Below are 54,343 nucleotides of genomic sequence, written 5' to 3'. Positions count from 1 at the left end.
TTCGAAAATCAACACTTCAAAAAGTTGCCATTTCTTGACAGCTTAGATTAGTGCGCCACTTTTTGGCTGTCCTCTACTTTTTTTCACACTACACCTTCCCATTTTGCCTGCAATGCAAGCTCACGATAAAGGCATTATGGCATCCGCAGTTTAAACGGTCCGGGATACTTCCATGTTTTTATCCGGTTCAGAAGATTCCTGGCAGTTTCTGTTATTTCACAACTCCTTAGCTTATTGTCCGGTATCTGACTTATCCTGTAAAATATAAGGAAACTGGCTGATAAAATCAACGAGTTTTGTTTCCTGCACATTGACAGCCGCTTCAATCTGCTGTGCGGTGATGCCCGCAATACTGATATCCTGCCCCCGGCAAAAATAATAAATACCAAATAACAGCACTGCAATAACAAGCCGCAGGCCAAAGGAGGACATATGTACGCTTTCATCCGGACGGGAATACTCCGCCGCAGTCAACGGATAGCCATATTCGTCAAAGCCGCCGTAGCTGTCGCTTTTTCCATAAAGAATTTCTTCCCGTGTGCGGATACGCATCTGGTTATTGTGGTTTTCTTCTCTTATCAGGCGCATCAGCTCCAGTCTGCGCTGGGTGTTATTATCCTGGTTCATAAACGACCTCCGGCTCCGGAAGCTTTTTTAATTCCCGGAGCCAGTTTTATTCTTATTAAAAAATATGACCGGATATGTCAGGACATACCAGTTTTTTTGTGGGACAGCCTGCGATATTCCCGCAGGAACAGAATGCTGGTTACAGTAACCGCAATCGTATCAGCCACCGGTTCGGCCAGGAATACGCCGAATACCTTATCAGGAAGTATGGCGGGCAACAGGAAAATAAGCGGTATCAGCAAAATAACCTTTCTTAAAAGCGCCAGAAAAACAGAGGTCAGCGCGTTGCCCAGGGCAATAAAGGTTTGCTGACAGGCAATTTGGATGCCAAACAGCAGGGATGCCGCCATATAAATACGGATAGCCCATTCCGTATAAACAGCCAGTTCTGCATTGCCTGTAAAAATAGCAATAAAAATCTGTGGCAGGAACATGGCAATCGCCCACAGCAGCGTGCTGTATGCAAGGCATGCAACCAGCAGCAGGCGGAAAGCCTTCTTCACACGGTCAATGCTTCCGGCGCCGTAATTAAAGCTGATAATGGGCTGCGCGCCCTGGGTCATTCCCTGAAGCGGGAGCATGGAGAACTGCATGACACTGGTCATAATTGTCATGGCCCCTACTGCGATATCTCCGCCGTATTTTAACAGAGAGGTATTAAAGCATACGGAAATGATACTTTCCGTAAACTGCATAATAAAGGGAGACACACCAAGACCGATGCTGGGAAGGATAATGGCAGCCGACAACTTCAGATTTTTCCTGCGGATGCGCAGAGAACTTTTATCGGAGGAAAGGAAACGAAGCACCCAGACAAAGGATACTGCCTGGGAAAGAATAGTGGCGAGCGCCGCACCTCTGACGCCCATATTCAGGCCGAAAATAAAAATCGGATCAAGGATAATATTGCAGACAGCGCCGATTGCTACGGTAAGCATACCGGTTTTGGCATAGCCCTGGGCATTGATAAAGGCATTCAGGCCGAGAGATATCTGTACAAATAAAGTTCCTATGCCATAGATCTGCATGTAGGCCCAGGCGTAGCCGATGGTATTTTCACTGGCTCCAAACAACAGCAGAATCGGCTGGCCAAACAGCAGAATTACCGCCGTGAGCACAATTGCCATCAAAACAAGCATAGTTGTACAGTTGCCCAGTATTTTTTCTGCGGTTTCGTTATCCCCTTTTCCCATCATAATTGAGGCCCGCGGCGCACCGCCCATGCTTACCAGCGCCGCAAATGCGGAAATGGCCATGATAACGGGCATTGTTACGCCTACACCCGTCAAGGCGCTGGGACCCACCTCCGGTATGTGGCCGATATACATGCGGTCAACCATATTATACATGACATTGATGATTTGTGCCAGTATGGCAGGCAGCGCCAGCCTGAAAAGAAGCTTCCCAATACTGCCGTTTCCAAGATCGGCTTCTTTTTCCTTTGTTGCTTTCATAGATAAAATCCCCTTTCAATAGTTGTATTGTGGCTGCCTGGAGGGATGCCGCCAAATACAGCATTCTTCTGTCCTGGCTGGGTAGCGATATCTGGTATACCTGTGAAACCTTAGGCTTTTTCCTAACGCTGGCAGTAATTGAGTTATTGTAACGGCCTTGAATATAATAGAATTTCAAGGTTGGAGCCTCAGATACTGTCCTCTCTTTAAATAAAATAACTTTCGATGACTTTCATAACAAATCATGAGCCTTCCCAGGCATATCAGAATTTTTCCATTAGCCAGGAAAAACAGTGCTTCGGATAGCGGCATATACCAGTAGTTTTTTATATGTTGATTTGTTCCAAAAAGAACTAATCTGATAAATAATATACAGTGAAAGCGGACGGTTGTCAATTAAATTTCTCACTTCCTAAATATACTTGATTTCAATACTCTTCTTCTATGCAGATAATGGGCTCCTTGGATACCTGGGAGCTCGGTGAGCCATAATTTAAATACATTTTCTATATACGGAGGAAGACCTACTGTACATTTGCATAAGGTTCGGTTTAACAAAATTTCAATCCACTTCTTCTAAACAGAGGAAGACCGGAGACCGGCACAGAGCTACGTAATAAGCGTAACGTATTTCAATCCACTTCCTCTATACAGAGGAAGACAGGAATAGCATCAGTGTTTCAGGAGGCGTTGAAATTTCAATCCACTTCCTCTATACAGAGGAAGACCGCAGAGCAGGCCGAGAAGCTTCCCGAAGGCTTTATTTCAATCCACTTCCTCTATACAGAGGAAGACCCAGGGCATTTTGGGCTTATATCCGCGTTCCTTATATTTCAATCCACTTCCTCTATACAGAGGAAGACAAGCCAGTTAGATAAGACAGAAAACAATGGACTAATTTCAATCCACTTCCTCTATACAGAGGAAGACCGTCCTGCTCACCGTGTAAGCCGTTATACAGATTATTTCAATCCACTTCCTCTATACAGAGGAAGACTTTTTTCCCGGCTATTTGCAAGCCAAGAATCCATATTTCAATCCACTTCCTCTATACAGAGGAAGACCAAAATCACCTGCGGACCAGTTCTTCTTCGGCAAATTTCAATCCACTTCCTCTATACAGAGGAAGACCGCAAATATCAACAAATGAATATCCTTCATCAAGACATTTTATATCTAATTTTGACATATAAGCGATAATATTATCAACTAGATTTTCAAAATTATCATATGTCTAAAATAAATTATTCTTTTTTCCGAAAATACATGGTGCGAATCTCCCGGGGACTTTATGTTCACTTCACATTCGCACCAGCATCTCATACTCAAACAAACCTTTAGTATTCTTTGTTCTGATTACATTATCCACAAAATGAATCATCCACATAAAATTAGACTAAATATGTATCAGGAACGCCAAAATTCATCACCGAAGGCAGTTTACTGTGAAAAATGACCTTCCGGATACCAAAAAAGCGCAAACAATCCATCACAAATTTAAAAAGCGTTTTTTGAACTTTTCTTTAAGATTCAGGTAGCAACTACTGATAATTCCCAGAAAAGTACTTTTAATTTTATCAGATATGCATTGTTCTTACGTTCCTTGTTGAATTGGTTGTAGTAATCAAAACTCCAGGAACCTAAGAACCACTCCGACTTTGAGGATTTATTAAATGGCTGCGAGCATGAAATGGACAACTGCGGCATAGGCAAGCTTACCCCCTCTGATCACTGCTCTTTATGACCTACGTATGGAAACAGTAATTTTTATTCTTGACAGCTGAATGTGCACAAACAATCAGCGTTGTTCGCAAAAGAGCGCTTTCCTTCCCGTTTTACCGGACTATCGTTTTTTGACACTCCCGTTATCACCTTGACATAACCCTATCCAGGAAGAAATATACCTGTCTGTAGGAAAACAGCCCGTATCTGTTTCGATATCTGAAATGACAGCCTATGAGCTGGCATTCCCTATACCAGTGACTTTCTGAATTGCCTGGGACGCCTGTTTTTCTTCCGTTTTCGTAAAATTGTAAATCTCTTTATCCAAATTTTTGATGTTAAGTTCTTCAGAAAGTAACAGCAATTCGTTTCTGACACTTTGCCAGACAGTTTGGTGTTGGTGCCTTCCAGCATATTCTGGAGACACTTTTACTCCCAAGCACATTCGCTGATAAGACTTTATGCAATAACGACCAGTTGAGTTCCCGCTGAGCCTTATTGGAAAGCTAGCGGAGTGGAGCAACCCATTCTGAAGTTGGGCAGTGATCCATTCTGCTCCTCAGGATGGATTTTGGCATATACTGAGACGGTACTGAACAGTACAATTTAAATAAATAAAGTTTCTGTTACATCAAATCCCGGCTTTGCGCCTATATGCTCCACTTTATTTTTATAATTATCTCCAAGATAGTAAAAGCGCAGGCTATCTTTATCCTTATCTATAATTTCTTCCAGAATCGCCTTTACCTGCCGACATTTAGCTGCATCCATATTGCATTCAAAAACAGAATTCTGTACTCTTTGACCGTAATTTGTACATTGCTTTGCAACTTTTCGCAAACGGCTTCGACCTGCTGCAGTTTCTGTATTCACATCATATGTTATCAATACCAGCATTTTTGCTCCTTTAATGCAATGTTATTGCCACATTACGCCTGTTATGTCTTTGATATAAAAGGGCAATACAGAAGCACATTATTTTGAAATAACGTTTCAAGATAGCATAACACTTTTCAAAACACCTTACCCAGATGATACAACCTTTTATACCGAAAATTTTTATTTCCAGAAAAAAGGCGGATATTCATCCAAATCCCCTCGCAGATATCTTGCTAAAAGCATTGCCTGAACATAAGGCAGCATTCCCCACTCTACTTTTTCTCCTAAAAATGGGTGTGTGATTATCTCCTGCTTTTTAGACTGCCAGGAGGAAAGGAAAATTTTCCGCAGCTCTTCATCCATAATCACAGCACCGCTTTCTTTTCGCTGGAATCCCTTTTCATTTACAATTTTCTTATTGATTAAAGTCAATACAAACCGATCCGCCATCACACTGCGGAATTCTTCAACCATATCCAGCGCCAGCGATTTTCTGCCCGGACGATCTGTATGAAAAAAACCTACATAAGGATCAAGCCCTACTGTCTCCAGTGCGCTGGCACACATAGACGTTAACAGGGTATAGGCAAAAGACAGCATTGCATTTACTTCATCCCGCGGAGGTCTTTTATTCCGGCCATGAAATGAAAAGGTATCCTTCTGCTGCAAAATCATATCATCAAAAACAGAAAAATACACAGAGGCTGCTTCTCCTTCCAATCCCCTGAGCACAGCCGCATCAGGACAGGTACGGACCTTTTTAAGGGATTGTGCAAGGAAAGCTGATTTACTCTTCAGCTTCTCGACATCCAGCCGTAGAGGATAATCTCTCGCTGCCCTCTCCACAATCCAGCGGGAATTATAGACCTTTCCGGCAATACAATTCCTTGCAATTTTCAGACTTTCTTCTTCTGACTCACTTCTGCGATACTGTTCTTTGCGAAGCGTCACATTTCCATATACTTCTCCTGTTACCCGCGCAATAAACCTGCCATTCCCGGAAAGGAAAGTCAGACCGATATTTCGTTCTGCACATGCACCCATGAGTGCCGGACTTGCACCAGTATAGCCAAAAGTAACAATGGCCTCCAGATTATGGAGCGGCACTCTTCCAACTTCCTTTTCTTTCTCCAAAACAACAATATTTTCCCCGTCCAGAGACAAGTAACGGTTATGAGATGTCACATAAAGTGTATTCAATAATCTCTTCACAGCTTTTCCCCCGGTCCCTTTCACCATTCAATATCGTGCAGATTCCATAAACTTCATACAGCCAATTATTCTTCAATATGTTCCTCTACATAACTTCCGGCTGACTTTCCTTTTCCAAGCACAGGCAGACAAATATCACGTAAGGAACAGGCATTGCAACTCTTGCTCCATTTGACCTTCGGTGTATATCTCCTTGCAAAATATTGGTGCATCTCCTGGAACATCGACTTTACTTCATTTCTCACTGATTCAGTCAGCTCGACTTTTTCCCTGTGCCGGATCTCTCCATAATAAAGGTATCCATATGGAATACTGCAGCATAGCATTTCTTCCAGACACATTGCCTGTGCAGCCAGCTGAAGAATATCAACCTGATTCGGTTTCGGTGAACCCCTTTTATATTCAACAGGTATTACAGACCATTCCCCCTCCTGACCCTGAAGAAAAATTCCCTCGCCAGCTTCCGCCCGATGAAATTCTACGATATCACATTCTCCGCTGATACCAAGCTCTCTGGAGCTGATCGGCATGGCCCGGGAGATGAGCAGGTCTCCGCGCTTTTCCCTGCTCATCACATCATGTGCCTTTTCATGAAGAAGTTTTCCTTCCACAGTCCGCACATTTTCCGACCACTGAAGCTCTATATAAGCAAGCGCCCATTGTCTCCTGCAGAATGCAAAATGCTGTATGCCGGACAGCTGCAGAAATTCATCTTCCTCATACAAAATCATACACCTCCGGTTCTACACAACCAGGATTTTCATAATAAATATCATAATCGTTAAAGGATCTTGGATGGTCCGTTTTCTTCTCAATTTTTACACTTCGATGTACCTTTGCGGTAGAAACCGCAGGCATCTTTTCTTCATGCTGCCACCAGTAAAGCCGGCAGACTTCCATGCTTCCTTCCGGCCTTGCTGAGGACGCATCGTTTTCAAACAAAGTCTTCAGCGCTTCTTTCAGCAGTTGGGCATCTTCCTCAGAAAACCCTGTTTTTTCCGCCAGTTGTACGTTAACGCTGCCTTTTAATACATAAAGTCCAAACTCAATCCTATGCTTTGTTCCCATGGTATCGGAAGCCTTTCCCTCTTTACCGGCCTCACTGTTTACACTTTTGGTAATCTGCATGCTGACAATATCTACCGGAGAAACACTGACAGCCTGATGAATGGATACCGGTCCTCTTATGCCAAGAGATACTTCTACGCCTTTAAAAGCGAATACCTGTCCGAAGCTGCGGACATCCAACCATTCCTGACAGGCCAGTTGTGCACATTTATCCCGATCAGCCTTTTTCCCTTTCTTGATTTCCTCCTGCAAAGGGGTATATCCATCCGCACGTTCCTTCAGACTGCTATATGTATCATCCGAACGATCATCCGATTGTACAAAAATTTTCTGTCCCATATCCTGCCAGCGGTTTCTTATTTTTCTCTTGATACAAACATCAGAGATTTCCCCAAACCCATCAAAATTTTCTCTCGGACGGTTCCCATTCAGCGGATCTCCATTCGGATTAGCCTCCGTTGCAGATATTAATGCCACAAAATCAATTTTCCCTTTCAGTTCACTCATTATTTATTCCTCCTCTTCTTTCTTTTTCTCTTTCAGGGCATAGGATTGATTATGAAATCCCAGTAAATATAAGCCATTCAGTGCCGTATCATTTTCAAAGTCTTCTATTTCAAACAGGTTACAGATATCATCCAGCAGTCTCTGGTACACAAGACGCTCCGGAGCCTTTAAGCGCATAAAATATGGTTCCAGCTTTTCCTCCAGAACCTTCCACGTTCTGTAAGGGTGCTGGGAGAATGCGCTCATATAACGTTTTGCATTCGTTTCCCGTCCGTCCTCCTTATCAAAAGTACGATACTCAATTCTGTCCGCCACGGCCAGCAGTCGGCCAAACAAATATTCCCTCTTTCGACATTTTTTATCCAATGCCATCGTATATACCTCCCCATACCTTTTTTCAATCTGTTGTTTTACAAGTGAGCATGCCAGTGCCAGAATTCTTTCCCATAGAAAACGGCTTTCAAATGAAACCGGCGAAGATGCCCGTTGTACAGCAAGTCTCACCATGTCTGCCGGAACCTCTTTTTTATCGAGAATACAGGGCATCCATCGCTTCACCACATCTTTATAACGTTCTTCTTTCCCCGAAAGGGAGAAATAACCGTTTTGTTCCGTTCCGTATAAAAGCTCTGCGGCATCCTTAATCCCTACCATACCATAATAAATATACCGCCCTCTTTCTTTACTGCTCTTTGGCTGCCTCCATTCGCAACGTTCATACCAGCTCTGAAGGCTGTCCAGATATCGGGAGGAATCATAGCTTCTGCATTCCACCATAGCCAAACGACCTGTTGTTGCAGCATCAAAGGCCATAATCATGGTATTGGAAGTCTGAGTCAGATTTTTGCGGTATCCTTTTATTGCCTGTCGGAAACGCATTGCCCCGGCTTCTCCGGTTCCCTTATATTGTTCTTCTTCCTCATCCCATACTTCATCGGAAAATTCTTCTTCCTCTTCGGAGACTTCGTCCGGTAATGCTTCTGCCTGTATGCATAACTCATCCGAACTGCTTTGCCAGTCCGCCACAGTTTTTAAATCGGATTCCCAGGTCACAAGGTATAGGCTTCCATAATTCGTTCCCTGCTTCCGCAGAAGCCATTTAAGTGCATTGTGAGCCTTTTGGGAATCCTCATAGCCGATGGAAAAAGCCTCTTCTTTATTGGCAAAACGCCCGCGGTAAGTATAGTTAGATTCATCATTTGCAGAAATCAGCTTCGCTCCATCTCCTTCATTCCGAATCTTCTTGGGCTGCAGCCAGGAAATTTGCGTTAAGTCGCCTGTCAGGTAGGAAAGTCCTGTCTCTTTTTGCTGAGATCTGCAATATTCTATGTAATTTTGTTGTAAAGAACAGTCTTTCCAGCATTTCACTGACAAACTGCCGCTGTCATCCATCAGCGCATCTTCCGGTAATACTTCCCCTGTATCTATTTGAAACCGTATAAATGCGTCCGTTTGAGCAACAATCTGTATTTTTGCCTTTTCGGAAATCTTTCCCGATTCATCCTGTATAAAGATACCTTGATTATTAAGATCCTTCATCAACGTACCTTTTTCCAGATACTGATAAACAGCCTTAACTTTTGAATGGCAGTAAGAGGAATCCGCCCATTCCTTCAGCTGTTCCATGTACAGCAAATGGTTTTTAGAGCAGTCTTTTCCTTTGACAAACTGATTATAATCCGCCGCGAGATATTTCAGATTGTCACAAAGCGGGTGAGGCTCAATTCCTGCCGTTCTGCTGGCCGATTTTTCAGTTACGGGAATAATAGTCAGCTTGTCCTCGTCCGGTACCGTTTCCGCTCGCAGAAAATTGCCGTCTCCGTCAATCGTCACCGTAATTTGTGCCGCTACCGTAGTATGGTAGGGCGGAAGCAAAACAATATGATCTTCCCCCATCCTGCCAGCCAGATGCTGATTTTTATCATACAAATCGCATAATTCTGCTATCCAGTTCATTCCTCATCACCTTCTTCCGAAAATTCCTGAAGACCGCTGAATTTTTTATCCGGAAAGGCCTTTATTCCCATTTCATGAATCATCCGTTTATCCGAACATTCCTCCGGAGCCAAAAAAGTCACATACCCATTCTTCATGACCGGCCTCCAAAACCGAACAGTCATTTTTCCTCTATCCTCCTCCAGCACGGCTTCATCGGCATATGTAATTCCATGATACATAAAACCGAAAGCCACCTCTCTGGAGGGAGTATCATAATAACCTTCTCCTTCCCCAAACACACAGGGTTCCACATATCCCTGGCATTCTCTGGTCCCCAGGAAGATATCTCTCCGTCCGCCTCTTTGAATCATCCGTTTGGCAATATTATGATGCTTATTTTCATCTCTGTCCCCTTCCAGTTCAGGGCGGTTCTCATTCCAGACAAAATGCGCCCTTACCTGATAACGCACATCTTTCAGGTAAGTATAATAGGAAAGGTCATTTCCCCCATTATACGCGATTGGACGAATCGCTTTTGTCTCCGTCTGGATAGGATTCATCACTCTCAACTCATCAATACGCCAAATTATCGTCGGTTTCCAATATATACTTTGCAGAATCCCTTTGATAGCTTCATAGGTAGGAATCTGATAAGAAAATTTTTCACCGCCGACTCTGGTAACCGGATCCGAAAATAATGCATAATCACCGCTGACCTGAAATTCCACCGTATTTCTGTATTTAGCCTGCACCTTTTATCTCCCTCCTTCTTAAAAATTCAAAAAATCCAATGCCGATGGTTCCTCCTTAAGACCAACGTTTTCATCATAATAACCTTCTGCCAAAACCAGCACCCGATTTTCTTCAATCCTATAAACTGCGTTCCCCAGATTTTTCAGTGTTTTTTCTGATACTCCCACCGAATAACGCTGCAGCTTTCGCAAAATAATTCTTTTCTGTTCAGGATCTGCCTCGCTCTGAAGAGCCTGAATCAGTCCTTTACCTTCCCTATAAGGGACTAGAATATTTTTCAAACCCTTATCATCAATTACAGTGAAAATCTGTCCTGCGCTCAGGAACGCCTGCTTCAGCCTGATTTCTTTTTTCTCGGCAGCAAAAATTTTATTATCGGACAGTAGCTCTACCAGGCTGCTCCTTCCCCATTCCTTCAGTACCGGATAAGAGGTTTCATCTTTGCGTTCCATCAAATAATATTTGAAATACAATGTAACCGCTTCCTCTGAATCCAACCTTTCTCTAAAACTTTCCGGACTTTTACGGTATGCCTGAAGCGTACACAACATAGCTTCTTGTGCCGTTCTGATATCCTTAAGAGAGGAGATTCTTTCCGCTTCCTCAGACATTTTGATAAGACAGACCAGCCCTTTTTCCGGCCCTCCGTTCCGGTTACATCTTCCCGCTGCCTGTATTAGGTTATCAAGACCTGCCAGAGACCGAATCACACATTGAAAAGAAAAGTCCACACCAGCTTCCACCAATTGCGTACTGATGCAGATTACCTTTTCATTCCTGTCAAGACGTTCTCTGATTTCTTTCAAAACATTACTTCTGTGCTCAGCACACATCAGTGTGCTCAAATGGTATAAACCTCCCTCTGTTTTCCCCTTCAGCTGCTCGTAAATATCAAGTGCGCAGGATTTTGTATTGCATATCATGAGTACCTGATCCATCTGCCGTGATTTTTCCAAAATAAAATCAACCGCCTGTGAAATATTGAAACCCTTTCCGCAATCTTGCGTACAATCATGAAATTCCACACGCCTGAAAACCTCTTTATATGCTGAAATACTGTTGACCATATCAACCGGCGGCAGCATTCTGTTTTCAGGAAGCCTGTCCAAAAGCGGCTGTGTTGCCGTACATAGAACAATCGTTGTATTGCAGAACTGTGTCAGAAAATTAACCGCCAGATTAAATAGCTGCAGCAGCTTAACAGGCATAGCCTGTACCTCATCAAAAATGATTACACTGTCACACAGACTGTGAAACCGACGGATACTGCTCCTCTTTTCCTTGAACAGCGTCTGAAAAAACTGTACTGCAGTGGTCACTATCACCGGCACTTCATCCCAGTTTTCTATGAGCCGCTCATAACGTTGCTGTCCTTTCACCTCTTCCTGAACCACATCACTGTGATGTTCCAATATCATATCCGGCATATCCAGACTTGTTCTGATAACACTCGCATTTTGTTCCAGTATACTTTTAAAGGGCGCAACATAGAAAATATGTCTTTTTTTATTCGCCTTTGCACAATGCAATGCAAAACGCAAAGTACTTAGCGTCTTCCCTGCTCCGGTGGGGACGGAAAGACGGAATAAATTGCCGGAAGCGTATGCTGCGTTTCGGCAGCGTGCAGATATATCCTGCCGACAGGATGCTATCTCAGAAGTCTTATCCAATTCGTTTAATTTATTTTCCAAAGTAATAATACCGTACTCCCAAACCTTCTGAATTTCATCCTGGCTCATTCCTGTATCAGTTTTACGGTTCTCCATAAAATCCGCCGTATCCCTCCAGTCAGCATCCATCAGGGATGAAAACAGCAGTCTCTCCAACATACCCAGATAAAAATTACGATTACCATATAAGCCATTGTTATTTTTTGCAAACAGTTGCACTTCTTTGGCTAAAACATTTAAATCAGCTCTGGCCTTCTTCCTTATTTCAGCCATTTCCGCCGCGTTCAGCTTCAGTTCAGACGCCTCAAGCAGAACTTCCGCTTCTCTGCACACAGCCTTTACCTTTTCCGCAGTATACTTCTGTTTCCTTTTTTCCAATAAAATGCTTCCATCAGAAATTGATACACAATCCTGCAGACCATGATGCATATAAATGGCATCCTGTACCATTTCCCCAAGCAAGGTTCCTGGCAAATATTGATTTACCACCAAACCGCCAAGTGTGGAATGGTCCAGTTTACCTTCATTGCATCCTTCTTCTTTTAAGGACTTTTCAAAATATTCCTGCCATTCCTCTGGATATTTTCCATCATCATGATGAATTCCTGTCAGCCAAGCCGTCTTTTTCAATTCGGGCAAAGGACAATAGTTTTCTGCAAGCCGGGCTACATTTATCTGATGATTTACATTGAGCTGATATTGCTGATCTTTTTCCCGATAATGAGAATGATATGTTTTTTCCATGTATCCCCCGCGTCAATGCTTTCTGCATATAGCAAACATTCTCTTCACTGCACATATAAAACGCTTTAGCGCAATATAAGCAGAAAAAATACAAAATTATATCACATATATTCTTATTATATTCTCCAAAATAACTATTATCAACATAAAAACTTATTTTTTACTATATTGTTCTAAATAGAAAAGTGAACTTTCTGTACCTTATTTCCACTTAAAAAAGAGGCAGGCCTTCAACTTACCGGCCTGTCTCCTGAATACTGCATTTATTTCTATTCTTTTTTGTATAATCAGGAACTAACCATCAATTCCGGACAAAACTACTTTTCCAAAGCAAAAATCAAAGAAAAAGGATCTACCGATTTGCCAGCTCCGCAGTAATTTCTTCCCAGGTAACATCTTTTTCAGCCATAAGAACCATCATATGGTAAAGGAAGTCGCAGATTTCATACTTAATTTCATTGGGGTTGGGATTTTTGGCGGCGATAACGATTTCGGTGGCCTCTTCTCCCAGTTTTTTCAGGATTTTATCAATGCCTTTGTCAAACAGATAATTGGTGTAAGAACCCTCCTTGGGATTCTCCTTACGATCCTTGATAACGGCAAAGACATCTTCGAAAACCTTCAACGGGTTATGCTGAGTGTCCGCGGTGTCGTCCAGGGTGAGTATTTCGTTGAAAAAGCAGCTGTAGGAGCCTGTATGGCAGGCAGCCCCAATCTGTACCACGCGGGCGAGGATGGTATCCATGTCGCAGTCTGCGTGAAGGGATTTGACATACTGATAGTGGCCGCTTGTTTCGCCCTTGATCCAAAGCTCCTGGCGGCTTCTGCTGTAGTAGGTCATTTTACCTGTATGTATGGTCGCCAGATAGGCTTCTTCGTTCATATATGCCTGCATGAGAACCGCGTCAGTTTTGTAGTCCTGTACAATTACGGGAATCATGCCATCGGAATTCAGTTTGAAATCAGACCACTGATAGGCGGCGGTAATTTCGGAAACCTCTATGCCGTTATCTCGGCAGAGCTTTTTCAGCGCTTCGATTTCTTTATAGTTATCATTCACAAGCTTCCCTGCGATGCCGTCCACATTTTCCATTTTCAGGATTTCAATGATTTTTTCCAGGGAGATCTCAGGAAGCGTTGTAATGACAGGAACAGGGCTGATTTCGGCCGTTTCCTTCAGGATGGCCGGCTCCCGGACGAGAACGCTGCTGATATATTGGTTGATCAGAGCGCACTGCTCCCTGATCACCTTACTGCTGTCTGTCATCGCAAGCAGCTTATCCGCGCCGAATTTCAGGGAGACCTCACGGGTGACTGCGATATTATCTTCTTCCGTATAATCAAGCACCGCCTGGCGGCATCCGGCATAGAGTAGTTTTTTCACGTCTTCCATGCGGTGGATCGCACCGGCGCCGATTACGGGAACGGCCACGGTGGCGCATATTTCTTTGATGATGTCTATGGCTTCCTCATGCTCCCTGTCAGTGGTGGAAAGGTCGAATACGATGATGCCGTCGCATTTGTTGTCACTGTAGCTCTCTGCCAAAGCCACCGGATCAATGCTGACCTCATGCAAATCATCAAGACCGCTTACCGCTCTCTTCTGATACAAATAAATACATGGCAAAAATTTTTTTGAGTTCATTGGCTCTCCTGCTCTTTCGTTTGCTTTTTCCGTAATACTATCCGCGCAGTTCTTCCGGCACAGCGGAAGGGAGCCCGGAATTATGCCGGAAATTCCTTCCGCTTCCGCTTACAGGCTTCCCTTGGTGCTCAGGACGCCGTCAATGCGTTCATCGTATCCTGTAGCCATATCAAGCGCCTTGGCAAATGCCTTGAACATGGCTTCCGCCATATGATGGCTGTTCTGCCCGGACAGCATTTTCAGGTGGAGGTTCATGGCGGCGCTATAGGATACTGCATAGAAAAACTCCCGGAGCAGCTGGCTGTCCAGCGTGCCTATCACAGGCGTGGGAAAGCTGCAGTCGAATTCCAGCCAGGGTCTTCCACAAAGATCCACAGCGCTTAAAGCAAGCGCATCATCCATGGGAAGCATGAAAAAACCATAACGGCAGATACCGGCCTTGTCTCCTGCCGCCTGGGCAATGGCCTGGCCCAGGACGATCCCGGTATCTTCCACAGTATGATGGCCGTCCACATGCAGATCACCGTTGACCTGAACGGTCAAGTCAAAAAAACCATGCTTCGCAAAGCCCTCCAGCATATGATCGAAAAAACCGATGCCCGTATGAATATCGCTTTTTCCGCTTCCGTCCAGATTCAACGTCAGAGTGATATCTGTTTCTCTGGTGGTTCTTTTCATGCATGCGCACCGCTGTACCCGGCGTACTCCTTCCGCGTCCTGTCCCATGACCAATCCTCCTGAAAAAATAATTATTCAAATCTAACTTTAATCGAATTTGCATGTGCAGTCAAGCCTTCCCGTTCGGCAAAAAGCTCGATATCCTTATGGGCTTTTTCCAGAGCGTCCCGCGAATAGGAAATGATGCTTGTTTTTTTCATAAAATCATCCACATTTAAGGGTGAGAAAAATTTGGCGGTTCCGTTGGTGGGAAGCACATGGTTGGGGCCGGCGAAGTAATCACCCAGCGGCTCGCTGGAGTATTCCCCAAGGAAAATAGCGCCGGCATTCCTGATCTTTGTCATAACGGAAAAAGGATCCTTTGTCAGGATTTCCAGATGCTCGGAGGCAATTTCGTTGGCGGTTTCCACCGCCTCGTCCAAATCCTGAGCAATCAGGATATACCCGTAATTGTCCAGTGATTTTTGAATGGTTTCCCTGCGGCTTAACGTAGTAAGGAAGCTGTCAATTTCTTCCGATACCTTTTCCGCCAGTTCTTCACTTGTGGTGATGAGGATGGCGCTTGCCAGCTCATCATGTTCCGCCTGGGAAAGAAGATCCGCCGCCACATAACGGGGATTGGCCGTTTCGTCGGCAATGACCAGAATTTCACTGGGACCTGCAATGGAGTCAATGCTCACATAGCCGAAGCAGGCTTTTTTGGCAAGAGCGACGAAAATATTGCCGGGGCCGGTAATTTTATCCACCTTGGGAATGCTTTCGGTTCCGAAGGCCATGGCGGCAATGGCCTGCGCGCCTCCCACCTTGTAGATTTCATTGACGCCTGCCACAGCTGCCGCCGCCAGTGTACCGGGATTTACCTTCCCATCGGCGCCGGGGGGCGTTGTCATGATAATGCGTTCCACGCCCGCCACCCTGGCAGGTATTACATTCATCAGGACGCTGGAGGGATACGCAGCCTTTCCGCCCGGCACATATACGCCTGCAGTTGCGATGGGAAGGTGCTTCATGCCCAGAATGGTGCCGTCCGGCCTGGGATCAAACCAGCTGGAACGCAGCTGCTTTTCGTGGAACCGGCGGATATTTTCCGCGGAACGTTTCATCACCTCCAGGAATTCGCTTCCTACCGATTCAAAGGCCTCTTCGATTTCCTCTCTGGTGACAAGAAGATTTTCAGCCGAAATTTCACAGTGGTCAAATTGGCGGGTATAGGAAAAGACAGCCTCATCCCCTTTTGTACGTACCTGGGAAATGATATCGGCCACAATGTCCTCATACTGACCATAATTGTTGGGGCTTCTTTTCAGCAGATCATTCAGCAGGTTCTGCTTTGTATTTTCAGATAGCTTTAATGTTCTCATGCTTCCTCCTGTATGTGCCGGCGCCGTATGTGCCGGATGGAAAATATGATACCAGGCAGCTGTACATGTCAGAACAGCCGCTGACATTTTCTCATGTACACTCTGCCGGCCGGTAATATTTTACAGCTGCTATTGCTGCATCTGCTCCCGCAGCTTCTTTATCAGACTTTTTATCCGTTCAGGCTGCATCTGCATGCTCACCTGATTGACTATCATTCTGGCGGACAGAGGACAGACCTCTTCCAGCACCTCCAGGCCGTTTTCCCGGAGAGTGCTTCCCGTTTCCACGATATCCACGATAACATCGGAAAGCCCCACGATAGGCCCCAGCTCCACAGAGCCGTTCAGCTTGATGATATCCACGGTCTGATGCTTCTTATTATAAAAATAATCCTTGGCAATGTTGGGGTATTTGCTGGCTACCCGGATCATTTCGTGATGTTTGAGAAGCTCCCTGGCTTCTGACGGCCCGCAGACGCACATACGGCATTTCCCGAAACCCAAATCCAGCACTTCATATACCCGTCTGCCCTCCTCCAGCAGGGTATCCTTGCCCACAACGCCGATATCGGCGGCGCCGTATTCCACATAGGTGGGAACGTCAGGCCCTTTTGAGAGGAAAAATTTCAGTTTCAGTTCTTCATTTACAAAAATCAGCTTTCTGGAGGACTTATCCTTCATTTCTTCACAGGTGATGCCCACCTCTTCCAGAAGCTCCAGCGTTTTATTGGCAAGCCTGCCCTTAGCAAGGGCAAAAGTAAGATATCTGTTCTCGTCCATTTTCATCCGCATCCTTTCATTTGCTGCCCGGTACCGTATCAGTCCAGGATTTCTTCCGCACATCCGCCTTCCGATGGCAGATAATAAAATGCCTTCTGCATATGCGCCCGGGCTTTTTCCCGGTAAATCCTGATTCTGTCCGCAAAGGCGCTGTCCTGGGCCGTTCTGGAGGCCACGGATGCAGGGATCAGTTCCGTGGGAACACCGTCCGCCCGGAGAACTGCCGCCTTTTCCAGCGCATCCCGGAAGCGTCCTTCTTCATATATAATAAGGATACCTTCAGCGGCAGGCTGAGGCTTACGCTTCTGACGGGACAACGCCTCCAGCAAATCATCCACTACAATGACAAAACCGATGGCCGGCGCATCCTTCCCGAAATATTTCAGAAGGCTGTTGTAACGGCCGCCCTTGGCAACCGCGTCACCCACGCCGTAGGTATAGGCCTTAAAAATGACGCCTGTATAATAACGGTATTTACTCAGAAGCCCCAAATCAAAGGAAACATACTTCTCCACACCGTATTCGCACAGAACCTGATACAGCTCCTCCAGCCGTTCCACAGCCTGGAGGGAACGCTCGTTGTTCACAAGCTCCCTGGCCTGCTGCAGCGCTTCCGCAGAACCGAACAGATCGTTCACCTTCAGCAAAATCTCACAGTAATCCCTGCGGACGGCCTTCTGCTCCAACAGCTCCTGGGCGCCGAAAAAATTCTTGCTGGATATAAAATCGCGCAGCTCATTTTCCGTTTCTTCATCCAGTCCGGCCTGGGAGCAGATCCCCTTGAAATATTCCACCTCACCGATGCTCACCTGGAAATCCTCCAGCCCGGAGGCCTTCAGGGCTTCCACCACCATGGCGATCATTTCACCGTCCGCCTGAACGGAAGGCTCCTGTATGAGTTCGGCTCCCAGCTGGGTCACCTCCTTCAGCTTTCCCTGAAGGCTGGAGGTATTGGTAAAGGTATTTCCCAGATAGGAGAAACGGATGGGAAGCTTTTCATCCATAAAGTATTTTGCGGCGCAGCGCGCCATGGAAGGGGTAAAATCAGGCCTCAGAACGAGGGTATTACCCTCCTTGTCAAAAAATTTATATAGCTCCCGGGATGGTGTGGTGCCAATTTCCCGGCTGAACACATCGAAAAATTCAAAGGTAGGCGTCTGGATATCCTGATAGCCGAAGGAACGCAGGGTATGGTGCAGCTTTTCTTCCACCAGCAGCTTTCTCACATATTCTTCGCCGTAAATGTCCCGGACTCCTTCCGGGGTATGTACTAATGGTTTACTCATCTGAACCTCTCTCCTTTTGTTTTCCGTTTCATTACATTAACGTGCTAATTTAGTAGCATATTAGCAAAGCAAACTATCAATACTATACTAAACAGCCCGCAGGCTGTCAAGTATTTCCTTCCGGCAGTAAGCTGCCGGTCATGTCTTTGCCGTTCAGCTGCCATTCCGCCAGCCTGTCTCCCTCATAACGCAGCTTCAGAGAAAAAAACGGAGCGTTTTCTTCCAGCAGCCGGAAAAAAATCAGATCTCCCGTCCAAAGATTCAGATTAGGAATTTCTGATTTTGGGACCCATTCCAGACAGCCCTCATCACAATCCGTCAGTTCCCCTTCGAAACCATCTGCCGTATAGAGACACATGTATTCCGTCCCCCATTTATCCGACACAAAAGTGACCAGCCCCCGGAACCGGTAGGAAGTAAGAAGAAGCCCCGTTTCCTCCATTGCCTCCCGAAGCAGGCAGTCCTCCGGACTCTCCCCCTCTTCCGCATGTCCGCCGATGCCCACCCATTTATTTTCATTGAGATCGTTTTTCTTTTTGACACGGTGGAGCATCAGATAGCTGTCCTCCCGTTCAATATAGCAAAGCGTTGTAACCTGGCTTCTCATAAGCGCCTCCTTTTACCGGCTATTCTTCTCTTGTATCCAGATCTTTCTGGATCATGTCCAAATAAGGAACCAGTATCCCCTGTTTTTTCGGGAGGAAATATTCCGGGTTTAATTCATCATACCGGAAGCTCTTGCGTCCCCCCTCTTTTGCCCTGTCCCAAAAATAACGCAGATGGGCATAAGGAAGATAATAGAACTGGTTTTTATGGGAAAAAAACAGGAGAAAAAAAGCGACTCCTCCCTGTTTTTCAAAATTTTCCATAAAAGTCACCTGATGCTCATGGATGTTGGCCAGGGCAAAGGTATCCGCAGCGCATTCCTTGGCATCAAAGCACACCGGCAGGCCCTGTACCGCGCCGATATAGTCAACAGTGCTTTTCTGGTCAAAATAGGCCAGGGTGATATGGCGTTCATCCTTATCGATTCGGATAGGGGTGATCGGCGTGGGGATTTTCTGGATGAGAGCCAGTCCGTTTTCCTGGTATTTTTCATTGGTGCGGTTGATCAGGTCTTCCAGCGTGGAACCCCGCAGCCCTCTTGAATTCCATGTTGCCATTTCTCTCCTCCCTGTTATTGTGTTTTCAGCCGCAGAAAGGCTTCCGGCTCCGGCGCCGTAAAGGATTTCCCGGAAAGATCGGCAAAGCAGCCGTCCATTACGGGAAATTCCACGCGGAAGGCGTGTAGCATCTGGGAATGGATTCCCAGTCTGCGATATCTGTCATTACAGGCTTTATTTCCGTATTTGGCATCACCGATAAGGGGATGGCCCAGCGCGGCCAGGTGGGCGCGTATCTGATGGGATTTTCCCGTAAACAGCTCCACCTCAGCGTAGGTATACTCCGGAAAAAAGGTAAGGGGACGGCAGCCTGTCACGATATGGGCGGCAGCCTTATTCCCTTTAGGCTCGGCGGAAAGAATCCGCACCTGGTTGTTCTTTTCATCCTTGATAAGCCAGGCCTGCGTCACGCCTTCCAGCTCCATTCTGCCTGCCGCAAAAAGCCGGTAGTATTTATGGACAGTGCGTTCCCTCAACAGTTCACTCATCTTCTGGCTGCCTGCCAGGGTTTTGCCGCAGATGACCAGGCCGCTTGTATTCCGGTCCAGCCGGTTGCATACGGAAGGCCGGAAGGTCCGCAGCTGATCCGCAGTGATTTTTCCCCGGGAAAGCAGGTAATCCGTCAGCCATTCGTTCAGGGAATAATCCTGTGCCTCCGCTTTCTGCGTAAGCAGTCCGGCAGGTTTATTCACCAGAAGGATATGCTCGTTTTCAAAGATAACTGGAATTTGAAGGTCCGGCCTTAATGATGAATTGGATGCTGTTTTGTCCGGTGCCGTTACTTCTCCCGGCGCTCCCCGGAATTTTTCCAGGGTTTCCTCTGCCAAAAAGAAGCATACCCGGTCTCCCGCCGTCAGCTTTTCGCTGCCGTCGGCTTTGGAGCCGTTCAGCGTAATGTTTTTTTTGCGGAGCATTTTATAAAGGAAGCCGCTGCCAGCTTCCTTTAAGTATTTTTTCAAAAATTTATCAAAACGTTGTCCGGCCTCGTTAGCGCCTATCGTTACCTCTCTCATTGCGCGCCCCCTATATGGATATGGCCTTTACCAGGGAAAGCACCGCTTCCGTCTGGGTGTTCTCGACGGAAAGCTCCTGCAGCTGATCCAGCCGGTTTAAGTATTTGGGAATATCCTGAAAAATCTTGATATTTACGTCCCTGATACTGTTCTGGGCGCACATGGCCTGCAGGTGCTTTTCGCAGGCAGCCGTTTTGCATTTGGGATTTACGGCAATACCTATCAGGTTGTTTCCGCAAAATACCATATGTGGGATCTCAAAAGTGGACTCATAGCTTGTAAGGACGTTGTCATAAAGGCAGGGGAGCGTTCCGGTGTGGGCGGACACCTTTTGATAAAGCTCTTCGCTGCAGCCCCTGGCGCGAAGGAACATGATCATATTTACCGCACACTTGCTCGCCGGAAGGCAGCCTAATATGGCGACGATGGTGAGCAGGTTTTTGTTGGTTCCCGTGGTGATGTAGCCTCCCAGGTATATGGCGAGGGAAAGAAGGAACAGGGAAAGGGTTTTGATAATTTCTATTTTCCTCTGGCTTTTGATATAACCGTACTGGCCTTTTTTAATTCGATGCATTTCGGGAAATCCTCCGTCTGGTTTTATCTGTGTGGGCATAATGAAAAAATGGCAGTCTCCGGATCCGGGCCGTACTCCCGGTTAAAGCTCCATTATTCAGCGCCGGAGCGTGCCGGATTGGGTTCTCGGACACGCTCCTGTAACAGTGTAACACATTACGGCAAAGAAATCCAGAATTGGCTGTTAACGATATTGCGGCCTTGATACTCAGAAAGAAGGTCTCTGGAGTGGATACCGCCGCATTTTTGTATGGTTTTCAGGGAGCCTGTGTTGCTTTTGTCGCAGTCCAGCATTACTTTTTTTAATCCGAGCGTGCGCGCATAGCAAAGGACCTGACGCAGCATGGAAACCGCATAGCCCTTACGCCGCTGGGAAGGGCGGACACTGTAGCCGATATGGCCGCCCAGCTCCTCAAGGGCCGGATTCAGATGGTGGCGGATTTCGATGTTTCCCACTATCGTCCAATCATCAGGACTGTCACGGCGGATGGCGAGGAACGTGGTTACGGGAACGCCGATATAGCTGTTGTTGTCTTTTTCACAGGCCTTTATCTGCTCCAGCCAGCCCGCTATTTTTTCATAATGGTGAAGTCCGCGGCTGCCGTTTATGGTATCGCCGTTTTCCAGGAATTCTCTGCGATATTCCTGGATTTTATGTTCCCATTCATCGTAATCAACAGAATCGGGCTGAATGGCTTCGGTAGGCATAATCAAAGTGATTTCCTGTTCCATTGGCATACCTCCTAAAAAAAATTCAAGCTGTTTGTAAAAAAAGGCTGCATATCAGAAATCCGTAAGTTCCGCCCAGCTTATGCCGCCCGGCACCGCTGTACCGCAGTACAGGGTTTCAGTATGCCGGCCTGTTTCCAGATAGTGACGTATTACATAACCGGCGGTATAGGGCATCCTGCGTTGGGCCAGGTTTTCATAAGCTGTCCATTCCAGAACTCCTTCACTGCATTCAGGCAGGAATGTAGAAAAGATCTGATTTTTCAGTTCTGCAAAATAATAATAATTCTGCCTGATTTCTCCGTCTTTTAATTTCAACGTTACATAACGAAGGGAGATATTTTTCAAATCCTTTTCCGTAAGGCCGGTTTCCTCCTCCAGCTCCCGCAGGACACATGTCCGGGGATCGTTTAATTCATCCGGCTCAAAGTGTCCGCCGATTCCGCACCAGGAAGGCGGCACCACACGGGAGCCGATGCGATAGAGAAGAAGAATTTTTGTGCCGCAGGATATGTAGATAGAGGTCATATTTCTCAGCTTTATGTCTGTATTGGTATCTGCGTCCATATCAGCTTTCCTCCTGAAGGATTCTTTTTTCGTATCCGGTGAGGGTGAGGCTGCCTGTGGGTTTTCCTGTGAAAGTACTGTAGAAGCCCAGCTTTTCATAAAAATGGCAGTTTCTCTCTTCTTCCATTATGGTGACAAGCCTCCAGGTGAATACCTCCGGGTACATGGTGAACAACTGGGTCAGGGCCTGGGAAGCGGCGTGCTTGTTCTGCTCCTCGGGAATGATAAAAAGAGGGGAAATCACATGCGCATCCTTCTTTTTCACCACCCTCACAGCGCCTACAATCTTTCCTTCCAGGGCAATAAGCCAGTAATCGGTTTCCTCCTGAGCCAGCTGCAGCTCCACCTTTTCCGGCGGATCCAGCGCAGGGGTTGTTTCTGTGTCATGGTATTTTTCATAAAGCGGCATAAATGCGCTTTTTTTCAGCTGGTGAATGAGCAGGGCATCCGTTTTCTGTGCAAGAATCAGCTGTACCGGATCTGACTTTGTAGTAACCATTTTTAATCCTCCTGTTATGCGGAGCAAAATGCGAGTCCTCTGATGGACAATGGATTTTCCTCCTGGTCTTCTGAAGGAAAATTCGAAGCCTCTGTCGGCCATGGGATTTTCCTCCTGTGGAAAGTTTGAATGTGAGGGAAACAGCCGGGTAAGTATATTTTCGGCATTAAAAAAAACCGCATCAAACAAAAATATGTCTGATGCGGATAAAGAAGCGAAAAAATATAGGTAACAATAATCAGCTCCGTAACTTCTGCACAGACATATAAGACCTACCGGCTTGTATCCTGTGCATGAAACATAAATTCTGAATAAGAATCATTCCTGCATACGGTTACAAGCAAATACGTCCATAATAAAAACAAATATGCATATAGGAGCGGATTTCACATCCGCAGATCTGTAAGCTGCGATTCATTGTTTTCCTCTTTCTGTTTATGGGATTTCCAAAAACTTTTTATCATACTAGCACGTTGAAGCAGGGCTGTCAATAGGGGAGATATAGAAATTTGGAGGCACTTAAAAACCTTTTATCTTCATTAACAGCTCACCAATGCTCATCTCCCCCAAATCCTGTGCAGCCTCCTTAGCATCTCTCCGCCTTTCAGATATAGATTTATGATTTGTCTCCTTCTCACCTACAATTACAATATATGGAACCTTTTCCATGCGCGCCTGCCGGATTTTGTATCCAAGCTTTTCAGCACTTGAATCAATCTCTACACGCACTTTTTCTCGTTTCGGAGCACCTGAAACTGGAAATCCAGCTGAATCGTTCCGCATTGCCATGTCCTTCCAATGGAATCCTTTAAGTGAAAATCCAATTTAGGACCGTAAAAAGCTCCGTCCCCCTCATTGATGACATACGGTTTATTCATACCTTTTGCAGTTTCCTCCAATGCCTTCGTAGCAAGCGTCCACTCTTCATCCGTTCCAATAGATTTCTCCGGTCTCGTAGACAGTTCAATTTCATAAGCGAACCCAAATCTTTGATAAACCTCATCAATCAGCTTCATAACGCTCTGGATTTCCTCCATCACCTGTTCTTCCCGCATAAAAATATGGGCATCGTCCTGCATAAAACAACGTGCTCTCATAGGCCCATGCAGTGTTACGGATTTTTCATTTCTATGAATAAGTCCTTCAATCAATTCAAAATCATAATAAAATCCATTTTCAATTGCAGGACCAATGGCACATTTCGTATCCGGATAAAGATGCTTTACTGCCTGCGCCAGTACATGGCGCTCGTGTGCCAGAACGCTTTCTTCCCCTCCTGTTCCTCAAAACTCATTTCTGCCATTTCACCATTTTTTTGCAGAACCTTCATACTCTTGTTGCTCCTTTCTTTTTTGCGGCCGACAGCCGGTTATCAGTATTGAACAACATAAGAAAAGCACCCATAAAACCATAAAAAATAGTCTTAAGGGTGCATTTAACACGGTTCCACCTTAACTTTTCACTTCAGATTCCAATAAATCCTATCCTTTAACGTAGGCATACGGTAACACTTACATCACTTTAGCATTACAGCTCTGGAATGGTTTTCGTCTATCTTACACATAAACAGCTTTCACCAAATGCTGTTCTCTCTGGATGTTTCTGAATAAACTACTCTTTTCCGTCATCATTTTTCTTATGTTATTAGATAAATATTAACAAACGATTGCTCTGTTGTTAATTACTTTTGAAAAGAATCTGTCATAGAAAAATATATAGTGTGACAGTTTAGTTATCTGAGTAGTATCTTTGCTATTTCCAGATCGCTTTTGGAAGAATCCTCTGTTATCAAATTGATTACCTTTTGTACATAAGCATCTTCCAACTCCAATGCTTCTGAAATTGCAGTAACACTAAGCCCCTTTTCCAGTTTTCTTCTTATCATGGATACTAATTTTATTGCTTCTCCCTCAGCACGGCCTATTTTTAATCCATCCTGTCTTCCTTTTTCAATACCAATCTCAAGAATATTCATCTTTACAGCCTCCCATTCTTCCGATTGCTTCACTTCATTTACGATTTCATCCAACATAATAATCCGTTTATCCTTTATCTTGACCTCAGGATTATCAATCGTGGTATTTTTCATATACTGCAGCAGGCTTATCAGCTCAGGACGGCCATTTTTACTGGTCATGTTCAGAAATATTTTCTTCGTGCCGTCATCCAGGGGCAGATCTGAAAATTCTTCACATTGTTCCGTAAAGGTATAGATTGCCCGGTCCCGTCCGAAAATGTCCTCCTGCGTGATAAAAATAATAACCGTTGACGGCAGGTGCTTATACCGGGTCGTCTTTCCTGCCTTTAAAACCGGGGTATCAAGCAGGCCCTGATAAAATCTCACTCTCCGCCTCACATCGTCCGCTTCCGTATCATTCTGCATTTCCGTATTAAAACGGCGGTCAGATACATCCCGCGCCCAGGCATCCAGCCGGATAGCCCGTTTCCCGCTCTTGTTGAGCACTACCTGCTCCACCTCTACCTCTGTCAGCTTCAAATCCGGCTCATCCAGAATAATGCTCAGCGTACTTTCATAAGCGGTTTTATTCTTCATGACAGATAAGAATAAAGCAAAATCACTCAGGTTAAACTGATAGTTTTGGGACAGCGCCTGCATGGCGGCCGTTCCGGTTGTCTTAGAATTCATAGGCATTCCTCTCTTTCTTTTTTTGCAGAGAGAACCATGCCTTCTGCGGCTGCACAGATTTCTGGCAGCCGCTTTGTCCTCCCTGCTTATTCTTTTGTCAGCAAGGAGTTCATGCATTTCCGTACACATGTAAAAAAGAAAACCTCCGTCAGGCAGAAGTCTATACATATGTCGTCCATGCACACGCGAAGCTGCGTGCAGATACCGGTCTGTGAGCTGAATTGCCTTCACAGAGCGGCGCAGAATCTTAAAAGATAAAAAGATTTGTTGAAATCATTGCTTGTCACGATTGTAGCATACGAATATAGTTTCTGCAATAATTTCCGATAATATTTATTTGTATAACCGTTACAACCATCCGCAATTTTTGCTACTTAACCAGTCTCATGGCTTTCAAAATCAAGGTATGCGGGATTACCTTGGCAAGAAGACGAAAGGCTTTTATCAGCGGGCTGTATGTGGAAAGGGGGCATTTCCTGGCGGAGGCGGTTAAAGCAGCGCGGACCACGGACTGCGGGGTGACCATCGTATATTTTTTGATAGCAAGGGTGGCGGCGTATTTTTCAGCGCGGTCGAAGAACTCGGTCTGAACCGGGCCGGGGCAGACGGCAGTGACGTAGATTTTTCTGGATCGAAGTTCTTCGCTCAGGGCGCGGGAAAAGCTGAGGACGTAGGATTTGCTGGCTGCATATACGGCGAAGCCGGGCTGGGGCAGGAAGGCGGCGCTGCTTGCCAGCTGGATGATGCGGCTGTTTTTTTTCATATAGGGCAGGCAGGCATGGGTGATTTCTGTGAGGGCCCGGCAGTTTAAGTCAATCATGCCAATCTGTTCCCGGGAGTCGATTTCGGAGAATTGTCCCATGATGCCATAGCCGGAACAGTTTATGAGCATACGGACTGCGGGGCGTTCTTTTCTCAGAAGGGCCCGCAAATGTTCCATATCCGCTTCCTGAGTCAGATCAAGGGGGATTGTTTTAGCCATGTGGTCCAGGTCGCAGGCAAGCTCCTCCAGACGGTCTTTTCTTCTTGCTATGAGCCAGAACTCATCTATCGTATAGAGTCCGGCATCCAGCTGCAGGGCAAATTCTTTTCCGATTCCGGAGGAGGCTCCGGTGATAATTGCAATATTCATGTCTCTTTCTCCTTTTCTATTTTTCCAGCAGATAACCGTGGAAGGATATATAAGTATAGGTTTCTCCCACACGGTCATAATTATATGACAGGTATTCCAAATATAGTTTACGGTAGGGATCAATGGGTATTTCATGGTGCTTCTCAAAATAGGCCTCTGCGGTTTCCTCGCTTTCGTCCGGGAAATTGTTAAGGTACGCGGCAAGGTTCACAATGGCAGAGCTGCTTCCTCCATAGACGATCTGATAGGCGGTGAAATTTTCGGCGTTGTCTCTGGCCGATACCTGTATGGGATAACAGGTATTATAACCTGAAATGTCAATTGCGGTATTTTTGATGGAATAGTAAAAATGACGGAAATCTTCATATTCTATCGGACTGCCGGATTTCAGATTTTCCAGCTTTGCTTTATCTTCCTCCGGAAGCGACTGTAGCCAGGCCTTTCCGGTTGGTTCTTCCCTCAGGTACCAGTAGGCTCCGGCAGCTTTGTCGATCTGCCTTTGGGTGAGTGCCGATGATTCTTCTGCCATTATGTATTTATGCAGGGCGTTTTGCTGGCTGTTCAGGGAAAAGCGGGCCATGTTGATCCCGGGAACAAAACAGGCTGCTGCAGTAAAGACGGCAAACAACGGTATCAGCAGACACACGGCCTGTCTTTTGAAATAATATACTGAGACATATATGATTTCAAAAAACAAAAGCAGCACGCAGAGATATCTGAGGGGCGTTACGCCGTTTTCATATATACGGATGCCGATGGAATAAGCCTGCAGCAGAATCAGCGGTGAAAACAGATAAGGGAGCAGCCGGGTAAGCTTCAGGAGAGGATTTTTCTGTGAATAGCAGGAGTTCATCGTCCATACAGGAAGCCCTGCGGCGAACAGACCCGTAAGGATACGGAATACCGCATTGGATGGCATATCCCGGAAAAGCAGGATTTTCAGCACATAGGCATAAATAACTGCAAATGCACTGATAACAAGCCCGCTGAGAATATATTTGATCAGTACCTCCGCAAAACGGCTGTCCTCTTTTTCATCCGGAAGCACGCTGCGAAGCAGGGCCGGGATATAATACAGGCCAAGGAGAAGGCACTGTACCTGAATGTAGAGAGAAAAAGCTCCGTCAAAAAGTTCAATGAATATGCCGACCACCATGCTTGTGCCTATCATCAGAATAAAATAGATAATGCTGATGCGCACAACTGCGGCAAAAACACGGCCAAGATATTGTTCAAGCGACAATCTGGTCCTTAAAAAACACAGATAAACGGCTATGGAAATAACAATCACTTCATAGCCCACAATATATCTGGGAAGATAAAAGCTGATAGTGAGGGCATCCTGCCCCAGGAAAAAGGAGTCCGGTTCCAGGTATAACAGCCATGTCAACAGAAATGCGGGAATCACGTACAGGATATACAGGACCGCCCTAAGTCGCAGCTTTTCCGTCTTCTGGTACACAGCTTCCGCAAAAAAGCAGCCGGTCCCATAGAAAACCAGAAAAGGAAGGGCCTTTTCCAGGACATCATAGATGGACTCGGAGAAAAGTTCTCCCAGCATAAGGGTAAAAAACAGGGTAAAAAGCCAGATACAGCCCTGTGCTGCGGGAAAATACACGAACAGACTTTTAAGTTCCCGGCCCAGGCCGCACAGCTTATCCCAGAAGAAGGCCTTCCAGTCTTTTTTAGAGCCAGCAGGGGTTCGCTCCTCCATTGTCACTTCCTTTCCCGCAGCTTTGACTGCGCTTTGGCGATCAGATCAATTTTTGTTCCCTTTCCGTGCAGATAATCCAGGAACGGCAGAAAATGCTTCTGAAGCATCATGGCAGCCAGAATGCAGGAAAGGACGCCCGTCTCACTGCCATAAACGGTAAATGCCGGCAATAAAAATAATAGGGGGATAGCCATCGCTCCCAGTGTCAGTGATTTACTCAAGAGGACAAGGCATCCTCCTAAAACGCAGGAAAGAAGGCCGAAGCCCGGTGAAAATATAAACAGTGTCATGCAGGTTACGGCAACGCCCTTCCCGCCGCGGAAACGGTTCCAGAAAGGAAAATTATGCCCTGCCGCCACACCGATGCCCGCATAGAGAACAGCATTCCTGCCGAGCCGGGGAAACAGAAGAAAACGGCAGAGCATGCAGGGAAACAGCGTCTTAAGCAGATCGCCTGCAAGAACAAGCAGTCCCCATTTGAATCCCAGCTGGGCCATGATATTGGCCATTCCCGGGTTCCCGGTTCCAAGCCGGGAGGCGCTTTTTCCTGCGGCATGTCTGGATACCGCCTCCGCCGTAAGAAAACATCCGCACAAATAACCAGTTAAAATACATCCTGTCCGGTACAGCATAAATACCCCTTCTTTCTCAGGCCTCTTTCTCAGAACAGCCCATCTATGACAAAACGGCCCGCAGATACATTTTCTGCGGTTCCCGGAAGATATTATAGTCTGTACCAAAGGATATGGTGATTATACAGCTGCGGGGAACATTCGCGGCCATTCTTTTCAGGAACCGCCCTGTCCGGCCAAAAACCTTCCGCAGCCATACTATCATTGTAGCATGTCTGCGGAAGGTTTCAACAAAAATAATATTTACTTATGCCAGCCTGCTGTACACGGCAGCAGTTTGTTTTTCGGTATTGCAGCAGCGCAGGTCCGTACCGCCGTACGGGATGGCTTCGTGACCGGACTATGACTGACAGTGTTCGCAGTAATATATGGTTCCGCCCAGATAAGTTCCCTTGCGCAGCTCATAGCCGCAGCGAGGACAGGGTGTCCAGAGTGTTTTCTTACTCAGGATGGTGGTATATCCGCCGGGTCTTGCAAACAGATCCTTTTCCGTATCCCGGCCGCCTTTCGCAGCCATTTCGGCCAGTACATTCTTTACCGCATCATACATACTGCGGTATTCTGTCCCGGATACTTCCTCCATCTTCCGCTTCGGATGGATGCCGCAGGTAAAAAGGATGTCCTGCAGCGTTCCGTTTCCCAGGCCCGGAATGCGCTGTTTGGTGGCAAGAAAGGCCTTTGCGGAAAGCCTGCCGCTGTCTTCATCACGAAGGGAAAGGAAATAAGGAAAATCGAAGGCCTCTGATAAGGGAGACGGTTTTTCCAATGCAGTGAGGTAATAAGGATTGTTGTTTTCTCCCTCATGAAAAGCCCAGATGCCTCCGTACATCTGCACCGAGCAGGCAAGCGCCGTACCATCGTCAAATTCCACAAACAGCTGATGCTTCGAAGGGGCTTTCCCTTCTTCGTAAAAACGGGGCGAAGCGCCGTCCTGTATCAGCAGCCTGCAGTCCTGTGCTTCTATTTCCACCATTCCTCCCACCGCCCGGCTGCATCCGATTTTCTTTCCTGAGAGCAGGTCGTCATAAAGCTCCGGTTTTTCGGAATACCAGGTAAAGGAATGAGGGGTATGGCCGGCCTCAACGAAGGAGATGGTCTTCCCCCGGATTGTTTCATTGAGCTGTCCGGCAATTACATGGCTTTCAGGAATTTCCAGCATGGTTCATCCTCCCTTTTCCTTTAATTGTAACATGGAAAAGCTGACAACAGTATGTCATATTTTCTTCAGACATTCACCTTGAAAGATTTTCGCCTCAGATATTTTCAAGAGACTTTTGCAGCATATCCGCTATTTTTTCCTTCAGCCACAAAGGCTCGATTATCCGCACATGAGGGCACAGGGAAATAATCAGGCTGTATGCCCAGTCATCCGCCACATAGGAGGTGTTCACAAGGAAATTACCATTATCCATAACAGAGATTTCCTCCTCTTCAAAGAAGTCGTATATCCGGTACGTCTGGGATGCATCGATTTCCAGCCCGATGTCTGTCGCCGCATTTTCAGGCGCCGCATTTTGGGCAGTATCCGACTCTTCCGCCACAGGCATGTTTCGGGGAAGGAAATACTCATCCAGGCATTCCGGACGCTTAATGCGCAGGATTTTGAAGGTGCGCATGGCCTTTCTGCCGCGGCACCAGGCGCGCAGGTACCAGGCATGGCTTTTAAACCACAGCTGGACCGGCTCCACAACGCGCCGTTCCACCCGCCCGCCGCTTGTATAATAATCAAAAGAAATAACCTTGGATTGGAGGATGGCATTTTTCAGAAGATTAAACAGCTCCTGCCTTCTCCCGCTCCAGTCGGAAAAGTCCACGGAAACCCAGGCGGCAGCGGGCGTCTGGAAAAAATCACCCAGTTTCCGCAGCAGCTGTGAGCTTTCGGAAGGCTCCACCTCCTGCAGGCTTTCCAGCGCGGCCAGGATCTGCTTTTTTTCTTCCGGCGTGATGAACATTTTATCAATAAGGCTGTGATCCAGCAGGGAGATGCCTCCGCTTCTGCCCTTGCTGGCATAGATGGGGACGCCGGCCATACTGAGTATTTCCACATCACGGTAGATGGTGCGCACCGACACCTCATATCTTTCTGCCAGCTCCTTTGCAGGAATTTTATCCCGCTGCATCAGCTGGTAGCATATTCCGAACAAACGGTTGACCATGGGATACCTCTACTTTTTCCGGTGGACATTCCGGATGGTTTTCTTTTTTGCAGGCTTTTGTCCCGTTTTTGCCCCGGAAGCCGGGGATTTCAGGTTTTTCCTGCCGTAGGAAATATCCATATCTTTCCCGGTGCCTTTGGCATTGCCGGCGCTCTGCCTGCGGGGGCGTATCAGGCATTTTTTATCAAAGCCTATCAAATCCGTCCGACCGGCTTTTGTGAGCGCTTCGCATACCAGTTCGTAATTTTTTGGGTTCCTGTATTGGATCAGGGCGCGCTGCATCGCCTTTTCATGAGGATTTTTGCACACATATACGGGCTTTCCGTCCCTGGGATCGATTTCCGTATAATACATAACCGTGGATACCGTGGAGGGCGTAGGATAAAAATCCTGTACCTGCTCCGGCATGTAGCCAAGGTCGCGGAGATATTCGGCCAACTCCACCGCTTCCTTCAGGGTGGATCCTGGGTGGGAGGACATGAGGTATGGCACCAGATACTGATTCATTCCCAGTTCTTCATTGAGCTTCTTATATTTTTTCCGGAAGCGCTCGTATACCGCATTTTCCGGTTTTCCCATACGGCAGAGTACGGCGTCGGAAATATGCTCCGGCGCCACCTTCAGCTGGCCGCTGATATGATGGAGAACCAGCTCCCGGAAAAAAGTATCATCCTTATCCGCCAGCAGATAGTCGAACCGGATGCCGGAACGGATGAAGACCTTCTTGACGCCGGGCAGACTGCGCAGACGGCGCAGAAGCTCCAGATAGTCCTGGTGATCGGCTTTCAGGTTGGGGCAGGGCCTGGGGAACAGGCACTGACGATCCTTGCAGACGCCGTGAACCAGCTGTTTTTCGCAGGAGGGCGCCCGGAAATTAGCGGTGGGGCCGCCCACATCGTGGATATATCCCTTAAAATCCTTATCCTTGGTAATCAGCTCCGCCTCTTCCAGGATGGACTCATGGCTCCTGACCTGCACAGTGCGTCCCTGATGGAAGGTCAGCGCACAGAAATTGCAGCCGCCGAAGCAGCCCCTGTTGCTGATCAGGGAAAATTTGATTTCACTGATGGCGGGGACGCCGCCTTTTTCCTCATAGGAAGGATGGTAGGTACGCATATAGGGCAGCGCGTAAACATCATCCATCTCTTCTATGGAAAGCGGCTCCTGGGGCGGGTTCTGTACCACATACTGACCGCTCGGATAGCCTTCCAGGAGGGCTTTTCCGTTGAAGGGATCCGTATTGGTATACTGAATCATAAAGCTGTCGGCATATTTTTTCTTATCCGCTTTCATCTCTTCATAGGACGGCAGCAGGATTCCGTCATAAATTCCTGAAATGTCCTTCGTCTTATAAACAGTGCCCGGAATAAAGGTAATATCCTTTACCTCGATTCCGCTGTTTAAGGCATCTGCAATTTCCACGATGGACTTTTCCCCCATGCCATAGGAAATCAGATCCGCCTGACTGTCCAGAAGAATGGATCGCTTGAAGGAATCGCTCCAGTAATCATAATGCGCCATTCTGCGCAGACTGGCTTCTATGCCGCCGATAATGATGGGAACCGTGCGGTAAACGCGGCGGATCAGGTTACAATACACCACCGTGGCATGATCCGGACGCTTTCCGGCCTCTCCCCCCGGCGTATAAGCATCGTTCGGCCTGTGTTTTCTGGATACAAAATAATGATTCACCATGGAATCCATATTTCCGGCGGAAACAAGAAAGCCCAGCCTTGGGCATCCAAAAACGGCAATGCTTTTTTCATCCTTCCAGTCCGGTTGGGATATGATGCACACACTGTAGCCGTGGGCTTCCAAGATGCGGCTGATAATGGCATGTCCGAAGGAAGGGTGATCCACATAGGCATCGCCTATGACATAGACAAAATCCGGCTGTGTAATGCCTCTCTCTTCCATCTCTTTTTTTGTAATCGGTAAAAATCCGGTAACTGACATTTTTGCTCCTATCCTTGCGCCATAGCGCACAATTTATTCCCGCGAGCAACGAGCCAAGTATCCATGCTTGCATGGATATTTGGCGACTGCCGCGAGGGTCAAATACCCCGCTGCTCTGCAGCGCTGCAAGTTTGATACCCCGTTGCTTGCAGCGGGGTCTTTGATTTCCGCGGGCAACGTGCCAGGTATCGCCTGCATGGATATTTGGCGACTGCCGCGAAGGTATTTGATGGATGAAAGCATACGCTTTCACCCCTGTAAAACTTCCGAAAAATGACTGATATAATAATCGGCAAGCGCCTTTTTTTCTTCCGCCTGTTCCAGAGAATAGGCATCCTCTACAGCGCAGACCTTCATTCCGGCGGCCTTGCCGGCTAAAATTCCGGGAATGATATCTTCAAAGACAAGGCAGGCCCGGGGCGGTATGCCCAGTTGTCCGGCGACCGCCAGATAAATATCAGGGGCCGGCTTTCCTCTGCCCACATCGCAGCTTGTCATAATACATTGAAATACATGTTCCAGTCCATGTACCCGGGCTATGCTGTTTACAAGCTCCCGGGAATTGCTGGTGGCAATTCCCAGCCTGATATTTTTGCTTAAGCACCAGTCCAGGTACTCGCCGACACCGTCCTTTAAAGGTACCTCATTCATATATTTGTCCCAGGCCATCCGGTTCCAGTCCGCCTTAATCTGCTCCACAGAGTCCGGCAGGCTGAAACGCTCCTTGAAGTAAGCAGCTGTTTCCGAAAAACTCTTCCCCTCAATTTCCCGGGAAAGATCCGGCGGAGGTTCCAGGCCGAAGCGTCCCAGATAATCGATATCAATATCCTTCCATATCCACATGGAGTCCACAAGCGAACCGTCCAAATCAAAAATCACCGCTTCTATTCCATTCATCATCATTATATTTCCCCTTTTCTTACTGCAGGTCCGAAAGCTCCTTAGCAGTCAGAGGCCTGAAAGCGCCCGGGGCCAGCGTTTCATCCAGCAGCAGCGTTCCCATACGGAGCCGTTTCAGATAAACCACATTTCTCCCCACCGCCTGCATCATACGTTTTACCTGGTGGAATTTTCCTTCCGTAATTGTCAGCTGCCATGCGGATGCGGCATCGGCATGGTGAAAAGACAGCCCCGGCATTTCTTTCAGTATGGCGGGACGGGTCAGGCTTTTTTCTCCGATATCCACGCCCTCCTGCAGGCTGTTTTGCTGCGCATCGGTGAGCGGGCCGTCAATTTCCACATAGTAGGTTTTCTCCACATGCGCCGCCGGAGAAAGCAGCCGATGGGCCAGTTCTCCGTCATCCGTAATAAGGAGAAGCCCTTCCGTGTCCTTATCCAGCCGGCCCACGGGGAAAAGCTCCCTTTGCAGCAGGGCGTCATCAAAGGCTCCCTTTTGCTCCCGCATCAGCTGAAGCACTGTTTTGTCATGGTTGTCCTGCGTGGCGGATACGCAGCCTGCAGGCTTGTTCAACATGAAGTAAACATGTCTGGCATAGGAAATACTTTTTCCGTTTACACAGACCTGATCGGAATTTTCCTCTATTTTCATTTCCGGACTTTTGACAGGGAGGCCGTTTACCGTAACCTGCCCTTTTCGGATAAGCGCCTTTACCTGGCTTCTTGTACCGGCTTTCATATCACATAAATATTTATCCAGTCGAAGCATTTGTATTTCCTTTCTTAAGCGGCAGTTGTCCGGCGGCTTTGAAATAACGACGTTCACATTTTTACTGTTACAGTTATCGCTGTAATTCAATAATTCTGTCATTCCGGGCGCCAGGAGAACATAGCTTTTATTAATGGGATTGAATACAGCGGTCCGGCGTTCCTGAATCGTTTTCATGTATCGCTTTCTTTAAGCAGACGCAAATCCCCGGACTGCCGGACAGCTACGTAAAGTATACATGATTCCCTGCATTCTTACAAGTCGGGACTGCAGGCGTTGGAAGGAGGACTTAAGAATGTTTTTCTTTAAACAGCAGCCCCGCTTTGCAGCAAAACGGCAGGAGCGGGCGGCGTATTTGAAAAAAGTATCGTTTCTCTGCCTGTTCGCTTTTCTGACGACAGCCATGCTTCTGGAAAGTGACAAAGCGCTGATCCTTTCCCTCACAGGGCTGAATCTGTGGTTCCAGAAAATGATTCCCACGCTTCTTCCCTTTATGATTCTGTCCGGGATACTTATCCGCATGAATCTTTCAGACAGCTTTGCCCATCTCTTCTCTCCCGTGCTCAAACCGTTGTTCAGGCTGTCGGATTCCTGTCTGTACTGTCTGGTTATCGGTTTTCTGTGCGGATTTCCCATGGGGGCGCGGGTGACGGCGGAAAGCTATCAGCGGGGAAAGCTTTCCCGCAGGGAGGCAGAACTGATGCTGGCCTTCTGCAATAATATCGGTCCTGTTTATTTTACAGGCTTTGTCCTGCACCTGTTTCCGGTGGAACGTCCGCTAATCTTTCTGGCAGGCATGTATCTGCTTCCCTTCCTTTACGGGCTGGTTCTGCGCTATACGCTCTACAGGGATATTCCCATGCGGGCATTCCTGCCCTCTTCAGCCCCATCCGGCAGGGCAAAGCCTTCGGGAGAAAAAAACGGGCTTCATGCAGCCTCCATTTCCCCGGCATCTCCGGCAGTCGCCAGGGCTCCGTCTTTGCTGGAGGAAACACAGAATTCCATCGTGTCTGCCCTATGCTCCATCGCCTCTTTGGGGGGATATATGATTCTGTTCAATCTTCTGAATCTGATTCCAGATATCCTGCTTCCCAGCAGGCTGACGAAGCTGGAAACACTGCTGGGCTGTGTCCTGGAAATCACCAGCGGGCTGTCACGCCTTCCCCGTTCCATGGCTTTCTGGGGATACGTGCTTCTGCCCTTCGGCGGGCTGTCCTGTATTGCACAGACCTACAGTATGATTCGGGAAACGGATCTATCGCTGGGAAATTATGTGGCTCATAAGGTCGTTCAGACCGTGGCCGCCTTTGGTTTTTATTTGTGGGTGTTTGCCGGTTAGCTGATGGAAATTTCCCTACCCTGTGTCCATATTCAGATAGCGCCATTAAGAAAAGCTGCCGGAAACGGCAGCTTTTCGCTCAGCGTGTTGCAAAGGTTCCAGGGATGGCGATATTGCTTTCGGCTTTGATGTCATAGCCGTTGTACACGCGGCACTGGAGAATGGGAGTGGTGTTGGCGGGCACCGTGATGGAGAACTGAATGGTGTTGGTGCCTGCGCAGGGGTACAGGGTGGACCAGGTAATTCCGCCGTCCAGGGTGTAGCTGTAGTATAAAAGGCCTGACTGGGGATCGGAAGCGGTCAGGGTAATATCAACCTTTCCAGTGGCCAGGTCGGCGTTGTTGACGGTCATAACCACATTTTCCGGAGGCGTGGTATCAGGAGCCGCGGTTCCTGAAGGAGCTGATATCACCGGATATTGGAACCCGGTATAATCCAGCCCCAGCGCCGGAGATTTCAAACGGAAGTATTTAGCCACGGCGATCGCATCGCTTACGCCAAAGGCCGCCAGCTTCTGTGGTGTGTTAATCTGGGGGCTGTCAATGGCATGATCCATATAGCAGTGCTCAATGATGACACAGGGAAGATCCAGTGCCCTGGATGCGCGGATAACGCCGTAATAGTCGGTTCCGCGGCTGTTGAGCCGCGTCTTTACCCCTTTGGCATAGAGTCCATATTGGGACATCTCAGCCAGCTGCAGGCGGCCGAAGGTCTGGCCCGCCGAAAAATATTTACCAAAGGCGGAGGTCCAGACCTCCGTTCCGTACAGATTATGCTCTCCTGACATATTAAAATGAAGGGAAAACAAAAAATCAGCATTGCAGGCTTTTGCAATCTGAGCCCGCTGTTCCAGGGAAAGCTCCTGGTCGTTAGTCCTGGTAAGGTAGACCTGGACACCTTCAAACTGTTCCAGTGTCTGTTTCATGGACTGTGCCACCTGGAGTGTCAGATTCTTTTCCACGTATTGCGGAAGGACTTCTCCTCCCCGGTTCTGCTCCCCGCCGTGACCGGGATCAATTACCACGATGACCGGTTCCTTTGCCTGCGCCTGTGTTTTCGGAATGAATGCCAGCACACAGGCGGCCAGAAGAAATACTGCAGCTGCTGTTCTTTTTTTCATATGTACTCCAATCTGCGTGCCGGGCACGCTTTAAATTCGGGAAGGTTGAGGTATCCTGTTTCAGCCTGGCTCCAATGTACGCGCTTTGACACGCTTTTGCTAAAAAAATAAATGTATCTCTCTTCCGCGTTACTCCGGTATAAAACAAGGCTGTGTTCCAGGTGATGAAACACAGCCCGAAGGTTGAATTATTTTGTGGCAGTCTGCCCCGGATTGCCGTAATTACAGAATATCCAGATTCAGATTGCTGTTGTCTCCGCCATCCTCCGCTGCGGAAAGGTTGGGCAGGGAAGAGGTATCATCCTCTTCATCCGGACGCAGCTCCATGCGGTTGGACTGTACAATATTCAGGCAGCTGTTCAGATCATTGATGAGCTGGCCGTAATGATCGGTGGCAATGTCAATGCCGTGGCCGATGATGCTTTCCAGATTGGCAAGGATGTCGTCCGTATACTGGATTGCAGAAGCTTTCACACTGTTGGCCTCCACTGTGGCATTATCTAGGATTTCCTGCGCCTGCAGGGTTGCAAGGTTGACGATTTCGTTGGCCTGTGCATATGCCTGCTGCATGATTTCATGTTCATTTATCAGTTCGCTGGTATGTACGGTAGCCTCGTTGATCAGGGCCTCCGCCTTTTCACGGGCATCATTGAGAATGGCTTCCTTGTTATTGATAATTTTCTGATAGCGCTTGATTTCATCAGGAGTCTTCATCCGAAGCTCTCGAAGCAGTTCTTCCAGTTCTTCCTTATTCACAATAATTTTGCTGTTGGAAAGGGGCTGGTACTTACAGCTGTCGATATATTCTTCGATTTCGTCAATTAATTGTTCGATTCTGCTGCTCATGCTTTTCTCCTTTATAAGCGTTCTGCCAGGGGCTGCTGCTTATATTCATGTCCAAATTTTTCATATACAAGTCTTGCCACAAATTCCGGTACGCACTGGGAAATATCGCCGTGAAATTCTGCGATTTCCTTCACACTGGAGGAACTCAGATAGGCATATTCCAGGCTGGTCGTTAAAAAGATAGTATCCAGCTCTCCACCGGAAAGCTTCCGGTTCGTCTGGGCTATCTGCAGTTCATATTCGAAGTCCGTTATAGCGCGCAGACCGCGTATCGCCACATGTACATCCTTCTTCCTGGCATAATCAATCAGAAGCCCGGAAAAAGAATCCACTTTGACATTAGGCAAATCCTTTGTGGCTTCCTCTAGTATTCTAACACGTTCTTCCACAGAAAACAACGGAGTCTTCTGGGTATTGTTCAACACGCTGACTGTTAATTCGTCAAAAATCGACGCGGCCCGCCTGATAACATCAAGATGGCCGAAGGTAACCGGATCAAAGCTGCCCGGATAAATTGCTGCTTTCATAATATTATTGCTCCGTTTTCCTGAGTTTCATAAAAACATGTTTATTCGTTTTATATTTCTTCTCTCTCACCACTTCAAAGCCATAATCTTCTGCAAAGGAAAAGTCCCTGCCAAGTTCGGCTTCCATAATAATGAGCGTATCCTCCGTCACATAGTCCGCACGGGATAACGCCCCCAGGACAGGCTCTTCCAGACCGGCCTGATAAGGAGGATCCATAAAAATAATATCAGCCTCTTTTTCATGGATGCTGCCCAGTGCGGATACCACATCCTGCTTAAGAAGCACTCCCCTGTCCGTAAACCTGGTAAAATTCAGGTTATCCTGAATACATTTGGCGGGCTTTGCTGCATTTTCCACAAAATAAGCTCTTTTCGCCCCGCGGCTTATGGCCTCGATCCCTATGGATCCGCTGCCGCTGCAAAGATCTATAAAAATACTTCCGGGGATATCTCCCTGCAGTATATTAAACAGCGTTTCTTTTATACGGTCCGTAGTGGGCCTGGTGTCTATCCCTTCAGGCGCTTTTAACGGAAGGCTCCGCGCCTCTCCTGCAATAACTCTCATATTTTCTCCTGACTGTAGCAATAAGTAGTTAACGTAATCTGACCATCACCGTTTATAACCTCTACGGCTGCATCTGATACACATTATAATTGTTTGTGAAAAAAAAGGCAATCCCTGGTGAAAATGTTTTCAATTATTCCTATGCGCGGATTTTAGTGCCCTTTCCATCCCTCTTTCCGGCTTTTATCTGATTCAGCACCAAATCGCGGCTCTTATAATGAATGGAGGTATCCTCCGCATTATGCGTAAAGTAAACCGCTTCTATACTGTCGCCTTCGTTGAGCCTCATGCCGCGGACGCCGATTGCGGCTTTTTTCTTTTCAGGGATTTCATCCACACCAAAGCGGAGGAAATAACCGTCTTTAGACTGCAAAATAACATTTTTTTGTTCCTTCATCATGATGACGCTTACCACTTCGTCACCCTCCTGCAGCTTTGTAGCGGCGACCGTGCGTTTGGCAACGTCGAATTCCCCGCCGTCCACCACCTTTATCATCCCCATCCGCGTAGTGAAAATAACACGGTAAAGGTTCAGCTCGGACTGGCTCGTCACAAGAAGCAGTTCTTCCTGAGAGGAATTGAAGTTGCTCACATTGTCAATGGGAATCCCCTTATCCCTGAATTTGCCAAAGGGCAGGTCCTGCACTTTTACGGTATACAGCTGGCCGTTGTTGGTAAACAGGCAGATTCTTCCCGTATTCTTACACTGGAAAACAAACTTGTTTTCCGCATCCGCCGCTTCACGGTTTCTGTCATAGGCGGTTAAATCAATGGTTTTCGCATAGCCGAAACGATCCATCAGGAATACAACATCCATTTCTTCCAGCTTTTTCTCTTCAAATACGGCTTCCCCGCAGTTATCTATCACCGTTCTGCGTTTTCTGCCGAATTTTTTCCTGATATCATCCAGTTCATTCATAATGACCTGGGCCATGGAATCTCTTCTGGCAAGAATATCCTCATAACGATAAATATTGGCCAGCGTTTCCTCATGCTCCCTGATGAGCGCTTCAAGCTCCAGGCCGATCAGCTTGTACAGACGCATTTCCAGAATGGCATTGGCCTGATTGTCGGAAAACTGAAGCTGCTGGGCCATAATGCGGGATTCCCTGGACTTGAATTTGATACCGTCCACTTTCCCTTCCACAAGGCAGGCCTTTGCCATGGCTCTGTCCTTGGATCCGCGGAGAATCTCAATGATCAGGTCAATTACATTGCAGGCCTTAATCAGGCCTTCCTGGATTTCTCTCTTACTGTTTTCACGGGCAAGCAGGTTTTCATATTTTCTGGTGGCTGTCTCATACTGGAAATCAACGCTTGCTTTGATAATACCCTTAATGCCGAGCGTCTCCGGCCTTCCGTCCGCAATGGCGAGCATATTTACGCCGAAGGTATCTTCCAGCCGCGTCTTTTTATAAAGCATGTTGATGAAATTTTCCACGTCTGCGTCTTTGCGCAACTCGATTACGATGCGGATGCCTTCCTTGGAGGACTGATTGGATATATCGCTGATATCCTGGGTTTTCTTATTTTCAGCCAGAGCTGCCACATCCATGAGAAATTTGGAAATATTGGCGCCTATCATGGGATAAGGGATTTCTGAAATAACGACGTTTACTTTGCCGCCTTTTCCTTTTTCCACGTCCACCTTGCCGCGGACCTTTATTTTTCCCGTGCCGGTTTCATAGATGGAAAGCAGATCGTCTTTATTGGTTACGATGCCTCCGGTGGGAAAATCAGGTCCCTGGATATAGCGCATCAGTTCCTTTGTTGTAATGGCTTCATTTTTCATGTAAGCCTTGGTGGCGTCAATTACTTCAGCCAGGTTATGAGGCGGTATGCTGGTCGCCATACCAACTGCAATTCCCTCCGAACCGTTGACAAGGAGATTGGGGAATTTAACAGGGAGAACGCCCGGCTCTTTTTCCGTTTCATCAAAGTTGGGTACGAAATCCACCACATCCTTATCCAGATCCGATAAAAATGCTTCCTGTGTAACCTGCTCCAGCCTGGCTTCCGTATAACGCATGGCGGCGGCGCCATCGCCTTCTATGTTTCCGAAGTTGCCGTGACCGTCAACCAACGGCAGACCCTTCTTAAAATCCTGAGACATCACCACCAGCGCTTCATATATGGAGCTGTCTCCGTGGGGATGGTATTTACCCATGGTATCGCCTACGATACGGGCGCTTTTTCTATAAGGCCTGTCGTAGCGGATACCAAGCTCATGCATATCATATAAAACCCGGCGCTGCACCGGCTTCAGCCCGTCCCTGATATCGGGAAGCGCACGCGCCACGATGACGCTCATGGCGTAATCAATGAAGGATTTCTGCATAACCTCAGAATATTCTGTTTTTATAATCTTTTCTTCCAATTTTTACTGCTTCCTTTCCTATATCTGACAGATTGTCAAACACCCCTGCCTCTTTCGGCAGGATATTTGCCCTGCTGGCAGCCGGCAAGCTCAGGCAGACCCGGCTCCGACCTGCTGCCCTCCGGAATCAACCTTAAATATCAAGCTCCGCATCCGGTGCATAATCATAGATGAACGCTTTCCTGGGAGGAACATCCGTACCCATAAGCAGTTCTGTAACCTCGGAGGCCATTCTGGCATCCTCGATTTCCACCTGCTTGAGCATACGCGTTTCCGGGTTCAGCGTGGTCTCCCACAGCTGCTGCGCGTCCATTTCACCCAGACCTTTATAACGCTGCAGGGTAAACGGGCCTTTATGGCGTTTCCTGTAGCGCTCCAGCGCTTTATCATCATAGAGATATTCTTCACTCCCTTTGGAAGGCATGGCCTTATACAAAGGAGGCATGGCAATATAAACATGTCCTTCAAAAATAAGCTCAGGCATAAAACGGTAAAAAAGCGTCAGCAGTAGCGTGGAAATATGCGCGCCGTCCACATCCGCATCGGCCATGATAATAATTTTGTTGTAGCGCAGCTTGGAAATATCAAAGTCATTCCCGTAGCCTTCTGAAAATCCGCAGCCAAAAGCATTGATCATGGTTTTGATTTCCGCATTGGCCAGAACCTTGTCAATGCTGGCTTTTTCCACATTCAGGATCTTGCCCCTGATGGGGAGAATCGCCTGGTAGGAACGATCCCTTGCCGTCTTGGCGCTGCCTCCGGCGGAATCTCCTTCCACGATGAAAATTTCACATCTGGAAGGATCCCGGGATTCACAGTTTGCCAGCTTTCCATTGGAATCAAAGGAAAACTTCTGCTTGGTGAGCATGTTTGTCTTTGCTTTTTCTTCGGTTTTCCTGATTTTGGCAGCTTTTTCCGCACAGCCTATGATACTTTTCAGTGTTTCCAGATTTCTGTCAAAATAGCGGGTGATTTCGTCTCCCGTCACCTTGCTGACCACCTTGGCGGCATCCTGGTTATCCAGCTTGGTCTTGGTCTGTCCCTCAAAACGGGGATCCGGATGCTTAATAGACACCACCGCCGTCATGCCGTTCCTGACATCGGCGCCGGTAAAGTTGGCGTCCTTCTCCTTCAGGATATTCAGCTCCCTGGAGTAGGAATTGATCACGCTGGTGAACATGGTCTTAAAACCGGTCAGATGCGTGCCGCCTTCCGCATTGTAAATATTGTTGCAGAAGCCGAGGACATTTTCATGGAATTCGTTCACATACTGAAGCGCCACTTCCACGGAAATCCCTTCGCTTTCACCGGAAAAATAAATGATATCGCTGACAGCTTCCTTCGTCTTATTCAAATCCTTGATAAAGCCCACAATGCCATCCGGCTCGTGGAATTCAATAACCTCAGGAGTCTCCCGCCGCTTGTCCTCAAAAACAATGGTAAGCTGGGGATTCAGATAAGCAGTTTCATGAAGGCGGCTTTTTACTTCATCCTCTTTGAAACGGGTCTTTTCAAAAATGGTGCCATCGGGTAGGAAATTAACACAGGTTCCGCTCTCACGTGATTTCCCCACCACAGGAAGCAGGCCGTTTTCCAGTTCTATGACAGGAATACCCTGTTCATATCTGTCTTCATATACCAGTCCGCCGTTTCTGACCCGCACGGTCAGTCTTGTGGACAGTGCGTTGACCACGGAAGAACCCACGCCGTGGAGGCCGCCGCTCGTCTTATATGCGGAATTATCGAATTTACCGCCCGCATGCAGTGTGGTAAAAACAAGACGTTCCGCACTGACTCCCTTTTCATGCATCCCCACAGGAATTCCCCGTCCGTTGTCATCTATGGTAGCAGAACCGTCAGCCTCCAGGGTGACCCGGATTCTGTCGCAGTAGCCGGCCAGATGCTCGTCCACCGCGTTGTCCACGATTTCATATATCAAATGATTCAGACCCTTGGTGGATACGCTTCCGATATACATACCGGGTCTCTTTCGTACTGCTTCCAGTCCTTCAAGGACCGTTATGCTGGAAGCATCATAATTATTGCTTTTTGTCATGTATAACCTCACATTCTGCCGTAACGGCGGCATTGGAACTGATTTGGGAAAAGAAAAAACAGGTCAGCCGCCTGTCCTTCCCGGGTTATTGTAGCACAAATGTTTGGGTAAGAAAAGGCAAAAATTATGTTTGCGGTATAAACGCACCTGTCCCAGCCGGTTTCCTTCCGGAGCCGGGGACCGGCCGGGAAGGACCTACTGGGACAGATGCGCTTATTCGGGCAATCTATGCTGGGTATAAAAAATTATAAACTGCAGGGAATACAGGCCGCTGCCTTTTCCTGAACAGGATTTATTACCTACTGCGGATTGTCCCAGGGATTTCCGTTACCGTGAGTAGCATTACCGCCGTAGGGGATTCCGCTGCTGTCAGGGGCATTGCCGCCGTAGGAGCTTCCATTGCTGTCAGGGGCATTGCCGCCGTAGGGATTCCCGTTGCTGTCAGGGGCGTTGCCATAAGGAACATTTCCATTATAAGGGGTTCCGTTTCCATAAGGAGCATTTCCGTTGTAAGGGTTTACATTACCATAGGGAGCGTTTCCACCTGATGGATTACCGTTACCATAAGGATTACCGTTTCCGTAAGGAGCGCTTCCGCCATAAGGATTCCCATTCCCATAAGAATTTCCATTTCCGTAACCATTCCCATAAGGGACATTTCCGGAAGGATTGGCTCCATACCATGGACCGCCCTGTCCTGTGAACTGGCCGGCGGCAAACTGATCTTTGCAGTATTTAATGCCAAAAACCAGATAAAGGCAGGTAATAAGGCGGCAGAGCCAGGTGATCCGGGGTATATTGAAGGGCAGAAGGCTGTTTACCGCTTTCAGCAGATGCGGAGTAACCATGGAATAAAGGGCCAGCTTATAGATGGCTCCAAAGGGCAGCGTTATTCTCATAATACTCTGGACGATAATTCCCAGCACGCCGTAAATAAGTGCGGAGAAAAAGTATCCGGCGAAAAGGAAAATGTAAAAGACAATAGCAACGATTGCCATTATCAGATGGAGATAGGGAAGGAACCTTAGGATATCCTCCCGGGAAAAGGAACCTATGCCATAATAGCTGCTGCTCTGCAAACTGCCGTCGGAATACATGATGAAATTGGAACGGGCAAACAGGGCAATTTTACGGTATCCCTCTTCCCGGAGAATATGCACCATATCCTCTTCAAAGTATTCCGTACTGCTGTCGGCATAGACATAGACGTCCCCTGAATTATACCGGAAGGTATCATCCATGTGCAGCGTTCCTGCGCTGATGGTAAAATCTGGAAGATACTCCGTCACATAGTCCCGGAAGCCATGAGAGGTTATCATGGTAAAAATATAGGGAATGACCAGAATTACAAGCATATATAAAAAGGTAAACAGAAAAACAAATCCCGCCGCTCTTCCGCCGCCAAGCCTGGAAAGGGATGGATATCCCGAAGGTTTGGCAACTGCAGTTTTTATCTGGCTGAAAAAGCCTTTCTTTTCTTCGTTCTGTACATTTGACATTTATATACCTCCTGCATATCACAGTTTTTCATGCGATACTGCATCAATCAGCGGTTTGAAAGGAACTTTCACTTTTACTCCCCGTTCCTGGTGGTACAGGTTACGGCCAGGGCGCCGGGGCCTATGTGGCAGGCCACACTCAGTGACAGATGATCCACATAGCTTTCGCATCCGGGGAACTGTCCCAGGACTTCTTCCCGGAAATCCAGGGCTGCCGCATTATTGTTGGTATGAGCAATGTCAAGCCACATGTCTGCCTGCTCCGGCTCCTTTCCGAAGCGTTTGGTGATGTCATTTTTAATGGCATTCATCATGATCTGCTTCCCCTGGGCGGTGGTTCTCGCCTTTGCGAAGGCATCCAGCTTTTCTCCCTGAATCTGGAGCACCGGCTTTATTTTTAAAATGGTTCCCAGTGCCGCTGCAGCCGGCGTGATGCGTCCTCCGCGCTTCAGATAAAGAAGTGTATCTACCATTATATAAATGCTGGAATTGTATTTATCCTTTTCCAGAAAATCTTTGATTTCTTCTGCCTCCATTCCCTGGGCGGCCAGATATCTTGCATCCAGGACGGAACGGCGCTGGGTAACGGAAATCCGCTGATTATTCACAACCTGTACTCTGCCGTCAAAATCCTGTGCCAGCATAAGGGCTGTCTGACATGAGCCGCTCAGGCCGCTGCTCATGGGAATATGCACAATACTGTCATAGTCCTTCAGAAGGTCTTTCCAAAGCTGCAGGACAGATTCCGGAGAAGGCTGTGAGGTTGAAATAGCTGCGCCTGTTTTCAGTTTCTGGTAGAACTCCTCCTGGGAGAGACTGATTCCCTCAAAAAAAGTCTTGCCTTCTATCATAAAGGGCATGGGAAGAACGCTGATGCCAAGCTCCTGTGCCTGCTGTTGGGTAATGCCGCTGTTACTGTCTGTTACAATTGCAACCTTTGACATAATTATACTCCTTTTGAATGTCTTTTACGGTAACGGTCCGGACAACAGTACTGTCACCTTTTCCGTTTCCCCTGCAACACCGGTTATGCTCCGAAGGCAGAGAATAAATTCATTCTACCGTCAGATGCTCCTAAAGTCAATGGAATTCCAGTTCTCTTTTTCCTTCTCGTAAAGCAGGCTGTATCTGCTGCTGGTTTCCTCCGGATCCTCAGCTGCGATCCGGTCAGCCAGGCTGCTGGCGGAAAGCAGAAGATCGGAATCCTGGTAAATATCTCCTATTTTAAAATCAAGCAGCCCGCTCTGCCGTATACCGAACAAATCTCCGGGACCTCTGAGCTTGAGATCCTCATTGGCAATATGAAAGCCGTCATTAGAGCTGTTCAGTATTTTCAGGCGTTTCATGGTCTGCTCATTGTCATTACCACTGATAAAAATGCAGTAGCTCTGGGCATCGCCCCTGCCGACCCGCCCCCTGAGCTGATGCAGCTGCGCCAGGCCGAAGCGTTCCGCATTTTCCACCATCATGACGGTTGCATTGGGAATGTTGATTCCCACCTCAATAACCGTGGTGGAAACAAGAATGTCGATGTCCTTTCTGGCAAAAGCATCCATAATGCTGTTTTTTTCCGCAGGCTTCATCTTTCCGTGAAGCGCGGCAATCCGGATGGTGTCAGGGAAAACAAGTTTCAGCTTTTCCGCATAGTCCAATACATTTTCCAGCCCGTCCATCTCTCCTTCTTCCACCATGGGACAGATGACATAGATCTGATGCCCTTCCTCAATCTGCCTGCGGATGAAAGCATAGGCAGTCTGGCGGTAAGAGGTGTTTACCACACAGTTTTTTATAGGCTTGCGGCCGGCAGGCATCTCGTCCAGGACGGATACATGCAAATCTCCGTACAAAACAATGGCAAGCGTTCTGGGAATCGGCGTTGCGCTCATGACAAGCACATGGGTGTCCTTTCCCTTATCCGCCAGAGTCTCCCGCTGCCTGACGCCAAAACGATGCTGTTCATCGGTAATGACAAGGGAAAGCCGCCGGTATACCACCTTTTCCTGAATCAACGCATGGGTGCCGATGATGGCATTGACCTCCCCGGCTGCAATTTTTCCGTAAATTTCACGTTTTTCCTTCGCGGTCTGGGAACCGGTCAGCAGTGCGGGACGTATGCAGAGTCCATATTCTTCGCTCATCTCAAGAAGGGCTTCATAATGCTGGACGGCAAGCACCTCGGTGGGAGCCATCAGGCAGCCCTGCCTTCCGTTTGCCGCACACATGAGAAGCGCAAGAAAAGCCAGAATTGTTTTCCCGCTTCCCACATCTCCCTGCACCAGCCGGTTCATAGCATTTTGACTGCACATGTCCGCTTCTATTTCCGACCACACCCTCAGCTGGGCGCCCGTCAGCCGATAAGGAAGGCCCGCCAGGAGCCTTTGCGTATCCTGCACGCAAGTAAGCGGCTCTTCCACCCTGCGGACCTGGTTGTCCTCCTTCAGTTTCCGAAGCGCCAGGAAAAACTCCAGGAATTCGTCAAAGGCCAGCCTTCTCCGGGATTCCATCAGTTCCTCCGTACTCTGGGGGAAATGGATCTTTTCCAACGCATCTGCATAAGGAATGAGACGGAATTCCTCCCGGATGTCAGCCGGAAGGTATTCCGTCAAAGTGATGCTTTCCAGCGCCCTTCGCACCGCCTTGCTCACACCATTATTGGTCAGGCCCATGGTTAGCGCATATCTGGGCTGGAGAGTTCCCTGCAGGAGGGCATACTCCTCCGGCTTGTATATCCGGGGCTGCTCCATGCGAAGCGGCTTTCCCTCCTGGCATACGCCGCGGAATACATAGGTCATGCCGGGCTTAAGCATATTGCGCAGGTAAGGCATGCCGAAAAAAGTGATACGAAAAAGGCCGGTTGCATCCCCGGCCTGAACGGTAGTGATTAAAAGATTACGGACATGCTTCGTGGAAGGCGTTCCGATAACGGAAGCCCTGACCGCACATACCCTCCCGGGGACAAGACCTGAAACCGTTACGGTGGATTCCATCTTGTCATAATCCCGCGGATAATGCGTTAAAAGCTGCCCCACTGTCATAATATGAAGCTTGGAGAAAAGACCTGCCGTCTTTTCTCCAATTCCTTTGATTGCTGTTAATTCCGTATTGATATCCATTTTTATACCGTCTGCATACCGCAGGCCTGCCCGCGGCATTACATGAATCAGTCGTCTGAAAGAAACCTTCAGGCTTATTCTGCTGAAATAATATAGTAATAAATCGGCTGTCCGCCGTACTGCAGTTCAATGTCACAGGAAGGATATTCCGCTTCGATTCTGCCCTTCAGCTTCTGTGCCGCCTCTTCCGTGATGTCTGCGCCATAATAGATGCTGATAAGCTCAAGATCCTCATCCATCATGGCTTCCACCATACGGAAGGAAACCTCTTCAATATCACCGCCTACAGAAAGGATGCCGGCATCCCCGATGCCCATGTAGTCTCCCTGCTTGATCTCCTTATCGTCAATGACAGTATCCCTTACGGCATAGGTAACCTCGCCGGTCTTTACATGGCAGATTTCCTCTGTCATGGAGGCTTCATTCTCTTCTGCGCCCATATCCGGGACATAATTAATCACAGCCGTAATACCCTGGGGAATGGTCTTGGTGGGAACTACGATCACCTTCTTATCCTCTACCAGATATTTCGCCTGGTTGGCTGCAAGAATAATATTTTTATTATTGGGCAGCACATAAACCGTATCCGCATTTACCTGATTGATGGCGTTTATTACATCCTCAGTGCTTGGATTCATGGTCTGGCCGCCGGCTATAATATGGTCAACACCAAGTCCCTTAAAGATCTCATCAATGCCTTCGCCTACGGAAACCGCGATAAACCCGGCTTCCTTGCGTTCAGCCGTCTCTTCTTCCGCCGCGGGTGCTTCCGTGGTATCCTGTGCATCCCCTGACATCTTGAAAAGCTTCTCCTGATGCTCCAGACGCATATTGTCTATTTTCAAATTGGAAAGGGCGCCATACTTCAATGCCTTCTGGATTGCGAGTCCGGGGTCATTGGTATGTACGTGCACCTTGACCACGTCATCATCCGCAACCACAACAATGGAATCGCCTATGGATTCCAGATATGCCTTGAAATCCATCTCCTGCTTGATATTGAAAGTTTTGCTCAGCATTATGATAAATTCCGTACAGTAACCAAACTTGATTTCCATATTGGCCTGCGCTTCCAGGCTGGCATTCACGGCAGACTGGCGGGATGAGCTCTGTGCAGGTTCGCTGATCGAGAAATCAATCTCCTTGCCAAGGAAAGCGTCAAAGGAACCGTGAAGCACTTCAATAAGCCCCTGTCCGCCTGAATCCACCACGCCCGCCTGCTTCAGGACAGGGAGCATTTCCGGCGTCTGGCTGAGAACATATTCCGCGTGCTCAATGACTTCCCGGATAAACTTCTCCATATCTGTCTCACCTGCGTCGGCAAGCTCACGCGCTTTCATGGAAGCGCCCTTTGCCACGGTAAGGATGGTTCCCTCCTTAGGCTTCATTACCGCTTTATATGCGGTCTCCACAGCCTTTTCCCCTGCAGCGGCAAGAATCGGGATGGTTATCTCATCATACTCCCGGATACCCTTGGTAAAACCGCGGAAAAGCTGGGAAAGGATAACGCCAGAATTCCCTCTCGCACCGCGGAGGGAACCGGAGGAAATAGCCTTTGCAAGAGTCATCATGTCAGGTTCTTTCATTGCAGCCACTTCTTTGGCGGCGGACATGATTGTGAGGGTCATATTAGTACCCGTATCTCCGTCAGGAACCGGAAATACGTTCAGTTCATTAATCCATTCTTTTTTACTCTCAAGATTCTTGGCGCCTGCTAAGAACATCTTCGCAAATACCTTAGCGTCTATAGTATTTAAACTCACAACTAAAGTCCTCCTTAATCAATCACTCGTACACCTTCTACGAAGATGTTGATTTTCTCAATTTCCATTCCGGTGAATTCTTCCACTTTATACTTCACATTATCTATCAGGTTGTCCGAAACAGCCAGAATACTAACACCATAGGAAACAATTACATGGAAGTCCAGTGTCAGTTTATTATTGTTAATTGTTACCGTAATGCCCTTGGCCAGATTATCTTTTCTTAAAAGCTTCACTACGTCCTTCACGGTGATTCCCATGCCGACGATACCGAAGCATTCCATTGCCACTGTACCAGCATACTGCGCAATAACTTCTTTATCGATGGTTATATTGCCCATATGGGTATTCATAGAAGAGCCCTTCATGTAGTACCTCCTTCTTTCTTACCGAAAAATATAAGATTATTATAACCGCTTTCCGGAAAAAATGGAAGTCTTATTTAATTTTCAGATAATCCGGCAAATTTTGCTTGCCAAACAATTATTTTTCTGGTATTATACACATGTTGTGGTCTGAAAAATTATTATGGTTTAGGAGGTGCGAAGATGGCAAAATGTGATATTTGCGGTAAGGGTGTTCATTTTGGAAACAACGTAAGCCATTCCCATAGAAGATCCAATCATATCTGGAACTCAAATGTTAAAAGCGTGAAATGCAAGGTGAACGGCGCATCCAAGAAAATGCACGTATGTACCAATTGTCTTAAGTCCGGCAGAGTAGAAAGAGCATAAAAGGAACTGTTTCCTGAGATTTAATCTCCCAAGGAATTATATTCCGGGGAATTAATCCCTTTGCTATGAGGTCTGTTGAAATGATTGACACAAAGACAAGACTGTCAGAATTCGGTATCGAATTTACAGACAGTCTTTTTTTGTGCCTTAAATGTGTGATACAGGCTGGAGCATATTTGAAAATTGCCCTAAGGCCGGTATGTCTGGGCCATATTGCCTGATACTGCTTTTACTCTATTTTTCGCAGAAAATCATATTATAGCTCACCAGCAGCAGAATAACTGCCACGATAAGCCCGGCAAGCCTGTTGGAAATGAGCAGTGTTAGAACCATGCCAAAGGCGATACTGAATACGATAATTCCTACGAACTTCCACATTTGCTGCATCTGCTTACTCCTGGCGGCTTTACTAATATAGTATGCCGGCGCAGTCCGTCCGATGCTTTGTTGCCCGAACTATTAATGACAAAAGAAAAACCCCGGCAGCAAGCCAGGGTTTTTCTTTTGAAACTCACTAATCGATTACCTCATCATCTTCCGAAGGAAACGCCGCTTTTTCAGCTTCCTCATCGCTCATCATCGTTTCATCCTTGGTAGTGAACTTATCCACCAGGTCGGGAATCATATCCAGTATCTTGGTAACGCTGTCCTGATTTTTAATATTAACCAGCTTCGTCTGGCCGTTTTTAATCAGGAGAACCGCACTGGGAGTCATTTTCCCGGACAAGCCTCCGGCTCCGCCGTCCTTGCTGCCGTTGCAGCTGGCTCCCGCACCTACGCCGAAGCTGACGTCAACAAGAGGAACTATAATCGTATCATCGATTTTTGTCGCCTCTCCAACCACCGTCTTAGTTGACATCAAAGCATTGGCGCCTTTCAGCAGGGATTCCATTACGGAACTGATGCCGTTATTTTTTTCTGCCATTTGTCATTTCCTCCTTTTTAAGCCGTCTGACGAATCTCCAGGTCTTCTTATCAAGTATAATGCGGAGCACCGCGGCAAAAGCCACCACGAACCGCACCCTGCCGCGGATATCAAACTCTCCCTCCAGGCGGGGTTTTTCAAAATCGGGACTGATATGGACAGTCTCGCCAATTATCGGGTACAGCATTCCGTGTATGGCCAATATCTGGCCCGTAGATGCGGGATCCCCGGTTCCAACAATGAAATCCACCTTCATTTTCCGGGGTCTGAGATGCCGCAGCAGCCTTCCGGCCTCCCCATGTACATTTTTCAGGATCAATTGTGTCTCATCCAATGTGAGAACATCTATATAATAATCTATATTGTCCCGGATCTGCTTTATTTTATCACAGAGCTTACTGATTGTGTACTGAATATTCTGAAAAGTTTCCTTAACAGCTTTAAAGAAAGAAGAAAGCATATCACTGAAGCGTACCCACCAGGCGGTTTTGTGTGAAGCTGTTTCCTTTTCTTCAGATTCCTTCTTTGACTTCCCTTCCGGTTTTGACTCTTGTTCTGATTCTTCTTCCGGTTTCTTTCCCTTTATCTCTTCACCCTTCTGTTCTTCGCCTTTACAGCTTCCGTCCTCCCGGCCTTGCGCGCTCCGCTCTTTGCCGGTGTCTTTTTCCTGAAGCTTCTGAACTTTCTGGACAGCTTCTCCCGAACACTGCCCTTCGTTTTCCGGCTTCTTCTCCTCTTCCGCACTTTTTCCGGCATCATCCCCGCCCGGAACAGACTTTTTTTCATCAGCCGCCGCTGCCTTCGGCACCTTCTGCTTCATACGGAAACGAAAACCGCATATTTTCAGCTGTGAAAGATAATTCTTCTCATACTTGCCCGTGTCATATTCCAGACTATAGCTGAGGGAAGAAAAAAACCAGGTCAGACGGATAATTCCATGAGGCTTACCCTCTGCCGGAATTTCGCCCCTGGCCCGATATCTGACCGGAACAAAAAGAACCAAACATAAAATCAGAAGGAGAACGGCCAGAATGATGAGCAGGATAACGCCCACTGTTTTTAAAATACCGATTACGATTCCCATGGCTTCAGCTCCTGCTTATCTGTGCTCCAGAATATATTTTTTGATATCCGCGCCCCCGGTTTCCCTGACCACCTTTTCCGTCATGGCGACTACCATATCCACGGCTTCCGTATAGCTTGCGGCAAGACCTACGATAAACAGATCCTCCTTATCGTAAAACTTCTGCTGCAAAAGAGCACAATGGAAAATGTCCAGCTGATCATCAGACTTCGCCAATGCAATAATATAGATAGAAAACTGCCCGGCATTCGCCCTCAGCTTCCATTTCACTTTTTCCGGATTGCGGATGCTTTCACTGACATACAAATGTCTGTAGAACTTCATTGTGCCTGTCACTTTCTTTCCGAAGCAGATTACGGCATTGCACTGCAGCAGCCTGTTACCCTGAACATTTACCTGCTATTTACAAATTTGCCTGTTTCTGCCTCTTTTATACAATAAGGAAGAATTTGATTGAAGAAAGGCGGCATGGAATAATGTCCATTCCGCCTTACCGCCTTTTTTGTGTAAAATTCCCGGACGGCTGCCGGAAACCTCAGAAATACTTTTTGCTGCCCCACAAATTCTTCTTCTTGAGATCCAGATATTCATGATAGGCCTTCTCCAATATCTGCTTCTCATTGGCAAACTTGAGCAGATGATAAGCCTCATGATACTTATAGAATCCGGAGTCAACAAAATATTCCTCACGTTGTGGTTTACTGTAATAACTGTCGGCCATCATCAGATACCAGTGAACCTCCTTGTCCACCGTATCCTCCGGCACACTGAAGGTATACTCACTCTTCCCGATATACTTGATAATGGATGCCCTGGCACCGCTCTCCTCAAGAACCTCCCGGAGCGCCGTATCCTTATATTCTTCTCCTGCCTCTACCGTTCCCTTGGGCAGCACCCAGCCTTCATACTTGTTCTTGAAATTCTTATACAAAAGCAGAATCTTCCCACGGAAAATAACCACACCGCCACAGCTTGTTGCTTCTATCATTGCAATTCCTCCTGTTTGGTGTGAGCCGCGCCCCATATCTCAAAACACAGAACGCATATTCAATTGCATAAACTACATAAAGTATATCCCAAAACCCCCCGTAAGGCAAGTATAAAATTCTTTATCAGATGTGTAGGGAGGACGTCTATACGAGTTACTGTTCCGGGGCTGTAGGGCGGGTTTTCTGGGGGGAGGGGATTGGGGGGCGCTGCCTGGCCCTGTTTCCGGGACCGTGGGGGGGAGGTGGGGTGTTTTGGGATCCAGCCTCAAAAACGGGGTGTTTCTAATTGTTCCGAAACAACAGAATTCTGTCAACGCGGCTGGAACTCCTCACACAGCGGCCTTTGGCCGGCTGCGTTCGTCAGACAAGCCGCTACGGGCGACAGAATTCTGTTGTTTCGGAGCAATAAGAAACATCACCGTTTTTTCCAATGGTTCCCAAAACACCCCACCTCCCCCCCACGGTCCCGGAAACAGGGCCAGGCAGCGCCCCCCAATCCCCTCCCCCCAGAAAACCCGCCCTACAGCCCCGGAACAGTAACTCGTATAGACGTCCTCCCTACACATCTGATAAAGAATTTTATACTTGCCTTACGGGGGGTTTTGGGATATACTTTATGTAGTTTATGCAATTGA

General features: G+C 47.4%; 48 protein-coding genes, 1 pseudogene, 1 CRISPR repeat array and 1 other annotated feature. Of the genes and pseudogenes, 2 read left to right on the top strand and 47 right to left on the bottom strand.

Annotated elements, in window-relative coordinates; translation table 11 throughout:
- Positions 1 to 231: 231 nt before the first annotated feature.
- The 31 genes and pseudogenes from DXC51_RS16960 to DXC51_RS16805 all read right to left on the bottom strand — a co-directional run bounded on the left by DXC51_RS16960 (position 232) and on the right by DXC51_RS16805 (position 34,771).
- Positions 232 to 627, bottom strand: coding sequence for a hypothetical protein (locus DXC51_RS16960; RefSeq protein ID WP_102288824.1), 396 nt, complete (start codon positions 625 to 627; stop codon positions 232 to 234).
- A 77-nt stretch (positions 628 to 704) separates the two neighbouring features.
- Positions 705 to 2,081: an MATE family efflux transporter gene (locus DXC51_RS16955; protein WP_021639120.1), complete on the bottom strand. Its 1,377-nt coding sequence runs from the start codon at positions 2,079 to 2,081 to the stop codon at positions 705 to 707.
- Between the two features lie 491 nt (positions 2,082 to 2,572).
- Positions 2,573 to 3,212: direct repeats of the CRISPR family, unit length 33 nt; unit sequence ATTTCAATCCACTTCCTCTATACAGAGGAAGAC.
- Positions 3,213 to 4,409: 1,197 nt separating this feature from the next.
- Complete coding sequence (cas2, locus tag DXC51_RS16945; protein ID WP_102288821.1) at positions 4,410 to 4,700, bottom strand: CRISPR-associated endonuclease Cas2; 291 nt, start codon at positions 4,698 to 4,700, stop codon at positions 4,410 to 4,412.
- A 162-nt stretch (positions 4,701 to 4,862) separates the two neighbouring features.
- On the bottom strand, positions 4,863 to 5,894 hold the full coding sequence (cas1c, locus tag DXC51_RS16940; protein WP_117544994.1) for a type I-C CRISPR-associated endonuclease Cas1c: 1,032 nt from the start codon (positions 5,892 to 5,894) through the stop codon (positions 4,863 to 4,865).
- A 65-nt stretch (positions 5,895 to 5,959) separates the two neighbouring features.
- Positions 5,960 to 6,622, bottom strand: a complete 663-nt coding sequence (gene cas4, locus DXC51_RS16935; RefSeq protein WP_035322156.1) for a CRISPR-associated protein Cas4 — start codon at positions 6,620 to 6,622, stop codon at positions 5,960 to 5,962.
- Complete coding sequence (gene cas7c, locus DXC51_RS16930) at positions 6,612 to 7,469, bottom strand: type I-C CRISPR-associated protein Cas7/Csd2 (RefSeq protein WP_117544982.1); 858 nt, start codon at positions 7,467 to 7,469, stop codon at positions 6,612 to 6,614. The genes cas4 and cas7c overlap by 11 nt, the downstream gene beginning before the upstream one ends.
- Positions 7,470 to 7,472: 3 nt before the next feature.
- The gene (gene cas8c / locus DXC51_RS16925; protein WP_117544981.1) at positions 7,473 to 9,425 is read right to left on the bottom strand and encodes a type I-C CRISPR-associated protein Cas8c/Csd1; all 1,953 of its coding nucleotides are present in this window, start codon (positions 9,423 to 9,425) and stop codon (positions 7,473 to 7,475) included.
- A complete protein-coding gene (gene cas5c, locus DXC51_RS16920; RefSeq protein WP_021636852.1) occupies positions 9,422 to 10,159 on the bottom strand; it encodes a type I-C CRISPR-associated protein Cas5c in 738 nt (245 codons plus the stop codon). Before cas5c ends, cas8c begins: the two co-directional genes overlap by 4 nt.
- 18 nt (positions 10,160 to 10,177) lie before the next feature.
- Positions 10,178 to 12,574: a CRISPR-associated helicase Cas3' gene (cas3, locus tag DXC51_RS16915; RefSeq protein WP_117544980.1), complete on the bottom strand. Its 2,397-nt coding sequence runs from the start codon at positions 12,572 to 12,574 to the stop codon at positions 10,178 to 10,180.
- A 352-nt stretch (positions 12,575 to 12,926) separates the two neighbouring features.
- Entirely contained in the window at positions 12,927 to 14,219 is a 1,293-nt protein-coding gene (gene hisIE, locus DXC51_RS16910) for a bifunctional phosphoribosyl-AMP cyclohydrolase/phosphoribosyl-ATP diphosphatase HisIE (RefSeq protein ID WP_117544979.1), read from the bottom strand.
- Positions 14,220 to 14,327: 108 nt separating this feature from the next.
- Positions 14,328 to 14,945 (bottom strand): imidazoleglycerol-phosphate dehydratase HisB, encoded by a 618-nt coding sequence (hisB, locus tag DXC51_RS16905; RefSeq protein ID WP_117544978.1) that lies wholly within the window; start codon positions 14,943 to 14,945, stop codon positions 14,328 to 14,330.
- A 23-nt stretch (positions 14,946 to 14,968) separates the two neighbouring features.
- Positions 14,969 to 16,258: a histidinol dehydrogenase gene (gene hisD, locus DXC51_RS16900; RefSeq protein WP_117544993.1), complete on the bottom strand. Its 1,290-nt coding sequence runs from the start codon at positions 16,256 to 16,258 to the stop codon at positions 14,969 to 14,971.
- 129 nt (positions 16,259 to 16,387) lie between these two features.
- On the bottom strand, positions 16,388 to 17,038 hold the full coding sequence (gene hisG / locus DXC51_RS16895) for an ATP phosphoribosyltransferase (RefSeq protein ID WP_025489989.1): 651 nt from the start codon (positions 17,036 to 17,038) through the stop codon (positions 16,388 to 16,390).
- A gap of 38 nt (positions 17,039 to 17,076) precedes the next feature.
- The gene (gene hisZ, locus DXC51_RS16890; RefSeq protein ID WP_117544977.1) at positions 17,077 to 18,324 is read right to left on the bottom strand and encodes an ATP phosphoribosyltransferase regulatory subunit; all 1,248 of its coding nucleotides are present in this window, start codon (positions 18,322 to 18,324) and stop codon (positions 17,077 to 17,079) included.
- A gap of 106 nt (positions 18,325 to 18,430) precedes the next feature.
- Complete coding sequence (locus DXC51_RS16885; protein WP_025489991.1) at positions 18,431 to 18,931, bottom strand: NUDIX hydrolase; 501 nt, start codon at positions 18,929 to 18,931, stop codon at positions 18,431 to 18,433.
- A gap of 19 nt (positions 18,932 to 18,950) precedes the next feature.
- The gene (locus DXC51_RS16880) at positions 18,951 to 19,487 is read right to left on the bottom strand and encodes a Holliday junction resolvase RecU (RefSeq protein ID WP_021639248.1); all 537 of its coding nucleotides are present in this window, start codon (positions 19,485 to 19,487) and stop codon (positions 18,951 to 18,953) included.
- Positions 19,488 to 19,501: 14 nt separating this feature from the next.
- Positions 19,502 to 20,500 carry an RluA family pseudouridine synthase gene (locus DXC51_RS16875; protein ID WP_117544976.1) on the bottom strand — a complete coding sequence of 333 codons (999 nt, stop codon included), beginning with the start codon at positions 20,498 to 20,500 and terminating at the stop codon, positions 19,502 to 19,504.
- Positions 20,501 to 20,510: 10 nt separating this feature from the next.
- On the bottom strand, positions 20,511 to 21,074 hold the full coding sequence (locus DXC51_RS16870) for a hypothetical protein (protein ID WP_117544975.1): 564 nt from the start codon (positions 21,072 to 21,074) through the stop codon (positions 20,511 to 20,513).
- A gap of 155 nt (positions 21,075 to 21,229) precedes the next feature.
- Positions 21,230 to 21,805, bottom strand: coding sequence for a GNAT family N-acetyltransferase (locus tag DXC51_RS16865; RefSeq protein ID WP_051358469.1), 576 nt, complete (start codon positions 21,803 to 21,805; stop codon positions 21,230 to 21,232).
- A gap of 51 nt (positions 21,806 to 21,856) precedes the next feature.
- A complete protein-coding gene (locus tag DXC51_RS16860; RefSeq protein ID WP_021639244.1) occupies positions 21,857 to 22,369 on the bottom strand; it encodes an NUDIX domain-containing protein in 513 nt (170 codons plus the stop codon).
- A gap of 1 nt (position 22,370) precedes the next feature.
- Positions 22,371 to 22,868 carry a GNAT family N-acetyltransferase gene (locus DXC51_RS16855; RefSeq protein ID WP_181970126.1) on the bottom strand — a complete coding sequence of 166 codons (498 nt, stop codon included), beginning with the start codon at positions 22,866 to 22,868 and terminating at the stop codon, positions 22,371 to 22,373.
- Between the two features lie 519 nt (positions 22,869 to 23,387).
- Positions 23,388 to 24,010 (bottom strand): annotated as a pseudogene (locus tag DXC51_RS16850) (aminoacyl--tRNA ligase-related protein); the annotation flags it as partial.
- A gap of 280 nt (positions 24,011 to 24,290) precedes the next feature.
- Positions 24,291 to 24,505 (bottom strand) — a binding site (T-box leader).
- 95 nt (positions 24,506 to 24,600) lie between these two features.
- Positions 24,601 to 25,515: an Rpn family recombination-promoting nuclease/putative transposase gene (locus DXC51_RS16845; RefSeq protein WP_117544992.1), complete on the bottom strand. Its 915-nt coding sequence runs from the start codon at positions 25,513 to 25,515 to the stop codon at positions 24,601 to 24,603.
- A gap of 370 nt (positions 25,516 to 25,885) precedes the next feature.
- A complete protein-coding gene (locus tag DXC51_RS16840) occupies positions 25,886 to 26,647 on the bottom strand; it encodes an SDR family NAD(P)-dependent oxidoreductase (RefSeq protein WP_117544973.1) in 762 nt (253 codons plus the stop codon).
- Between the two features lie 16 nt (positions 26,648 to 26,663).
- The gene (locus tag DXC51_RS16835; RefSeq protein ID WP_117544972.1) at positions 26,664 to 28,361 is read right to left on the bottom strand and encodes a DUF4153 domain-containing protein; all 1,698 of its coding nucleotides are present in this window, start codon (positions 28,359 to 28,361) and stop codon (positions 26,664 to 26,666) included.
- Between the two features lie 2 nt (positions 28,362 to 28,363).
- Positions 28,364 to 28,993, bottom strand: coding sequence for a glycerol-3-phosphate acyltransferase (locus tag DXC51_RS16830; RefSeq protein ID WP_117544971.1), 630 nt, complete (start codon positions 28,991 to 28,993; stop codon positions 28,364 to 28,366).
- Positions 28,994 to 29,333: 340 nt separating this feature from the next.
- Entirely contained in the window at positions 29,334 to 30,152 is an 819-nt protein-coding gene (locus DXC51_RS16825) for an endonuclease VIII (RefSeq protein ID WP_102288808.1), read from the bottom strand.
- A 94-nt stretch (positions 30,153 to 30,246) separates the two neighbouring features.
- Positions 30,247 to 31,149 (bottom strand): helix-turn-helix transcriptional regulator, encoded by a 903-nt coding sequence (locus DXC51_RS16820; protein ID WP_117544970.1) that lies wholly within the window; start codon positions 31,147 to 31,149, stop codon positions 30,247 to 30,249.
- Between the two features lie 9 nt (positions 31,150 to 31,158).
- A complete protein-coding gene (locus DXC51_RS16815) occupies positions 31,159 to 33,105 on the bottom strand; it encodes a YgiQ family radical SAM protein (RefSeq protein ID WP_117544969.1) in 1,947 nt (648 codons plus the stop codon).
- A 249-nt stretch (positions 33,106 to 33,354) separates the two neighbouring features.
- Positions 33,355 to 34,008 carry an HAD family hydrolase gene (locus DXC51_RS16810; RefSeq protein WP_243003218.1) on the bottom strand — a complete coding sequence of 218 codons (654 nt, stop codon included), beginning with the start codon at positions 34,006 to 34,008 and terminating at the stop codon, positions 33,355 to 33,357.
- 16 nt (positions 34,009 to 34,024) lie between these two features.
- Entirely contained in the window at positions 34,025 to 34,771 is a 747-nt protein-coding gene (locus tag DXC51_RS16805) for a pseudouridine synthase (protein ID WP_025490003.1), read from the bottom strand.
- Between the two features lie 295 nt (positions 34,772 to 35,066).
- On the opposite strand from DXC51_RS16805, the gene DXC51_RS16800 reads away from it, so the two are divergent.
- A complete protein-coding gene (locus tag DXC51_RS16800; RefSeq protein ID WP_117530981.1) occupies positions 35,067 to 36,110 on the top strand; it encodes a nucleoside recognition domain-containing protein in 1,044 nt (347 codons plus the stop codon).
- Between the two features lie 79 nt (positions 36,111 to 36,189).
- On the opposite strand, the gene DXC51_RS16795 is transcribed toward DXC51_RS16800, so the two are convergent.
- From DXC51_RS16795 to DXC51_RS16740, 11 genes are all read right to left on the bottom strand, one after another.
- Complete coding sequence (locus tag DXC51_RS16795; protein ID WP_117544968.1) at positions 36,190 to 37,230, bottom strand: N-acetylmuramoyl-L-alanine amidase; 1,041 nt, start codon at positions 37,228 to 37,230, stop codon at positions 36,190 to 36,192.
- 222 nt (positions 37,231 to 37,452) lie between these two features.
- The gene (locus DXC51_RS16790) at positions 37,453 to 38,076 is read right to left on the bottom strand and encodes a hypothetical protein (protein WP_021633541.1); all 624 of its coding nucleotides are present in this window, start codon (positions 38,074 to 38,076) and stop codon (positions 37,453 to 37,455) included.
- 11 nt (positions 38,077 to 38,087) lie between these two features.
- Positions 38,088 to 38,603, bottom strand: a complete 516-nt coding sequence (gene coaD / locus DXC51_RS16785) for a pantetheine-phosphate adenylyltransferase (protein WP_021633542.1) — start codon at positions 38,601 to 38,603, stop codon at positions 38,088 to 38,090.
- A 4-nt stretch (positions 38,604 to 38,607) separates the two neighbouring features.
- Positions 38,608 to 39,168: a 16S rRNA (guanine(966)-N(2))-methyltransferase RsmD gene (gene rsmD, locus DXC51_RS16780; protein WP_117544967.1), complete on the bottom strand. Its 561-nt coding sequence runs from the start codon at positions 39,166 to 39,168 to the stop codon at positions 38,608 to 38,610.
- A gap of 139 nt (positions 39,169 to 39,307) precedes the next feature.
- Positions 39,308 to 41,506, bottom strand: coding sequence for a DNA gyrase/topoisomerase IV subunit A (locus DXC51_RS16775; RefSeq protein WP_102290251.1), 2,199 nt, complete (start codon positions 41,504 to 41,506; stop codon positions 39,308 to 39,310).
- 172 nt (positions 41,507 to 41,678) lie between these two features.
- A complete protein-coding gene (locus DXC51_RS16770) occupies positions 41,679 to 43,601 on the bottom strand; it encodes a DNA gyrase/topoisomerase IV subunit B (protein ID WP_117544990.1) in 1,923 nt (640 codons plus the stop codon).
- A gap of 299 nt (positions 43,602 to 43,900) precedes the next feature.
- Positions 43,901 to 45,100, bottom strand: coding sequence for a DUF1189 domain-containing protein (locus DXC51_RS30300; protein ID WP_117544966.1), 1,200 nt, complete (start codon positions 45,098 to 45,100; stop codon positions 43,901 to 43,903).
- Between the two features lie 74 nt (positions 45,101 to 45,174).
- Positions 45,175 to 46,044, bottom strand: a complete 870-nt coding sequence (locus DXC51_RS16755) for a DegV family protein (protein ID WP_021633549.1) — start codon at positions 46,042 to 46,044, stop codon at positions 45,175 to 45,177.
- Positions 46,045 to 46,164: 120 nt separating this feature from the next.
- Positions 46,165 to 48,213: an ATP-dependent DNA helicase RecG gene (gene recG / locus DXC51_RS16750; protein WP_117544989.1), complete on the bottom strand. Its 2,049-nt coding sequence runs from the start codon at positions 48,211 to 48,213 to the stop codon at positions 46,165 to 46,167.
- Between the two features lie 74 nt (positions 48,214 to 48,287).
- Positions 48,288 to 49,976 (bottom strand): DAK2 domain-containing protein, encoded by a 1,689-nt coding sequence (locus DXC51_RS16745; protein WP_102288801.1) that lies wholly within the window; start codon positions 49,974 to 49,976, stop codon positions 48,288 to 48,290.
- Positions 49,977 to 49,990: 14 nt separating this feature from the next.
- A complete protein-coding gene (locus DXC51_RS16740) occupies positions 49,991 to 50,344 on the bottom strand; it encodes an Asp23/Gls24 family envelope stress response protein (protein WP_021633552.1) in 354 nt (117 codons plus the stop codon).
- Between the two features lie 180 nt (positions 50,345 to 50,524).
- Here DXC51_RS16740 and rpmB point away from each other — a divergent pair, with 180 nt between their 5' ends.
- Positions 50,525 to 50,710, top strand: a complete 186-nt coding sequence (rpmB, locus tag DXC51_RS16735; RefSeq protein ID WP_025490009.1) for a 50S ribosomal protein L28 — start codon at positions 50,525 to 50,527, stop codon at positions 50,708 to 50,710.
- Positions 50,711 to 50,944: 234 nt separating this feature from the next.
- Here the strand turns inward: rpmB and DXC51_RS29560 are convergent, their stop codons facing one another.
- From DXC51_RS29560 to DXC51_RS16715, 5 genes are all read right to left on the bottom strand, one after another.
- The gene (locus tag DXC51_RS29560; RefSeq protein WP_021633553.1) at positions 50,945 to 51,097 is read right to left on the bottom strand and encodes a hypothetical protein; all 153 of its coding nucleotides are present in this window, start codon (positions 51,095 to 51,097) and stop codon (positions 50,945 to 50,947) included.
- Between the two features lie 127 nt (positions 51,098 to 51,224).
- Positions 51,225 to 51,635, bottom strand: coding sequence for a GerW family sporulation protein (locus DXC51_RS16730; protein ID WP_021633555.1), 411 nt, complete (start codon positions 51,633 to 51,635; stop codon positions 51,225 to 51,227).
- Positions 51,619 to 52,719, bottom strand: coding sequence for a DUF2953 domain-containing protein (locus DXC51_RS16725; protein ID WP_117544965.1), 1,101 nt, complete (start codon positions 52,717 to 52,719; stop codon positions 51,619 to 51,621). Before DXC51_RS16725 ends, DXC51_RS16730 begins: the two co-directional genes overlap by 17 nt.
- Before the next feature lie 15 nt (positions 52,720 to 52,734).
- Positions 52,735 to 53,043, bottom strand: coding sequence for a hypothetical protein (locus DXC51_RS16720; RefSeq protein ID WP_154463722.1), 309 nt, complete (start codon positions 53,041 to 53,043; stop codon positions 52,735 to 52,737).
- A gap of 211 nt (positions 53,044 to 53,254) precedes the next feature.
- Positions 53,255 to 53,707, bottom strand: a complete 453-nt coding sequence (locus tag DXC51_RS16715) for an NUDIX hydrolase (RefSeq protein ID WP_025490010.1) — start codon at positions 53,705 to 53,707, stop codon at positions 53,255 to 53,257.
- Positions 53,708 to 54,343 lie beyond the last annotated feature (636 nt).

It is taken from the genome of Eisenbergiella massiliensis (assembly GCF_003435485.1).
The sequence above is the reverse complement of the archived record's forward strand: the minus strand, read 5'-3'. Positions and strand labels throughout refer to the sequence as shown.

What these genes read in the sequence shown, in the direction of transcription:
- DXC51_RS16755 (WP_021633549.1), bottom strand. Translation starts at nt 46,044, where the DNA reads ATGTCAAAGGTTGCAATTGTAACAGACAGTAACAGCGGCATTACCCAA.
- DXC51_RS16730 (WP_021633555.1), bottom strand. Translation starts at nt 51,635, where the DNA reads ATGGCAGAAAAAAATAACGGCATCAGTTCCGTAATGGAATCCCTGCTG.
- DXC51_RS16835 (WP_117544972.1), bottom strand. Translation starts at nt 28,361, where the DNA reads ATGGAGGAGCGAACCCCTGCTGGCTCTAAAAAAGACTGGAAGGCCTTC.
- DXC51_RS16800 (WP_117530981.1), top strand. Translation starts at nt 35,067, where the DNA reads ATGTTTTTCTTTAAACAGCAGCCCCGCTTTGCAGCAAAACGGCAGGAG.
- DXC51_RS16955 (WP_021639120.1), bottom strand. Translation starts at nt 2,081, where the DNA reads ATGAAAGCAACAAAGGAAAAAGAAGCCGATCTTGGAAACGGCAGTATT.
- DXC51_RS16840 (WP_117544973.1), bottom strand. Translation starts at nt 26,647, where the DNA reads ATGAATATTGCAATTATCACCGGAGCCTCCTCCGGAATCGGAAAAGAA.
- rpmB (WP_025490009.1), top strand. Translation starts at nt 50,525, where the DNA reads ATGGCAAAATGTGATATTTGCGGTAAGGGTGTTCATTTTGGAAACAAC.
- DXC51_RS16810 (WP_243003218.1), bottom strand. Translation starts at nt 34,008, where the DNA reads ATGATGATGAATGGAATAGAAGCGGTGATTTTTGATTTGGACGGTTCG.
- DXC51_RS16830 (WP_117544971.1), bottom strand. Translation starts at nt 28,993, where the DNA reads ATGCTGTACCGGACAGGATGTATTTTAACTGGTTATTTGTGCGGATGT.
- DXC51_RS30300 (WP_117544966.1), bottom strand. Translation starts at nt 45,100, where the DNA reads ATGTCAAATGTACAGAACGAAGAAAAGAAAGGCTTTTTCAGCCAGATA.
- DXC51_RS16775 (WP_102290251.1), bottom strand. Translation starts at nt 41,506, where the DNA reads ATGCAGAAATCCTTCATTGATTACGCCATGAGCGTCATCGTGGCGCGT.
- DXC51_RS16795 (WP_117544968.1), bottom strand. Translation starts at nt 37,230, where the DNA reads ATGAAAAAAAGAACAGCAGCTGCAGTATTTCTTCTGGCCGCCTGTGTG.
- DXC51_RS16790 (WP_021633541.1), bottom strand. Translation starts at nt 38,076, where the DNA reads ATGAGCAGCAGAATCGAACAATTAATTGACGAAATCGAAGAATATATC.
- DXC51_RS16825 (WP_102288808.1), bottom strand. Translation starts at nt 30,152, where the DNA reads ATGCTGGAAATTCCTGAAAGCCATGTAATTGCCGGACAGCTCAATGAA.
- hisZ (WP_117544977.1), bottom strand. Translation starts at nt 18,324, where the DNA reads ATGAGTAAACCATTAGTACATACCCCGGAAGGAGTCCGGGACATTTAC.
- coaD (WP_021633542.1), bottom strand. Translation starts at nt 38,603, where the DNA reads ATGAAAGCAGCAATTTATCCGGGCAGCTTTGATCCGGTTACCTTCGGC.
- hisG (WP_025489989.1), bottom strand. Translation starts at nt 17,038, where the DNA reads ATGGACGAGAACAGATATCTTACTTTTGCCCTTGCTAAGGGCAGGCTT.
- hisB (WP_117544978.1), bottom strand. Translation starts at nt 14,945, where the DNA reads ATGGGACAGGACGCGGAAGGAGTACGCCGGGTACAGCGGTGCGCATGC.
- DXC51_RS16845 (WP_117544992.1), bottom strand. Translation starts at nt 25,515, where the DNA reads ATGAATTCTAAGACAACCGGAACGGCCGCCATGCAGGCGCTGTCCCAA.
- DXC51_RS16725 (WP_117544965.1), bottom strand. Translation starts at nt 52,719, where the DNA reads ATGGGAATCGTAATCGGTATTTTAAAAACAGTGGGCGTTATCCTGCTC.
- cas8c (WP_117544981.1), bottom strand. Translation starts at nt 9,425, where the DNA reads ATGAACTGGATAGCAGAATTATGCGATTTGTATGATAAAAATCAGCAT.
- recG (WP_117544989.1), bottom strand. Translation starts at nt 48,213, where the DNA reads ATGGATATCAATACGGAATTAACAGCAATCAAAGGAATTGGAGAAAAG.
- hisD (WP_117544993.1), bottom strand. Translation starts at nt 16,258, where the DNA reads ATGAGAACATTAAAGCTATCTGAAAATACAAAGCAGAACCTGCTGAAT.
- DXC51_RS16865 (WP_051358469.1), bottom strand. Translation starts at nt 21,805, where the DNA reads ATGGAACAGGAAATCACTTTGATTATGCCTACCGAAGCCATTCAGCCC.
- DXC51_RS16720 (WP_154463722.1), bottom strand. Translation starts at nt 53,043, where the DNA reads ATGAAGTTCTACAGACATTTGTATGTCAGTGAAAGCATCCGCAATCCG.
- DXC51_RS16770 (WP_117544990.1), bottom strand. Translation starts at nt 43,601, where the DNA reads ATGACAAAAAGCAATAATTATGATGCTTCCAGCATAACGGTCCTTGAA.
- DXC51_RS29560 (WP_021633553.1), bottom strand. Translation starts at nt 51,097, where the DNA reads ATGCAGCAAATGTGGAAGTTCGTAGGAATTATCGTATTCAGTATCGCC.
- rsmD (WP_117544967.1), bottom strand. Translation starts at nt 39,168, where the DNA reads ATGAGAGTTATTGCAGGAGAGGCGCGGAGCCTTCCGTTAAAAGCGCCT.
- cas3 (WP_117544980.1), bottom strand. Translation starts at nt 12,574, where the DNA reads ATGGAAAAAACATATCATTCTCATTATCGGGAAAAAGATCAGCAATAT.
- DXC51_RS16860 (WP_021639244.1), bottom strand. Translation starts at nt 22,369, where the DNA reads ATGGACGCAGATACCAATACAGACATAAAGCTGAGAAATATGACCTCT.
- DXC51_RS16880 (WP_021639248.1), bottom strand. Translation starts at nt 19,487, where the DNA reads ATGGCAACATGGAATTCAAGAGGGCTGCGGGGTTCCACGCTGGAAGAC.
- DXC51_RS16885 (WP_025489991.1), bottom strand. Translation starts at nt 18,931, where the DNA reads ATGAGAAGCCAGGTTACAACGCTTTGCTATATTGAACGGGAGGACAGC.
- DXC51_RS16815 (WP_117544969.1), bottom strand. Translation starts at nt 33,105, where the DNA reads ATGTCAGTTACCGGATTTTTACCGATTACAAAAAAAGAGATGGAAGAG.
- DXC51_RS16960 (WP_102288824.1), bottom strand. Translation starts at nt 627, where the DNA reads ATGAACCAGGATAATAACACCCAGCGCAGACTGGAGCTGATGCGCCTG.
- DXC51_RS16870 (WP_117544975.1), bottom strand. Translation starts at nt 21,074, where the DNA reads ATGCATCGAATTAAAAAAGGCCAGTACGGTTATATCAAAAGCCAGAGG.
- hisIE (WP_117544979.1), bottom strand. Translation starts at nt 14,219, where the DNA reads ATGAACTCAAAAAAATTTTTGCCATGTATTTATTTGTATCAGAAGAGA.
- DXC51_RS16805 (WP_025490003.1), bottom strand. Translation starts at nt 34,771, where the DNA reads ATGCTTCGACTGGATAAATATTTATGTGATATGAAAGCCGGTACAAGA.
- cas2 (WP_102288821.1), bottom strand. Translation starts at nt 4,700, where the DNA reads ATGCTGGTATTGATAACATATGATGTGAATACAGAAACTGCAGCAGGT.
- DXC51_RS16715 (WP_025490010.1), bottom strand. Translation starts at nt 53,707, where the DNA reads ATGATAGAAGCAACAAGCTGTGGCGGTGTGGTTATTTTCCGTGGGAAG.
- DXC51_RS16875 (WP_117544976.1), bottom strand. Translation starts at nt 20,500, where the DNA reads ATGAGAGAGGTAACGATAGGCGCTAACGAGGCCGGACAACGTTTTGAT.
- DXC51_RS16740 (WP_021633552.1), bottom strand. Translation starts at nt 50,344, where the DNA reads ATGAAGGGCTCTTCTATGAATACCCATATGGGCAATATAACCATCGAT.
- DXC51_RS16820 (WP_117544970.1), bottom strand. Translation starts at nt 31,149, where the DNA reads ATGGTCAACCGTTTGTTCGGAATATGCTACCAGCTGATGCAGCGGGAT.
- DXC51_RS16855 (WP_181970126.1), bottom strand. Translation starts at nt 22,868, where the DNA reads ATGGTTACTACAAAGTCAGATCCGGTACAGCTGATTCTTGCACAGAAA.
- cas7c (WP_117544982.1), bottom strand. Translation starts at nt 7,469, where the DNA reads ATGAGTGAACTGAAAGGGAAAATTGATTTTGTGGCATTAATATCTGCA.